The following is a 53,969-nucleotide window of genomic DNA, read 5'->3' on the forward strand; positions in this document are numbered from 1 at the left end:
CGCCCGGATCATCGAGGCGCTGATGTGCGATTTCAAGGTGAACCGGGCCGAACTGCTGCGCGACTACGACACCACGGCAGAGCGGGTCGATCAGCTGTTCCGCACCGCGGCGGCGGCCTTCCCCGACATGGTCACGGTCGATGCCACGGGCTTCAACATCCCGCCGCTGTCACGGCCGCTGGCGCGGATGATCGCCCGCAGCTTCGATGCCTACGACCAGAGCAAGGCGCAGCACAGCACCGCAATCTGAAGCTTGGGCGGGTCCGTGGGGAAAAACCCGTCTTCGAGCCGCAAGGGGGCCCTACAGGGCCCCCTTCGCTTTTCCGGCCCCCGCCGGACCGGTGACGGCGTCGGGGCCCCAGCTTTCGACGAACTCGACCATCCGCGGCAGGCAGTGACTGCGCAGGTCATACCTGGCCACGATGCTCTGCCGGGCGGCGGCGCGCAGCGGCAGGAACCGGTCAGGCTCGGCCAGCGCCGTCACCAGCGCCCGTGTCCAGCCCGGCACGTCGAAGAAATCGACCAGCAGGCCGTTCACCCCGTCGGTGATCAGTTCCTGCACCGGCGCGGTGCGCGACCCCACCACCAGCGCCCCGGCCGCCATCGCCTCCAGCATCGACCACGACAGCACGAAGGGGTACGTCAGGTAGGCATGGACCCGGCTGATCTGCATCAGGCTCACGAAGGTCGGATACGGCACCTTGCCCAGGAAATGCACGCGCGACAGGTCGACGCGGTCGCGCACCTCGGCCAGGAAGATCTCTTTCCAGCTTGTGCCTTCCGGCGCGGCGCGGCCATAGCTGACCTCGTCACCGCCGACAATCACCACCTGCGCCTGCGGCCGCGCGGCCATCACGCCCGGCAGCGCCCGCATGAAGGTGTGGTAGCCGCGGTAGGGCTCCAGATTGCGGTTCACGAAGGTCAGCACCTCGTCACCCGCGCGGAGCACCTGCCCCGTGGGCAGCGTAACGGCTGCCTGCGGGTCGGGCACCATCACGGCGGTATCCACCCCGTCGTGAATCACCGTGATCCGGCCGCGCAGTGCCGACGGATAGGTGTCGGCCTGCCAGTGCGTCGGAGACAGCCCGGCATCGGCATGAAGCATCGCCTGCCCCAGATGCGCGGCCCGCCCCTGCGCAAGCATCACGCCGTCAAAGCCCGGCCGGTCGAATTCGGGGTCGAAGCCCACGTCGCGGCCGCGGCCCGAATAGTAGAATTCGGCATAGACCAGCAGCTTCGCCTCGGGCCAGACCTCTTTCAGGAACAGCGTCTCGCCCCAGCCGGAATGACCGAAGATCACATCGGGCACGAAGCCCTTCTGTTCGCGCAGTTGCAGGCAGGCGCGGGCGACTGTCACGCCCCGGTCGCTCATCTGGGTGAAGTTGCGCCCCAGCCGGGTCGCCGCCGGGTCTGGTGGCGCGGCGGCATGGCGGTAGCGCATGACGGGAATCGGGGACGGGCGGTTGTTGCCGGAATCGGTCAGGGCAAGGCACTGATGACCGCGGCGCTGCAACTCGGGGGCCAGGTGCAGGAATTGTCCCGGAAAATTCTGGTGGACGAACAGAACCTTCAAGCAAACTCCTTCCCGAAGGCCGCCGCCATCAGCGTTTGGGTATAGTCGGTCTGCGGCGCGTCGAACACCGCGTCACCCACCCCTGCCTCGACCACGTCGCCGTCCTTCATCACGATCACCTTGTGCGCCAGTGCCCGCACCACCCGCAGGTCGTGGCTGATGAACAGATAGGCCAGACCCCACTTGCGCTGCAAGGCGCGCAGCAGATCGACGATCTGCACCTGCACCGTCATGTCGAGCGCGCTGGTCGGCTCGTCCAGCACCACCAGTTTCGGGTGCAGGATCATAGCGCGGGCGATGGCGATGCGCTGGCGCTGCCCGCCGGAAAACTCGTGCGGGTAGCGCCCCATCGTCGCAGGGTCCAGCCCGACCTCGGTCATGATGTCGGAAACCATGCCGCGCCGGTCGCGACCCGGGTCCACGCCATGCACGCCCAGCCCTTCGGCGATGATCTGTTCCACCGTCATGCGCGGGCTCAGGCTGCCGAAGGGGTCCTGGAACACGATCTGCATGTCGCGGCGCAGCCCGCGCATCTGCTGGGCGCGAAAGCCCTGCACGTCCCGCCCCAGAAACACCACCCTCCCGGTGGAGGGGATCAGTTGCAGGATCGCCAGCGCCAGCGTCGTCTTGCCCGAGCCGCTTTCGCCCACGATGCCCAGCGTCTCGCCCGCCCGCACCGCCACGCTTGCGTCATTCACCGCCTTCACATGCCCCACCGTGCGGCGCAGGAAGCCGCGCTGGATCGGGAACCAGACGCGCAGATGCTCGGTCCGCAGGATCTCGGGCGCATCGACCGGAACCGGCTCGGGGCGCCCGCCGGGCAGCGCGGCCAGCAGCTTCTGCGTATAGGGGTGCTGCGGGTTGGCGAATATCTCGGACGCAGGCCCCTGCTCGACGATCTTGCCGCCCTGCATCACGCAGACCCGGTCGGCGATGCGGCGAACCACGCCAAGGTCATGGGTGATGAACAGCAGGCTCAGCCCCTCGCGGGTCTTCAGTTCGGCCAGCAGGTCCAGAATCTGCGCCTGGATCGTCACGTCCAGCGCGGTGGTCGGCTCGTCCGCGATCAGCAGTTCCGGCCCGTTGGCCAGCGCCATCGCGATCATCACCCGCTGGCGCTGCCCGCCAGAAAGCTGGTGCGGATAGGCGTCCAGCCGGCTTTCCGCCTCGCGGATGCCGACCTTCTGCAACAGCTCGATGATCTTGGCCCGCGCCGCCGCCCCCGACAGGCCCTGATGCAGCGCAAGGGTCTCGCCCAGTTGGGTCTCGATGGTGTGCAGCGGGTTCAGGCTGGTCATCGGTTCCTGAAAGATGAAGCTGATGTCGTTGCCGCGCACCCGGCGCAACGCCGCGTCATCGGCCCCCAGCATCTCGGCCCCGTGGTAGCGCACCGACCCCGACACTTCGGCACTGTCGGGCAGCAGCACCACCGTCGAAAGCGCCGTGACCGACTTGCCCGACCCGCTTTCGCCCACCAACGCCACGGTTTCGCCCTTGCCCACCGTGAAGTTCACGTTCTTCACCGCGTCGATGATCCGGCCATCCTGCCGGAAGCGGACGTTCAGCCCCGTAACCTCCAGCACATTCATCGAAAGGTCTTTCTGGGGTCAAAGGCATCGCGCACGCCTTCGAACACGAAGACCAGCAGGCTCAGCATGATGGCAAAGGTGAAAAAGGCGGTAAACCCCAGCCAGGGCGCCTGAAGGTTCTGCTTGGCCTGCTGGGTCAGTTCGCCCAGCGACGGCGAGTTGGACGGCAGCCCGAAGCCGAGGAAGTCGAGCGCCGCCAGCGACCCGATGGTGCCGGTGACGATGAAGGGCAGCATGGTCAGCGTGGCGACCATCGCGTTCGGCAGCACGTGGCGCACCATGATCACCTGGTCGGGCACGCCCAGCGCACGGGCGGCGCGGACATATTCGAAGTTGCGCGCCCGCAGGAATTCGGCCCGCACCACGCCGACCAGCGCCGTCCAGCCGAACAGCACCATCAGCCCGACCAGCAGCCAGAAGTTCATCTGCCAGATCGCCGCCACGATGATGATGATGTAAAGGCTGGGGGTGGAGCCCCAAAGCTCGATCACCCGCTGGAAGATGAGGTCCACCAGCCCGCCGAAGTAGCCCTGCACCGCCCCGGCCGCGATGCCGATCACCGAGGTGAGGAACGTCACGATCAGCGCGAATGCCACCGACAGCCGGAAGCCGTAGATCACCCGCGCCAACACGTCGCGGGCGGTGTCGTCGGTGCCCAGCCAGTGGTTGGCATCAGGCGGCGAGGGCGCGGCGCGGCCGATGTTGTTGATGGTGTTGTAGCTGTAGGGTACCGGCGGCCACAGTATCCAGCCCGGCTGCGCCGGTTTCGCCCCGGCAAAGCTGCCATCCTTTACAGCGGCAATCACGCCCGCCGGGTCATCCCAGCATTCCGGCATCCCGCCGGAGGCGATCAGGCAGCGCACCTCGATGTCGCGATAGTTGGCCTCGGTCTGGAAGTCGCCGCCAAAGGCGGTTTCGGGGTAGAAGCGCAGGAACGGGGTGTAATACCCGTCGCGATACTGCACCAGCAGCGGCTTGTCGTTGGCCAGCACCTCGGCCATCAGCGACAGGCCGAACAGGATGGAAAAGATCACCAGCGACCAAAGCGCCCGCCGGTTTGCCTTGAAATTGCGCCAGCGGCGCTGGTTCAGCGGTGAAAGTGCCATCCCCTACCCCCGCTTGCCGAAGTCGATGCGCGGGTCGATCCAGACATACATCAGGTCCGACAGGATGCCGATCACCAGCCCCATCAGGCCAAAGACGTAAAGCGTGCCGAACACCACCGGATAGTCGCGCCCCACCGCCGCCTCGAACCCCAGCCGACCCAGCCCGTCGAGCGAGAATATCGTCTCGATGATCAGCCCGCCGCCGAAGAAGATCGAGATGAAGGCCGCCGGGAACCCCGCGATCACGATCAGCATGGCATTGCGGAACACATGGCCGTAGAGCACCTTGCGCTCGGAAAGCCCCTTGGCACGGGCGGTCATGACATACTGTTTCTTGATCTCGTCAAGAAAGCTGTTCTTGGTCAGCAGCGTCAGCGTGGCAAAGGATGCGATGGTCGAGGCCAGCACCGGCAGGGTGATGTGCCACAGGTAATCCAGCACCTTGCCGCCCATGCTCAGCGTCTCGAAATTGTCCGAGGTCAGGCCGCGCAGCGGGAATATCTTCCAGTAAGACCCGCCCGCGAACAGCACCAGCAGCAGGATGGCGAACAGGAACCCCGGAATCGCATAGCCGACGATGATCGCGCCCGAGGTCCATGTGTCGAACGGCGTGCCGTCGCGCACCGCCTTGCGGATGCCAAGCGGAATCGACACGAGATAAGCGATCAGCGTCGACCACAGCCCGAGCGAGATCGACACCGGCATCTTCTCGATCACGAGGTCGATCACCGAGATCGACCGGAAATAGCTTTCCCCGAAATCGAAGCGGGCATAGTTGCCCAGCATGATCAGGAACCGCTCGACCATCGGAATCGCCTCTTTCCGGCAATCGGGGTCTTTCAGGGTCGGCTCGCCCACGTGGCCCTCGGCGCAGACGATGCGGGCAAAGCCGAACTGGCGCTCCAGGTCTGCGATGAACTCGGGCGGCAGGCCCCGTGACCCGATGTAGCGTTCGTCGCCCCCCTGATCCGCCATCCCGGCATCGCCGCCGCCGCCGATCGACTGGAACACGTCGCCGCCGCCTTCCAGCCGGGCAAGTACCTGCTCGACCGGGCCGCCGGGCACGAACTGCGTCAGGCCGAAGTTGATGATCATGATCCCGATCAGCGTCGGGATGATCAGGAACAACCGCCGAAGGATATAGGCGCCCATGAAGCTTTGCTGCTCTTTCTTATCTCAGTGCGCCCGCGGCCTTCAGCGCCGCGGCTTTTTCCGCGTTGTACCACCAGAAATCAAGCTCGCCCAGCGCATAGGGCGGCAGCGTCTCGGGGTGTTCGAACTGGTTGTAATAGGCCACGGTGTGCTTGTTCTTGTACCATTGCGGCACCCAGAAGCGTTCGGCGCGCAGAACCCGGTCCAGCGCCATGGTGGCAACGGTCAGCTCGTCCCTGGTGGTCGCGGCCAACACCGATTTTGTCACCCGGTCCACCGCCGGGCTTTTCAGCCCCATCTGGTTGAAGCTCGATACGTCGGCGGTCTTCGAGCCGTAATACTGTTCCAGTTCCGAGCCCGAGAAGTATCCCGAATTCGCGTTGCCGGTGACAATGTCGAAGTCATAGGCCGGCGGGCGGGTGCGGCTTTCCATCTGCGCATTGTCGACCCGCGTCATGAAGGCGTCGACGCCCAGCGCGCGCAGGTTTTCGATGAAGGGGCTGATGATGCGGTCGAAACTCGTGCTGTCGTTGATGAATTCGACGCGCAGCGGTTCGCCCTTTGCATTGGCGCGCATTCCGGTCGGCCCCACGGCCCAGCCGGCCTCGTCCAGCAGCGCCGAGGCGCGGCGCAGGTTGGCGCGGTCAAGCTGGCGCTCGCCCGAGGTCGGCGGCATCACCGCCGCTTCGGTCAGGATGCTCTCGGGCAAAAGCCCCTCGTCAACCAGCGGTTTCAGGATCGCCATCTCCGCGTCGGAAGGCACCCCCTCTGCCGCCATCCAGGTGTTTTCCCAGATCGAGGTGATCCGGGCATAGATACCGTAGAACAGCGTGGCGTTCGACCATTCGAAGTTGAACATCAGCCCGATCGCCTCGCGCACCCGCGGGTCCTGGAACTTCTCGCGCCGCAGGTTGAACAGGAAGGCCTGGCCGTTGGCCTTGGCGCCCGACGGCAGCTCGGCCCGCACCACATGCCCCGCCGCCACCGCCGGGAAGTCATAACCGGTGGCCCATGACACCGACGACGCCTCGTTGCGGAAGGTGTAGCTGCCGCCCTTGAAGCCTTCGAAGGCGGCGTTGTAATCGGCATAGTATTCGATGCGGATGGTGTCGAAGTTGGCGGTGCCGCGGTTGATCGGCAGGTCGCGGCCCCAGTAGTCGGGGTTGCGGCGGTAGACCAGCGTCTGGCCCGGCTCGATGCGGTCCAGCGTGTAGGCGCCGGTGCCGAGGAACGGCTCCAGGCTGCTCAGTTCCAGATCGCGGTTGTTCGCCTCGTAATGCGCTTTCGACAGAACCGGCAGGCCGCCCACGTCCTGCGGCAGGTCGCGGGTCGGGATGCCGGGCTTGAAGGTGAACTTCACCCGGTGCGGCCCCTCGATCTCGACCTTCTCGACCTTCTCGGCAAAGATGGTGCGGAAGTCGGTCAGGCCCTTTTCCAGGAACACCTGATAGGAAAAAACCACGTCGTCCGCCGTCATCGGCGTGCCATCCGAAAACCGGGCCTCGGGGCGCAGGTTGAACACCACCCACGAGCGGTCCTCGGGATATTCCAGCGTGGTGCACAGCAGGCAGTAGGCCGCGCCGATCTCGTCGGCCGTGCCGGTCAGGATGGCCTCGTACATGATCGACGACAGCCCGCCTGCCCGGCCCTTGACCGAATAGGGGTTCATCGAGTCGAACCCGCCGAACGCCCATTCCGAGATTTCGCCGCCCTTGGGCGCATCGGGGTTCACATAGTCCAGATGGGTGAAATCGGCCGGGTATTTCAGATCGCCGAAGGTCGAGATGCCATGCGCCGTGATCACCGTTTCCGCCTGCGCCCCGCAGGCCAGCAGCGCAAACCCCAGCCCCAGCGCCGCGCGTCCGGTCCTTGCAACCCGCAGGTCCGTCGCCCCGGTCTGCTTGCGGTTCTGGGTCATGCTGGCGCTCCTCGGTGGCTGCGGCCGCATCGGGCCTGTGCTGATCATGATCAGATCACGCTAAAGCGCAACGGGTTCCCGGCTCAAGTTGCGATTGCGTGATCCGCGGGCGCCGCACCTGCGCCATCACGGCAAAGGGCCACCCGGTCGGGGTGGCCCTGCATCAGGCGCGGCATCGGGCCGGTTCGCCGCCGGTCAGTTCAGGGTGCCAAGCCAGGCAATCACGTTGGCACGGTCGGCAGGCTTGGGCAGACCGGCAAAGGTCATCTTGGTGCCGGCGGCATAGGCCCTGGGGCTGACAAGGAAGGCATCCAGGTTTTCCGGCGTCCAGGCGTCGCCCGCCATGGCGGTCAGCACAGCCGAATAGGCAAAGCCGTCGATCGAGGCTTTCGCCCGGTTCACCACGCCGTTCAGGTGCGGGCCGATGCCGTCGGCCCCGTCGATCTTGTGGCAAGCCCGGCACTTGGCATACACCTTCTCGCCCGCCGCAATATCGGCCGAGGCCAGCAGCGTCGCCAGATCCGGGACGTCTTCGGCCGCGACCTCGGTCGTCTCGCCGGCACCGGTGTCGATGATGTAGGCCTGCGCGTCATCGCCATGGCCGCTGGTGGAATACAGCGCGCCCCCGGCCATCTTGACCAGCAGAAAGACCAGAAGTGACCCGCACAGCGCGCCAAAAACCTTGGTGAACGTCATCGTGTCGAACATTTTTGTGTCCTGCCCTGCGGTGATGCTGCGGCTGTGTAGCCGCTTCCCCCCGCATGTTTCAAGGTGTAGTAGCGCAAACACATGTCCAGATTACCGCCTTTCGCAATCGGAGCACGACAATATGACCGGCAGCATCGCCTTCCAGGGGGAACCGGGCGCCTATTCGCATGAGGCTTGCCGCCAGGCACGGCCCGGAATGGTGGCCATTCCCTGCCGCACGTTCGAGGATGCGATAGAGATGACCCGGGCGGGCGACTCGGATCTGGCGATGCTTCCGGTGGAAAACTCGACCTATGGCCGGGTGGCCGACATCCACTCGCTGCTGCCCGGTTCGGGCCTGCGCATCGTCGACGAGGCGTTCGTGCGGGTCCACATCAACCTGCTGGCGGTGCCGGGCACGCCGCTGGGCCAGATCCGCTCCGCGATGAGCCATACCGTGCTGCTGGGCCAGTGCCGCGACTTCCTCAAGGCGCATGACCTGCGCGCTGTGACCGGCGCCGACACCGCAGGCTCTGCCCGGATCGTGGCCGAAAAGGCCGACCCCGCGCTGGGCGCGCTGGCCTCGGAACTGGCAGGCGAGATCTACGGGCTCGACATCGTGGCGCGCAAGATCGAGGATCAGTCCAACAACACCACCCGCTTTCTGGTGATGGCGCGCGAGGCCGACATGACCCGGCGTGGCGACCGGATGATGACGACCTTCACCTTCCGCGTGCGCAACATTCCGGCGGCGCTTTACAAGGCGATGGGCGGCTTTGCCACCAACGGCGTCAACATGACCAAACTGGAAAGCTACATGGTCGGCGGCAGCTTCACCGCCACCGAGTTCTACGCCGACATCGAGGGCCACCCCGACGATGCCAACGTCGCCCGCGCGCTGGAGGAGTTGCGCTATTTCACCAGCGCGCACGAGATCCTCGGCGTCTACCCGGCCGACCCCAACCGCGGCTAGCGTTTGGGCGGGGCACGGAAACGGTCGCCGATCTCGGACCCGAACTGCGCCACCCGCGCCTCGAACTTGCGGGTCACCTTGGCCTTGGCCAGCCGCAGCGATTGCAGCAGAAGCTTGGCGGACATGCTGTGCGCCACCGTCTCGGATGTCACGGTCACCCGGGTGCGCCGCGCCGCAAGCTCCAGCAGGTCCAGCGTCAGGACGCCTTCGATTGCGCCGGATTTTGACACGAATTCAATATGATGCGGCGGCTCCAACCGCGCCACGCGGATCGCCACGTCGCGCAGCTTGCCGCGATAGGTGAACTTGACCTGCCAGGCCATGTCGACCTCGGGCGAGGCCAGGTTGTCGGTGCGCGTCACCTCGGCACCGCGCCGCATCGCGGCCCGTTCCCACCCCTCGAAATCGGTCAGGGCGGCATAGACGAAGGCCAGCGGCGCTTCGATGTCTTCCTTGGTGCTGAGTTTCATGGCGGCTCCTGCCCCGTTGACGGGCCTTTCGCGGCCCTGTTGCTTGGTCGGGCGAAGTGTTGCCTCAATCCAGCCGGTCCGCAAGCCAGTTGGCCATCAGGAAATGGGCAATCGCGCCTTTCCGCGCCGGTTTGACGCGGGGGTGTGCACCGGCGAACACCTGCACCAGCTCTTCCCGCGTCAGCCACAGCGCGTCTTCCAGTTCCACCGGGTCCAGCGTGATCGCCTCGGTTTCCGCCTGCCCCAGACAGCCCAGCATCAGCGAGGCCGGGAAGGGCCAGGGCTGGCTGGCCAGATAGCGCACCGCCCCCACCCTCACCCCGGTTTCCTCGAACACCTCGCGGCGCACGGCGGCCTCGACGCTCTCTCCCGGTTCGACAAAGCCGGCCAGGCAGGAGTACATGCCCTCGGGCCAGCCCGGAGACCGGCCCAGCAGCAGCCGGTTGCCCCGCGTCACCAGCATGATCACGACCGGGTCGGTGCGCGGGAAATGCTGCGCGCCGCAAGCCGGGCAGGCGCGCTGCCAGCCCGCCTTCGCCACCGCCGAGGCCGCCCCGCACGCGGCACAGAACCCGTGCGCCGCGTGCCATTGCGCCAGCGCGCGAGCCGTCGCCGCCAGTTCCGCCTCACGCGGGGTCAGGGCAAGCATCATGCCGCGCAGTTCGGCAAAGGCATGGTCGGCGGGCAGGGCCGGGTGGCGCTGCTCGGTCGGGTCAAAGAACCCCTGCGGCTCGGTGCCCTCGCCCAGTCCCGGCTCCCAGTGCGAGATGTCGACCGCAAAGCAGGCCGTCCCGCCGTCCAGCCCCAGGAACAGCGGCGCGGCCCCGCCCGCCAGCGCCGGGTTGCCGGGTGCCAGCCAGGCCAGCCCGGTCACCGCCCCGGCCGTGCTGATCGACAGCGGCTTGCCGCGCCACAGCGCCAGCACCCGCCCCGATTGCCACAGCGCCGCCATCCGCGCCGCGTCATCCCGCGCTTCGGCCGCCCGTTCCAGCCCCGAGCCGCCAAAGGTCACCGTTTCCGCCTGCCGCATCGCCCCAGCCCCCGCCTCCGCCGTACGTCACCGGCGCGCACCCTGCCACGGACCCGGCGCGGTGGCAAACCGCCAGGCCCCGTGCCGCAAAATGCTGCAAAGTGACACCGAATTGCAACCCGAAGGTGATTTGACACCCCGTCATATCCCCTTAGACTGGAAAGGGTTTCCGGTCTCGGCTAGCGTCCCGGATTGGGCTCTGACACAGCCGCGCCGCCGACAGCAGGAACAACCTTGATCGCCCAGCACGCCTTTTCCCTGCAAAGTTCCGCGCGTGTCGCCCATCTTCGGATCATGGAGACGACGGACCTGCACATGCATGTCCTGCCCTACGACTATTACACCAACCGGCCGTGCGACACGCAGGGCCTGTCGCGGACCGCGTCGCTGATCGCGCAGGTCCGGGCCGAGGCCGCGAATACCCTGCTGGTCGACAACGGCGACTTCCTGCAAGGCTCGCCGATGGGCGACTACTACGCGCTGGACCGCGGCCTCGGGCCGGGCGAGGTGCATCCGATCTTCGCCGCGATGAACCACCTTGGCTATGACGCGGCGACGCTGGGCAACCACGAATTCAACTACGGGCTGGATTTCCTGATGACCACGCTGCAGGGGGCGTCCTTCCCTGTGGTGTCGGCCAACATCGCGCTGGAGCGCGGGGCAAGCCCGCGCCGCGACCGCACCCTGCTGCCGCCCTACGTGATCCTCGACCGCAGGCTGACCGATGGCGCCGGGCAAAGCCATCCGATCCGCATCGGGCTGATCGGCTTCGCCCCGCCCCAGATCCTGCAATGGGACCGCGCCCATCTGGAAGGACGGATCGCCACGCGCGACATCGTCGAGACCGCCGCCGCCTGGGTGCCGCAGATGAAAGAAGCGGGGGCCGACATCGTCATCGCCCTGTCGCATTCCGGCATCGGCCCGGCCACGGCCATTCACGGGATGGAAAACGCTTCGATCCCGCTGGCGCGGCAGGCCGGCATCGACGCGCTGGTGACCGGGCACACCCACATGGTGTTCCCCTCGCCCAGTTTCGCGGGCCTGCCCGGCGTCGACCCGCAGCGCGGCACCATCATGGGCAAGCCAGCGGTGATGGGCGGCTTCTGGGGCTCGCACCTCGGCGTGATCGACCTGCTGCTCGAACGCGACGCGGGCGCGTGGCGGGTGGTGACCTTCGCCTCCGAGGCCCGCCCGATCTGGTCGCGCGGTGCCGACGGCCAGCCGCGTGCATCCGTGGCGGGCGCAGCCGCGGTGGAGACGGTGCTCCACTCGGCCCATGCCGAAACCCTGGCCTGGGCACGCCGCCCGATCGGGCGCAGCGCGGTGCCGCTGCACAGCTTCTTTGCCCTGCTGGCCCCCTGCGACGCCCTGCGCGTGCTGGCCGAAGCACAGCTTTCCGACGCCGCCCGCACCCTGCGCGGCACGCCCGAGGCCGACCTGCCCCTGCTGGCCGCCACCGCGCCCTTCAAGGCCGGCGGGCGCGGCGGGCCGTCGAACTACACCGACATCCCGGCAGGCCCGCTGGCGCTGCGCCACGCCGCAGACCTGTACATCTACCCCAACAGCACCGCGCTGCTGAAGCTGACCGGGGCCGGGATTGCCGAATGGCTGGAACGTGCGGCAGGCATCTTCAACCGGATCGTGCCCGGCCAGCAGGACCAGCCGCTGATCAACCCCGATTTCCCCAGCTACAATTTCGACCTGATCCACGGGCTCGAATTCACCATCGACCCCAGCCAGCCCGCCCGCTATGCGCCCGGCGGCGGGCTGGCCGATGCCTCGGCGCGGCGAATCACCGGCCTGCGCCACAAGGGCGTGCCGGTGGACCCGAAGGCCGAATTCATCGTCGCCACCAACAGCTTTCGCACCTCGGGCGCCGCCGGGTTCTTCGACCCTGCAGGCGGCGGCCTGCTGCAGACCGGCGAGACCGGCCTGCGCGACGTGCTGCAACGCCACCTGGCCGAGACCGGCACCGTCGCCCCTGCCCGGCCGCCGCACTGGCGCATCGCCCCGATGCCCGGCACCAGCGTGACGTTCGACACCGCCCCCCGCGCCCGCGACCTCGCGCCAGACCTCGCCCGGCTGGGCCTGACCCGGCTTGGAGATGCGCCCGACGGATTTGCCCGCTTCCGCATGGCGCTGTGACATCGCATCACCTGCGGGCCGCCACCCCCGCCAGCCGCTTGCAAATGCCACCGCTTGATCCTATATCCAGACGCGAGAGGTTGGCGCGGGCAGGCGCCTCGCCAACCCGGTCAGGTCCGGAAGGAAGCAGCCGCAACGAGCCCCGCTTGGGTCGTGTTCAGCCTCTCACCCTTGTCACTCGGGGATGCCGATGTTTGCCACCGCCCCCCGTTTGCCTGACCGGTTTCCCCTTGCCAAGGCCACCCGATGAGCCCGCCTGACCCGCTGGCCGCGCTTGGATGGTCCGATTTCTTCGCCGCGCAAGTCGCAGACGAGGAACGCGGCGCCTTCACCCCGATGCGCCTCTCCACCGTCCACCGCGCCCGGCTGACCGCCCTGTCGCCCGGCCGGGCGGAGGCGATCCGGCTGACCCTGCCCACCCACTCCGCCACCACCGATTTCGCGGTGGGCGACTGGGTGCTGGTCGATCCCGAAACGCGCCTGCTGCACCGCCGCCTCGAACGGCACACCCTGCTCGACCGCCGCACCGCCGCCAGCCCCGCGCCGCAGCTGATCGCGGCGAATGTCGACACGCTGTTCATCGTCACCTCCTGCAACGCCGATTTCAACCCGGCGCGACTGGAACGCTACCTCGCGCTGGCCAACGAGGCAGGCACCGAGCCGGTGCTGCTGCTGACCAAGGCCGACACGGTGGCCGACGCCGCCGATTATCTGGCGCAGGCCCGGGCGCTGCAACGCGGGCTGGTGGCGCTGACGCTGAACGCCAAGGCGCCGGATGCCGGGGCCCTGCTCGCACCATGGTGCGGCCCGGGACGGACGGTGGCGCTGATCGGGTCTTCCGGGGTGGGCAAATCGACGCTGCTCAACACGCTGGCAGGCCCTGAGCAGGACGCGCCGCAGGAAACCGGCGACATCCGCGAACGCGATGCCAAGGGCCGCCACACCACCACGTCGCGCTCGCTGCACGCCATTGCGGGGGGCGGCTGGGTGATCGACACGCCGGGGATGCGCTCGCTTCAGGTCAGCGACGTGGCGGGCGGCCTCGACACCCTGTTCGCCGAGATCACCGAACTGGCACCGCTCTGCCGCTTCCGCGATTGCACCCACGCGCACGAACCGGGCTGCGCCGTGCAGGCTGCCATCGCATCAGGCACGCTCGACCCAGCGCGGCTCGACCGCTGGCGCAAGCTGCACGGCGAGAACACCGACAACACGCCGGTGACCACCCGCCGCGGCCTGCGTGACGCCGCCGCCGCCCTGCCGAAGAAAAAGCGCCCGAAGGTCTGACCCCAAAATCCTTCAAAGGATTTTGCAAAAGTTTTCCTAAAACTTTTGCGCTCCCGGCCCCCCGGTTGCCCCGCCCCGTGCCGCCGTCTAGACTGGCCCGAACAAAGGGAACCCCATGTCCGAAACGCCCGCCTACCAGGTCCTCGCGCGCAAGTATCGCCCCGCCACCTTCGCCGACCTGATCGGACAAGAGGCGATGGTGCGCACGCTGAAGAACGCCTTCGCCGCCGACCGCATCGCCCATGCCTTCGTGATGACCGGGGTGCGCGGGGTGGGCAAGACCACCACCGCCCGCATCATCGCCAAGGGACTGAACTGCGTCGGCCCCGACGGCCAGGGCGGCCCGACGACCGAGCCTTGCGGGCAATGCGAGCCCTGCCGCGCCATCGCCGAAGGCCGCCACGTCGACGTGATGGAGATGGACGCCGCCTCGCGCACCGGCGTCGGCGACATCCGCGAGATCATCGACTCGGTCCACTACCGCACTGCTTCGGCGCGCTACAAGATCTACATCATCGACGAAGTCCACATGCTCTCGACCAGCGCCTTCAACGCGCTGCTGAAAACGCTGGAAGAACCGCCCGCCCATGTGAAGTTCATCTTCGCCACCACCGAGATCCGCAAGGTGCCGGTCACCGTGCTGTCGCGCTGCCAGCGCTTCGACCTGAAGCGGATCGAGCCCGAGGTGATGATGGCACACCTCGCGCGCATCGCCGCGCTGGAAGGGGCAAGCCTCGCCCCCGACGCCATGGCGCTGATCACCCGCGCCGCCGAAGGCTCGGTGCGCGACGCGATGAGTCTGATGGATCAGGCGATTGCCCATGGCGCCGGGGAGACCAGCGCCGCGCAGGTGCGCGCCATGCTGGGGCTGGCCGACCGCGGCCGGGTGCTCGACCTGTTCGACCTGATCATGCAGGGCAACGCCGCCGCCGCCCTGACCGAGCTTTCCGGCCAATATGCCGATGGCGCCGACCCGATGGCCGTGCTGCGCGATCTGGCCGAGATCACCCACTGGATCTCGGTGATCAAGATCACGCCCGAGGCCGCCGAAGACCCGACCACCCCGCCCGACGAACGGGCGCGCGGGCTCGACATGGCGCAGCGCCTGCCGATGCGTGCCCTGACCCGGATGTGGCAGATGCTGCTGAAGGCACTGGAAGAGGTGGCGCTGGCCCCGAACGCCATGATGGCGGCCGAGATGGCGGTGATCCGCCTGACGCATGTTGCCGAGTTGCCCGACCCGGAGAGCCTGATCCGCAAATTGCAGTCGCTGCCGCAGCCGACAGCGGCCGCACCCCCCGCAGGGGGCGGCACGACGGCCCCGTCCACCCGGATGCAGGCCACGCCGCGCGGCCCCGGTTCTGCGACGATGTCGGGCGCGGCCACGGCCGTGGCGCTGGCCGAGGGCGGTCTTGCCACCTATGCCCGCTTCGAGCAGGTGGTCGAACTGATCCGCGAAAAGCGCGACATGAAGCTTTACTGCGAGGTCGAGGCCTGCCTGCGCCTTGCCCGCTATTCCCCCGGCCGGATCGAGTTCCAACCCACCCCCGACGCCCCGCCCGATCTCGCCTCGCGCCTCGCGCAGCGGCTGCAGGTCTGGACCGGGGCGCGCTGGGGGGTTTCGCTGGTCAACACCGGCGGGGCGGCGACGCTGGCCGAAGACCGCGACCGCGAACGCCGCGAGGCCGAGGCCGACGCGCTGGAAAACCCGCTGGTGCAGGCGGTGCTGGCCGCCTTTCCCGGCGCGCAGATCACCGCGATCCGCAGCCCCGAGGCGCTGGCCGCCAGTGCCGCGATCGAGGCGCTGCCCGAGGTCGAGGATGAATGGGACCCCTTCGAGGACAACTGAAAGGACAAGACGATGCTGAAAGGTTTGGGCGGGCTGGGCGACATGGCCAAGATGATGAAGGCCGCGCAGGAACTGCAGACCAAGATGGCCGAGATGCAGGAGGAACTCGACCGGATCGTGGTGATCGGTGAATCCGGCGCAGGGCTGGTGCGGGCGCGGGCGACGGCGAAGGGCGTGCTGACCGGGCTGGAGATCGACCCGTCGATCTTCGTCGCCTCGGAAAAGGAGGTCGTGGAAGACCTGATCCTCGCCGCGATCAAGGACGCGCAGGCGAAGGCGGCGGCGCGCAGCCAGCAGGAGATGGGGCGGCTGACCGAAGGGATGGGCCTGCCCGCGGGCATGAAGCTGCCGTTCTGATGACCGACGCCCCGCGCGAGATCGAGGCGCTGATCGACCTGATGGCGCGGCTGCCCGGTCTTGGGCCCCGGTCGGCGCGGCGGGCGGTGCTGGCCTTGCTGAAGAAGCGGGGGGCGTTGATGGCGCCGCTGGCGCAGGCTTTGGCGGGGGTGGCGGCCTCGGCGCGCGATTGCGGGGTCTGCGGCAATATCGGGACGGCGGATATCTGCGCGATCTGCGGCGATCCGCGGCGGCAGACGGGGGAGATCTGCGTGGTCGAGGACGTGGCCGACCTGTGGGCGATGGAACGGGGGGGCGCGTTCAAGGGGCGCTATCATGTGCTGGGGGGCACCCTTTCGGCGCTCGACTCGGTCGGGCCGGAGGAGCTGCGCATCCCCCGGCTGGTCGGCCGGGTCGCGGCGGAGGGGGTGACGGAGGTCATTCTGGCGCTGAACGCGACCGTGGACGGGCAGACGACGGCCCATTACATCGCCGACGTTCTGGGCGGCTCGGGCGTCTCGGTCACCTCGCTGGCCCAGGGAGTGCCGATCGGGGGGGAACTGGATTATCTGGACGACGGGACGATCGGGGCGGCACTGCGGGCCCGGAAGCGGTTCTGAGGCGGGGTTTTCACGCGTGAAAATTTGGGTAAGTAGTTGGTTTTGTTGGGGTTTGGGGATTTTGTTAGGGGGTTGTTAGGGAGTTGTTAGGGAGTTGTTAGGGAGTTGTTAGGGAGTTGTTAGGGAGTTGTTAGGGAGTTTTACTACTTGCTGAAAAACTTGGTCAAGTCAAGATCAACACGGCTCTGTTGCACAAATCCCGTGAGGGATTCATCTTGTGAATCCAGCGTGGTAGCTGGACGGCATGAGCAGACCCATACCCCCCGCCTACAAGACCAGGAACTGGCCCGCCTATAACGAAGCGCTGAAGCGCCGCGGCTCGCTGACGATCTGGTTTGATACCGCCATGATCTGGGAGGCTGCGCCGACAGGTAAGCGCGGCCGACAGCCTGACTATAGCGATGCCGCGATCCAGACCTGCCTGACCATCAAGGTGTTGTTTGGCATGGCGCTCAGACAGACGACTGGCTTCGTCGAAAGCCTGCTGGGGCTCATCGATTTGGATTGGGCTGTGCCCAATTTCAGCACGCTGAGCCGTCGCCAGAAGACCCTGAAGGTCAACATCCCCCACCGCGGCTCGCAAGGCCCGCTGCATCTTCTGATCGATAGCACCGGGATCAAGGTTGAAGGCGAAGGTGAATGGAATGCGCGCAAGCACGGCGGCACCAAACGTCGGGTCTGGCGCAAGATTCACATCGGGATAGACGAGAAAACACTGGAAATCCGCGCAGCCGAGTTCACCACCAGCGATGTCGGTGACGCGCCGATGCTGCCCGAACTGCTCGACCAGATCCCGCCCGATCAGGAGATCGCCAGCGTCACCGCTGATGGCGCCTTCGACACACGCAAGTGTCACGACGCCATCGCCGCCCGCGGTGCGGCCGCCATCATTCCGCCCCGCAAGAACGCCAAGCCATGGAAGCCCGACACCCCCGGGGCAATCGCCCGCAACGAAGCCCTACGCGCGTCGAAACGCTTCGGCCGAACCATCTGGCGACGATGGAGCGGTTATCACCGCCGAAGCCGCGTCGAGACGAAGATGCACTGCGTCAAATTGCTGGGTCAGCGCCTCATGGCGCGGGACTTTGACCGTCAGGTCGCCGAGTTTCAGGTCCGTGTAGCCGTGCTGAACGGCTTCACGGCGCTCGGTATACCCGTCACTGAAGCCGTGGGATGAGTCTGTCCAGGGAAAGGGGAGATCTGTCTGTCACCCGATTTGTGCAACAGAGCCGGTATCGGCGCTAAGTCTTCTGTTAGTTTCGCCCCCCCAACAAAAAAGGCCCCGGTCCCCCGGAGCCTCCCCATAACCCGCCTGCGGCAGATCAGCGCTTGTCTTCTTCTTCCTCGTCGTCGTCGCCGTGGGGCAGGTTGAAGAAGCTGTCGGCGTCGGAAAAGTCGGCGGGTTTTTCTTCTTCGTCGCGGCGGGTGAAGCGTTCCATCGCGCCGAGGCCGGAGGGCATCTTGGGCTCGGGCGCCATGCCGAGGGATTGCTCGGTCGAGACCAGCTTGCGGCGTTCGTCATCCGACATAACGGTGCCGTCGGCGGCCTTCTTGCGGGCGGCGGTCTGCACGGCGGCGTCAAGTTCCGACTGGCGGCAGAGGCCGAGGGCGACCGGGTCGATGGGGGTGATGGAGCCGATGTTCCAGTGCGTGCGCTCGCGGATCGACTGGATGGTGGGCTTGGTGGTGCCGACCAGCTTGCCGACCTGACCATCGGTCAGCTCGGGGTGGAATTTCACCAGCCAGAGGATCGCGGCGGGCCGGTCCTGCCGCTTGGAGAGCGGGGTGTAGCGCGGGCCGCGGCGCTTTTCCTCACCCACCGCCGAGGCGTTGAACTTGAGGCGGAGCTTGTAGAGCGGGTCTTTCTGACCACGCTCGATCTCGATGGGATCAAGCTGGTTGTTGGCGACGGGGTCGAAGCCCTTGACGCCGGTGGCCACGTCGCCGTCGGCAATGCCCTGCACCTCGAGTTCATGCATCCCGCAGAATTCGGCCACCTGACGGAAGCTGAGCGTCGTGTTGTCCACCAGCCAGACGGCGGTCGCCTTGGCCATGAGCGGCTTGGTCATCGGATGACTCCTTTACAAATCTTTCCCGGGCCGGGAAAACGGCTGCGGCCGGGGCCGCGTCTTCTCGTTTTCGGGAAGTTGGCCGGTATATAGTCCCGTTCGGGCAGCGAGGGAAGAGAAAATGCGCCTGGGGGTCGTTGCATTGCTGGGGCTGCTGATGGCCGGGCCGGTGCGGGCCGAGGGCGAGGCGGCGGGGGATTTCGACTATTACGTGCTGGCGCTGTCATGGTCGGCAACGTGGTGCGCGCTGGAAGGGGATGCGCGGGGCGATGCGCAATGCGCGCGGGGGCGGGGGCTGACCTTCACGCTGCACGGGCTGTGGCCGCAGCACGAGGCGGGCTGGCCGAGCTATTGCCGGACGGGGGTGCGCGACCCGTCGCGGGCGGAAACGGCGGCGATGGCGGATGTGATGGGCGGGGCGGGGCTGGCCTGGCACCAGTGGAAGAAGCACGGGCGCTGTTCGGGGCTGACGGCGCAGGGGTATTTCGCGGTGATGCGGCGGGCGCTGGCGGGGGTGCGGATTCCGGCGGTGTTCGCGGGGGTGGACCGCGACCTGCGGCTGCCCGCGGCGGTGGTGGAGGAGGCGTTCGTCGAGGCCAATCCCGGGCTGTCGGGCGACATGGTGACGGTGACCTGCACGCGGGGTCGGGTGCAGGAGGTGCGGATCTGCCTTGACCGCGACCTGGCGCCGCGGCGCTGCGGGGCGGATGTGCGGCGCGATTGCGCGCTGGCGGACGCGCTGCTGGGGGCGGTGCGGTAGCGGGGCTCAGGGCGGCGGCGCGGGGGCGGCCGGGCGGATGCGGAGCGTCGGGCTGTTGCCGATGGCCCCGCCGACCCGCGGGGTGACCTGGATCCGCAGGTCGGGCGGCTGGCCGGGGGGCGGCACGCGCGAGGCCGCGAAGCCGCCGCCGATCACCGAGCCGTCGGAGGCCAGCAGTTCCAGGATGCAACGGTGTTCGGGGGCGGCGTCGGCGGCGTGGACCAGTTCGTAGCGGGTCTGGTAGCCGAAGGTCAGGGCGTTGTCGGCGTCGGTGGCATTGCGGCAGCCGGCCTCGAAGCCGGAGGCGAAGCCTTGCGTGAACTTGGCCATACCTTCCCGGCGCATCAGGGTCACGACGCAGTCGCGGGTGAAGGGGGTGGTCTGGTCGAGGGTGCAGGCAGGCGCGTCCTGCGCGGGAACCGGGGTTGCGAGGCAGAGGGCGAGGCAAAGGGCGGTGCGGGCCATGGGGATGCTCCGTCAGGGTGGGTCGGGGTAGGCGTCGGGGGTGGAGATGCCGCCGGTGGTGGCTGCAGGGCGGTCGGTGGCGGGCGGGGAGGCGGGCAAGTCGGGGCGGCGGCATTCTTCCCACACCGTCTTGTCGGCGTTCAGGCAGAAGGTCTGCGCCACGGCGGTGGGCACGACCTCGATGGTGGACACCGGGATGGCGAGGTATTGCGTGACCGCCATGATCGCGACGCCGCCGACCAGGAACACCACGCCGGGAGAATAGGCGCTGAAGGAAAACTGCGTGTCCTTCAGGCGTTGGGCGCTGGGGGTTTCGGCCAGGTCGCCGGGGGCCCGCAGCGCCCGGCCGCCGGTGATGGTGGTCAGCGAGGTGACCTGCCGCAGGATGAACAGCCCGCCCATGGTGCAAAGCGCAAGCCCCACGACAAAGGAAAAGCCGGTGATGAAGGTGCGCAGCACCAGCGACAGCGCCACCCGGCGTTCGCGGTAATCCTGCGTGTCGACGAAATAGCTGCGGTCGCGGCCGCGTTCCGACATGTCGGGGAAATCGAGCAGACCAGAGTCGAACAGCGCCACGCCGAAGCCCACCAGCACCAGCAGCGCCGTGCCGCCGACGATGATCAGGATTCGGATGTCGCTGTCCTTGACCGGGACCAGAACCGGCTGGTGCGTGGCGGGCGGACTTTCGCCCTTCGGGGGGTCATCATCCTGCGGCATCGGGAAATCCCGTGGTGTGGCAATGGGCTTCGTGAAAATGACGCGGGGGAGAACATGGGTTCCACCGCAAGTTGCAGCTTACGCCGAAAGCCGATTCCGCGATAGATGAATTTGTGGGAGGGGGAGGGCATGGACGTGCACTTCGACGCCCTCTCAGTCCGTCGCACATGGGCTCTGTTGCACAAATCCCGTGAGGGATTCATCTTGTGAATCCAGCGTGGTAGCTGGACGGCATGAGCAGACCCATACCCCCCGCCTACAAGACCAGGAACTGGCCCGCCTATAACGAAGCGCTGAAGCGCCGCGGCTCGCTGACGATCTGGTTTGATACCGCCATGATCTGGGAGGCTGCGCCGACAGGTAAGCGCGGCCGACAGCCTGACTATAGCGATGCCGCGATCCAGACCTGCCTGACCATCAAGGTGTTGTTTGGCATGGCGCTCAGACAGACGACTGGCTTCGTCGAAAGCCTGCTGGGGCTCATCGATTTGGATTGGGCTGTGCCCAATTTCAGCACGCTGAGCCGTCGCCAGAAGACCCTGAAGGTCAACATCCCCCACCGCGGCTCGCAAGGCCCGCTGCATCTTCTGATCGATAGCACCGGGATCAAGGTTGAAGGCGAAGGTGAATGGAATGCGCGCAAGCACGGCGGCACCAAACGTCGGGTCTGGCGCAAGATTCACATCGGGATAGACGAGAAAACACTGGAAATCCGCGCAGCCGAGTTCACCACCAGCGATGTCGGTGACGCGCCGATGCTGCCCGAACTGCTCGACCAGATCCCGCCCGATCAGGAGATCGCCAGCGTCACCGCTGATGGCGCCTTCGACACACGCAAGTGTCACGACGCCATCGCCGCCCGCGGTGCGGCCGCCATCATTCCGCCCCGCAAGAACGCCAAGCCATGGAAGCCCGACACCCCCGGGGCAATCGCCCGCAACGAAGCCCTACGCGCGTCGAAACGCTTCGGCCGAACCATCTGGCGACGATGGAGCGGTTATCACCGCCGAAGCCGCGTCGAGACGAAGATGCACTGCGTCAAATTGCTGGGTCAGCGCCTCATGGCGCGGGACTTTGACCGTCAGGTCGCCGAGTTTCAGGTCCGTGTAGCCGTGCTGAACGGCTTCACGGCGCTCGGTATACCCGTCACTGAAGCCGTGGGATGAGTCTGTCCAGGGAAAGGGGAGATCTGTCTGTCACCCGATTTGTGCAACAGAGCTACGCCAGTCCAAAGTCTGTAGCGAACATACGCTCGTCCCGCGAAGCCGAGAAACCCCGCCGACCGGGGCAGCCCCTCACCCTCTCATTCCCCCTGATCCACCTTCAGCACGATCTTGCCGATGTGGGCGCTTTCGATCCGCCAGTGTGCGGTCGCGGCCTGATCCAGCGGGTATTCGCTGTCCATCACCGGGGCGAAGGCGCCGCGGGCGATCATCGGCCAGACGTGGGTTTCGACCTCGCGGGCGATGCGGGCCTTGGCCAGATCGGATTGCGGCCTCAGGGTGGAGCCGGTGAGGGTCAGGCGGCGGGTCATAAGTTCGGCGAAGTTCAGCTCGACCCTGGCGCCGGTGAGGAAGGCGATCTGCACCAGCCGCCCGTCATCGGCCAGCGCCTTGACGTTGCGCGGCAGGTAGCTGCCGCCGACCATGTCGAGGATCAGGTCTGCCCCGCCTTCCGCCCGCACGGCGGCGACGAAATCGGCGTCGCGGTAGTTCACCGCGACCTCGGCCCCCAGATCGCGGCAGGTGTCGCATTTCTTGTCGGAGCCGGCGGTGGCGAAGACCCGCGCGCCCAGCGCCCGGGCGATCTGGATCGCGGTGGTGCCGATGCCCGAGGTGCCGCCATGCACCAGAAACCGCTCGCCCGCGCGCAGGCCGCCGCGCATCACCACGTTGGACCAGACGGTGAAGCAGGTTTCAGGCAGGCAGGCGGCCTCGCGCAGCGACATGCCCGCGGGCACCGGCAGGGCGTGGTCGGCCCGGGTCAGGGCATATTCGGCATAGCCGCCGCCCGGTAGCAGGGCGCAGACCGCATCGCCCAGCGCCCAGCGGGTGACGCCGGGGCCGATGGCGGCGACATGGCCCGAAGCCTCCAGCCCCGGCAGCGGCGAGGCGGCGGGCGGCGGCGCGTAGGCACCCGCCCGTTGCAGCGCGTCGGGGCGGTTGACCCCGGCATAGGCGATGCGGATCACGATCTGGCCATGCCCCGGCACCGGCACCGGCACCGAGCAGGGTTTCAGAACGTCCGGCCCGCCGGGCTCATGGATTTCCATCGCCAGCATGGCGTGGGGCAGCGTCGCAGGGATCATCATGGGCGTGGTCTTTCAGTTGCCAAGGCTGCCGGGCAGGTCGGTGGGCGGCACCGGGGCCTTCACCCGGTCGAACACCTTCAGCGGGCCGTCCATCATGGCCTTGCCCAGGGGGTTCTTGCGCAGGCTGGACTTGAGTTTCTCGACCTGCATGACGTTGTCGATGCGGCGGTCGAGGAATTCGGCGGTTGCCTGTTGCCCCGGACTGTCGTCGCCCAGCCAGTAAAGCACCGTCGCGGCATAGACGCCCGAGAGCGTGGCGCGCTTGGAATACCAGTTGAGGTCGGTCGAGGTGTCGCCCAGCGCGCGCCAGATCGCATCGGCTGTGTCCCAGACCGCCCGCGCCCCGTCGGCGGCGTATTGCGGCAGGGCAAACAGCGCGCTGCCCCGGCGCACCAGTTCCTTGTCCTCGACCGCGTCGAGCCGGGCGCGGATGGCAAAGGCGACCCGGTCGCGGTAGCGCATCGCGCCAAGATCGGTCGCCGCCAGCCGGTCGAGCATCGCCGCGTCGCCCGCCTCGTGATAGGCCAGCGCCAGGTCGACGCCGCCGCGCGGAAACAGCGCACGCCCCAGCGCCGGGTCCAGCCCCGAATCACCCAGCGCGGCGCGCAAGGTGGCCTCGGACCAGCCGTCGAACGGCACATGCACCAGTGCGGCCTGCAAAATGGCCGCTTTCGCGCCCTCGAGTCCCATTTCGTTCGTCATCCGTCCTCCTTCGGGCCGCATATGGTGGACAAGGCCCCACCCCTTTGTTATAGGCCGCGGGCCTGCACAATCGTGCAACTCTAACTCAGGAAGGTGGTGACAACCACATGCAGGTCAGCGTCCGCGACAACAACGTCGAGCAAGCCCTCCGGGCCCTCAAGAAAAAGCTCCAGCGCGAAGGCGTGTTCCGCGAAATGAAGCTCAAGCAGCATTTCGAGAAACCCTCCGTCAAGCGCGCCCGCGAGCAAGCCGAAGCCGTGCGCCGTGCGCGCAAGCTCGCGCGCAAGAAGGCACAGCGTGAAGGCGGTCTCTAAGACGTTTTTCCGCATGCTGTGACGGCGGGCCTTCCGGGGCCAGGCCGTCATCCGAAGGGCCCCCGCGCGCGAGTGTCGGGGGTTTTTCCATGCCCATGGTGGCGCGACAGGCCGCCGCCGTTGTTTTCGGCACGGATTCATGGCAAGCCGCGCGGGCAACAACCGCAAGGCGCCCCGATGTCACAAAGCATGCTGTCCACCTTCATCAAGCCGATGCACCGCGAGGGGTATCGGTTCGTGGCGATCTTTGCCGCGGTTTCGTTGATCCTGTTCTTCCTGTGGGAACCGCTGGGCTGGATCGGGGCGGGCCTGACGGCGTGGTGCTACTACTTCTTCCGCGACCCCGACCGGATGACGCCGGTGCGCGAGGGGCTGGTCATCAGCCCCGCCGATGGCGTGGTATCGCTGATCGAACCCGCCGTGCCGCCCGAGGAACTGGGGCTGGGGCCCGAGCCGCGGCTGCGGGTGTCGGTGTTCATGAACGTGTTCAACTGCCATGTGAACCGCGCGCCGGTGGCGGGCACCTTCACCAAGATCGCCTACCGGCCCGGCAAGTTCCTCAACGCCTCGCTCGACAAGGCGAGCGTTGACAATGAACGCAACGCGCTGGTGATCCGCATGGCCGATGGCCGCGACCTGGCGGTGGTGCAGATCGCGGGCCTCGTGGCGCGGCGCATCGTGTGCGAAGTCAAGGAAGGCGCCGCCACCCGCACCGGGCAACGGTTCGGCATGATCCGCTTCGGGTCGCGGCTGGATGTCTACCTGCCCGACGGGGTGGCGCCGCTGGTCAGCCTGGGGCAGACCACCGTTGCGGGCGAAACCGTGCTGGCCGATCTGGCGGGCACCGAACCGCGCCGCCTGGCAGAGGTGCGCTGAGCGATGATCGAACGGCCCAAGGACACCCTGCCGCTGCTGCTGTTCCTGCCCAACGTCATCACGATCCTGGGCCTGTGTGCCGGTCTGACGGCGATCCGCTTCATCATGGTGGGGCGGTTCGACTTTGCGGTGATGCTGATCATCTTCGCGGCGGTGATCGACGGGCTCGACGGGCTGCTGGCCCGACGCCTGAATGCGCAAAGCACCATCGGGGCGGAGCTGGACACGCTGGCCGATTTCCTGAGCTTCGGCGTGGCCCCGGCGCTGCTGGTGTTCCAGTTCGCTCTGGCGGGCACCTACAGCACCAACTGGATCTTCGTGCTGGTCTACACCATCTGCGCCTGCCTGCGCCTTGCGCGCTTCAACGTCCACCGCGACGCGCCCCAGCCGGTCGGCAAGCCGCATTTCATCGGCGTGCCGGCCCCCGGCGGCGCGCTGCTGGCGCTGCTGCCGGTGTTCCTGACCCTGCAGGGCACGCTGGATGCCACGAACTTTCCGATGGCCTACGGCGTCTATCTCGGGCTGGTCGGGGTGCTGATGACCAGCCGGGTGCCCACCCTTTCGTCCAAGGCGGTGCGGGTGCCGCGCGACAAGTCGAAACTTGTGCTGATCGGGGCTGCGATCTTCATGGGGCTTCTGGTCACGCGCTTCTGGCTGCTGATGGTGCTGGTCGGCATTGCCTACATGTGCGTGATCCTGTGGAACGTGTTCAACTACCTGCGCGGCCGCCCGATCTGACCGCCCTTCTTCTGTTCTGAAGTATCCCCGCCGGAGGCTCTGCCCCTTCCGCCCGCACCGCCGCCCGGCGCTACACCGAAAGCGCCGTGGTCTGCACCACGGTGCGCAGGGCAAAGCTGGAATGCATCTGCGCCACGCCCGGCAGGCGCGACAGGTAGCGGCGGTGGATGCGGGCGAAGTCTTCGGTGTCCTGCGCCACGATCTTCAACAGATAGTCGGCCGTGCCCGCCATCAGGTGGCATTCCAGAATGTCGGGCACCCGCGCCACCTCGCGCTCAAAGGCTTCCAGCACCTCGTCGGCCTGTCCCTGGAGGGTGATCTCGACAAAGACGGTGGTCGGCTTTCCCAGCCGGCGGGCATCCAGCAACGCCACATAGGCGCGGATGAAGCGGTCGGCCTCCAGCCGCTGCACGCGGCGGTGGCAGGCCGAGGGCGACAGGTTCACCCGTTCGGAAAGCTCGGCATTGGTGATCCGCCCCTCTTGCTGCAGAACGGTCAGGATTCGGCGGTCTGTCGCGTCAAGGTCCATGTGTGTGGTGATTTCTTCGATGAAAGGGGCCGGTTTCCGCAGTTCCTACCATGAATGGCTTTCGCGTCACCCCGGAAATCGAAACTTCGCCACCGGACCTGCGGCATCCTGCCTCATACTGCGGCGGGAGGCCGCATCAGGGAGTGTCAGATGAAGATCGGTTGCCCGACAGAGATCAAGCCGCAGGAATTCCGCGTCGGCCTGACGCCAGACGCCGCACGCGAGGCGGTGGCGCACGGGCATCAGGTGCTGATCGAGACCGGGGCGGGCGTCGGCTCGGGCTTTGCCGATGCCGATTACCTTGCGGCGGGAGCGCAGATCGCCGCCAGCGCCGAGGAGGTCTTTGCCGAGGCCGCGCTGATCGTCAAGGTCAAGGAACCCCAGCCGGAGGAACGCCGGCGGCTGCGGGCGGGACAGGTGCTGTTCACCTATCTGCACCTTGCCCCCGACCCCGACCAGACCGCCGACCTGCTGGAAAGCGGCGTCACCGCCATCGCCTACGAGACGGTGACGGATGATCGCGGTGGCCTGCCCCTGCTGGCGCCGATGTCCGAGGTTGCGGGGCGGCTGGCACCGCAGGTCGGGGCGTGGACCTTGCAGAAGGCCAACGGCGGGCGCGGCGTGCTGCTGGGCGGCGTGCCCGGTGTGGCGCCCGCACGGGTGCTGGTGCTGGGCGGCGGCGTGGTCGGCACCCATGCCGCCCGGGTCGCCGCCGGGATGGGGGCCGACGTGACGGTGCTTGACCGCTCGATCCAGCGGCTGCGCTATCTGGATGACCTGTTCGGCGGCAGTTTCCGGACCGGCTATGCCACGGCGGGCAGCATGATCGATCTGGCGCGGCAGGCCGACCTGATCATCGGCGCGGTGCTGGTGCCCGGTGCGGCGGCCCCCCGGCTGATCACCCGGGCGCAGCTTGCCGGGCTGAAGCCGGGGGCGGCGCTGGTCGATGTGGCGATCGACCAGGGCGGCTGTTTCGAGACCAGCCGCGCCACCACCCATCAGGACCCGATCTACACGGTCGACGGCATCCTGCACTATTGCGTCGCCAACATGCCCGGCGCGGTGGCGCGGACCTCGACCCTCGCCCTTGGCAACGCGACGCTGCCCTTCCTGCTGGCGCTGGCCGACAAGGGCTGGAAACTGGCCTGCGCCGAGGACCGCCACCTGCTGGCCGGTCTGAACACCCATGCCGGGCATCTGACCTATGCCGCAGTGGGGGCAGCCCTCGGCCTGCCGGTGATCGCGGCCGCAGATGCGCTGAACATCCGACGCACCGATGACGGGGGGCGACGGAACCCGGCCGCGCGGACGTAGAAGGCCCAGAACAACAACGAGGGCATCATGTTCGCGCGACTTTCCCCCTACTGGCTCTGGCTGCTTCTGGCGCTTCCCGCGTTGGGAATGACCGTCGAGCTGGCCACCTCGACCAATCCGAAAATCTATCACATTCTCGTCCACCCGACCGGCGAGTTCGCCGCGCGGTTCATGATCATCGCCATGATGGCGACGCCGCTGATGATGCTGTTTCGCGGCTGGCGCGGGCCGCAATGGCTGCGGCGCAACCGGCGCTATTTCGGCGTCGCGGCCTTTGCCTATGCTGCGGTGCATACCGTGTTCTACATCATCGACAAGGCCGCGCTGGATACGGTCCTGGCGCAGGCGACCCGGTTCGACATGGCGACGGGGTGGCTGTCCTTCGTGATCTTCCTGCCGCTGGCCGCCACCTCGATGGACTGGGCGGTGCGCAAGCTGGGCCCCGCATGGAAACCGCTGCAACGCTGGACCTATGCGGCGGCGGTGTTGACGCTGCTGCATTGGGCCAGCCTGCACGACTGGGGCCACCCCGCCGCGGCGCTGGTCCACTTTGCACCCCTGGCGGCCCTGAGCCTTTACCGGCTGTGGTGGACCTACCTGCGCCCCCGCCCGATGCGGATGGCCTGAGCAGCTCGGCCCCCGGGTGACCCGGGGGCCTCGCGCGGCACGTCAGGCCCGCGCCCGCAGCAGGTCGCGGATGTCGGCCAGAAGCTGTTCCTGCGTCGGCCCGGCCGGGACCACCGGCTTCGCGGCCTCTTTGGCGATCGCCGCATCCTTGATCCGGTTGACCATCTTCACCAGCAGGAACACCACGAAGGCGATGATCATGAAATTGATCACCGCCATGATGAAGGCACCATAGGCAAACACTGCCGCCCCGGCATCCCGCGCGGAGGTCAGGCCGGTGCCGGGGGCAACCTCGCCCTTCAGCACGACATACATGTTGGAAAAGTCGATGCCGCCGATGATCAGCCCGATGATCGGGTTGATCAGATCGCCGACCAGACTCGAGACGATGGCGGTGAAGGCGGCCCCGACGATGATGCCCACCGCCATGTCCATCACGTTGCCCTTGGCAATGAAATTCTTGAATTCGTTCAGCATTATAACCGACTCCCTTGATATGTGCGCGGCTTGCCGCCGCATTCCGTTCGCAACCGCACAGCGGCAGTCCGAATATGGCACAGCAAAAGCCGTTGTCTGGCGGGGAAAAGCTGTTTCACTGCGGATCTGCCCGAAGGAGGCTCCGCGCCATGAAGACCCTTGCCGATTTCCCCATCACCCGGCGCTGGCCGCCGCGCGATCCCGCCGCGATCCAGCTTTATTCGCTGAACACGCCCAACGGGGTGAAGGTGTCGATCGCGCTGGAGGAGATGGGGCTGGCTTACGACGCCCATCCGGTCAGCTTTGCCGCCAGCGACCAGATGTCGCCGGAGTTCCTGTCGCTGAACCCCAACAACAAGATCCCGGCGATCATCGACCCGCAGGGGCCGCGGGGCGCGCCGCTGGCGCTGTTCGAAAGCGGGGCGATCCTGGTCTATCTGGCGGAAAAAAGCGGGATGCTGCTGCCCGCCGCAAACCGCTACGAGGTGCTGCAATGGCTGATGTTGCAGATGGGCGGCATCGGGCCGATGTTCGGGCAACTGGGCTACTTCCACCATTTCGCGGGGAAGGAGATCGAAGACCCCCGCCCCAAGGAACGCTACCGCGCCGAGGCCGCCCGCCTGCTGCGGGTGCTCGATGGCGCGCTGGCGGGACGCGACTGGATCGCGGGCGACTATTCGATTGCCGACATCGCCATCTGCCCCTGGCTGCGCGGGCTGCGCGACTTCTACAAGGCGGCCGATCTTGCGGGCTGGGGCGATCTGGCACGGGTGCCCGCCTACCTCGACCGTTTCCTCGCCCGCCCGGCGGTGCAGCGCGGGCTGGAAATTCCGGCCGCGCCCTGACTCTTTCGTTTTCTTCTGTTGTCAAATATCCCCGCCGGAGGCTCCTGCGGCGAGGCCGGGTGCCTCCGGCGGGGATATTTGACAACAGAAGAAGCTGTCAGGGCCGGGGCGCGGCGGCCCTGCGGAGGCGGTCGTTGATGGCACAGCCGAGGCCCCGGTCGGGGACAGGGGCGAAGGCGATGCGGCCGGCGGGTCCGGCCAGCGCATCGGCGGTGCGCAGGGTGCGAAACAGGGCGGCGGCGGCTTCGACCAGATCGCCGGTGGGCGAGAGGCTGAGGGGGGCGCCGGGGCAGGACGGGCCGAAACCGACCCAGACCTCGCCCGCCTCGGGTCGGGCGGCGTTCAGGCGGAGGGCGGCGGCGGGGGCGTAGTGCGAGGCAAACTGGCCGGGGGCGCTGGGGCGATTGACATCTCCGCCGGGGATCAGGGGCGCGCGCAGGGCAGCCTCCAGTGCCTCGGCCGGGATGCCGCCGGGGCGCAGCAGGGTGGCGGGGCCGTCGAGGCCGAGGATGGTCGATTCCACCCCCACGGCGCAGGGGCCGCCATCGAGGATCGCGGCGATGCGGCCCGCGAGGCCGTCGCGGACGTGGCCCGCCTCGGTCGGGCTGACGCGGCCCGAGGGGTTGGCCGATGGTGCCGCCAGCGGGCCATCGAAGGCCGCCAGCAGCGCACGGGCGACCGGGTGGGCGGGCAGACGCAGTGCCACGCTGTCAAGCCCGGCGGTGACCAGCGGGGACAGGCCCGCATCGGCGCAGAGCGGCAGCACCAGCGTCAGCGGGCCGGGCCAGAAGGCGGCGGCCAGCGCCTCGGCCCGGTCGTCGAACCGGGCAAGGCGGCGGGCGGCGGCGATGTCGGGCAGATGCACGATCAGCGGGTTGAAGCGGGGGCGGCCCTTGGCCTCGAAGATCCGCGCCACCGCCGTGCCGGACCGCGCGTCGCCCGCAAGGCCGTAGACGGTTTCGGTCGGCATCGCCACCAGGTCGCCCGCGCGCAGCAGGGCGGCGGCGCGGGCGATGCCCTCTGGCGTGGGGGCAAGGGTTTCGGTGGTGATCGGCATTCCGCCCCGTGACGCAGCGTTGAGCTTGAGGTTGGTCGCCCTTGCGCTAGGCTTGGGCCGAAGGCATTCACATAGCCGCGCGCCCCGCGATTGCCAAGCGTGCCCGAGGAGACGCCATGCCCTATCATGCCCCCGTCGCGGATTTCCGGTTTCTGTTCGATCATGTCGTGGGGCTTGACCGGGTGGCGGCGACCGGACGGTTTGCCGAGGCCACGCCCGAGATGGTCGAGGCGATTCTGGGCGAGGCCGGGAAGCTGTGCGAAAACGTGCTGGCCCCGTTGCAGCGGGTGGGCGACCAGCATCCGGCGCGGCTGGAAAACGGCGTGGTGCGGACCCCGCCGGGGTTTGCCGAGGGTTACCGCGCGATTGTCGAGGGCGGCTGGGTGGCGGTGGCCGCCGACCCTGCGCAGGGCGGCATGGGCCTGCCGATGGCCGTGACCACGGCGGTGAACGAGATGATGGCCTCGGCCTGCCTTGCCTTGCAGTTGAACCCGCTGATGACGCAGGGGCAGATCGAGGCGCTGGAGCATCATGCCTCGGATGGGCTGAAGGCGATCTACATCCCGAAGCTGGTGTCGGGCGAATGGTGCGGCACGATGAACCTGACCGAGCCGCAGGCGGGCAGCGATGTCGGCGCGCTCCGCACCCGGGCTGACCCCAACGGCGACGGCAGCCATGCCATCACCGGGCAGAAGGTCTACATCACCTGGGCCGACAACGATTTCACCGCCAATGTCTGCCACCTGGTGCTGGCGCGCCTGCCCGATGCGCCTGAGGGCACGCGGGGGATCAGCCTGTTCATGGTGCCGAAGTTCATTCCCGATGCGCAGGGCAACCCGGGCCTGCGCAACTCGCTGAGCGTGGTCAGTCTGGAGCACAAGCTGGGCCTGCACGGCAGCCCGACCGCGGTGATGCAGTATGACGGTGCGACGGGCTGGCTGGTGGGGGCGCCGCACAAGGGCATGGCAGCGATGTTCACCATGATGAACAATGCGCGCCTCGGGGTGGGGGTGCAGGGCATCGGCGTGGCCGAGGCGGCGACGCAGCTTGCGCTGGCCCATGCGCTGGAGCGGCGGCAGGGGGCGACCCCGGTCGAGGGCGGCGGGACGATCATCGACCATGCCGACGTGCGCCGGATGCTGGCGGTGATGAAGGCCGAGACCTTCAGCGCGCGCGCCATCGCACTGGCCTGCGCCGTGGCGATCGACATGGGCCGCGCCACCGGGGCGGCCGACTGGCTCGCGCGCGCCGCGCTGCTGACGCCGATTGCCAAGGCTTACGGCACCGACATGGGGATCGAGGTCGCGGGCCTCGGGGTGCAGGTCCACGGCGGCATGGGGTTCATCGAGCAGACCGGGGCGGCGCAGTTCCTGCGCGATGTGCGGGTGACGGCGATCTACGAGGGCACCAACGGCATTCAGGCGATGGATCTGGTGGGGCGCAAGATGATGGATGGGGGCGAGGCCGCGGCGCGCCTGCTGGAAGAGGTGCAGGAAGGCGCCGAGGCCGCCCGCGCCACCCTGCCCGATCTGGCGGGCGATGTCTGGGCGGCGGCGGAAACGCTGCGCGAGGCGACCGAATGGCTGGTGGAACAGCCGATGAACGACCGCTTTGCCGGCGCCGTGCCCTATCTGCGCGCCTTTGCCCGGGTGCTGGGCGGGCATTTCCACCTGACTGCGGCGCTGGCCGATCCTGGGCGGGTGGCGCTGGCGCGGGTGGCGATCCGGCGGCTGCTGCCGGAACATGCGGCGCTGCTGGCGCAGGTGCGCGAGGGGGCGGCGGGGCTTTACGACGTGTCGCCCGGGGATCTGGCGGCGTGACCGCCGCGATCCGCACCCCGTTCGAGGCCGCCCCCGCCGAAGGGCAGGCGGTTCGGGTGGCGGAGGGCGTGCTGTGGCTGCGCCTGCCGCTGCCGATGGCGCTGGACCATGTGAATGTCTATGCGCTGGACGATGGCGATGGCTGGACGGTGCTCGACACCGGGTTCGACAGCCGCCGCAGCCGCGCGATCTGGGAGGCGCTGATGGCCGGGCCGCTGGGCGGGCGGCCGGTGACGCGCGTGGTCGTCACCCATCATCACCCCGACCACATCGGCCTTGCGGGCTGGTTTCAGGCACGCGGGGCGGAGCTGGTCACCACCCGGACCGCCTGGCTTTACGCGCGGATGCTGGTGCTGGATGAACAGCCGCTGCCTCTGCCGCAGCAGATCACCTATTGGCAGCGGGCGGGGATGGACCCGGCATTGCTGGCGAAGCGCGCTGCCGAACGCCCCTTCAACTTTGCCGATTGCGTGACCCCCCTGCCCCCGGGGTTCACCCGGATACAGGAGGGTGACACGATCCCCATGGCCGGGCGGCGTTGGCGGGTGCGGACCGGCGACGGCCATGCCCCGGAACACGCGACGTTCTGGAGCATGGATGACGACCTGATCCTGGGTGGCGACCAGCTGCTGCCCTCGATCTCTGCCAATATCGGGGTTTACCCGACCGAGCCCGAGGCCGACCCGCTGGGCGAATGGCTGGAAAGCTGCCGCCGCTTCCAGCCCCATGCCCGTGCCGGCCATCTGGTGCTGCCCGGCCACAAGCTGCCCTTCACCGGCCTGCCGACCCGGCTGCCGCAGATGATCGACAACCACATCGCCGCCCTTGACCGGCTGCGCGACCTGCTGGCCGAACCCCAGACGGCGGCGGAGTGCTTTCCGGCCCTGTTCCGCCGCGCCATCGGAGAGGGCGAATACGGGCTGGCGCTGGTCGAGGCGGTGGCGCACCTGAACCATCTGCTGGCCCGGGGCGAGGTTGCGCGCACCCTGACGCCGGATGGCGCGTGGCTGTGGCGGCGGGCCTGAACCGACGCAAAGGCATGTCCGCGCGGGCGTGACACTGTGAAATGAATCAGGTATTGCAAAAAAAGCGTTCGGAACAGGGGCGCCGCCAGAACAGGAGACCGCGACATGGCCGATCATCACCCCGCCGAACACAAGCATGGCAGCATGGATATCCGGGACAAGGAAAAGACCTTTGCCGGGTTTCTGCGGATGTCGGCCTGGGTTGCCGGAATCTCGATCGGCCTCTTGATCTTCTTGGCGCTGGTCAACGCCTGACCCCTGCCCCTTCACCAGTTTCACGTTGTAACAGGAGCGTTCATGCGCCGCCTTGTCGTCTGTCTTGTGGCCTTGCTGGCGCTTGCCGCCTGTGGTGCGGAACCGAAATGGGCCTCTGACGAGGCGGTGCGGGCGGCGGCCTACGTTCATGACGGGCCGCCCTCGATCACGCTGTTTACCGTCATCAGCAACCGCGACAACAACGGTGCCCATTCGGGGCTGCTGATCAATGGCTCGCAGCGGGTGATGTTCGACCCGGCGGGCACCTGGCAGCACCCCAGGCTGCCCGAACGCAACGACGTGCATTACGGCATCACCCCGAGGATGGTCGATTTCTACATCGACTACCACGCCCGCGAAACTTTCCGCGTGCTGCAGCAGACGGTGCAGGTCTCGCCCGGCGTCGCCGAACTGGTGATGCAGCGTGCCATGGCCTACGGTGCCGTGCCCAAGGCGCAATGCACCAGAAGCGTGTCCTCCATCCTGCGCGACGTGCCGGGGTTCGAGGATCTGCCCTCGACCTGGTATCCGGTGATCTTCGCGGACGCGTTCGGCAAGCTGCCCGGCGTGACCAGCCGGATGATCACCGACGACGACGCCGACAACAACCACGGCGTGCTGCTGGTGCAGGCGGGCGACCCGCGCCTGCCGGTCAAGGCGCCCTGAAGCTCAGCCCAGCACGAGGGGGGCTGCGAACAGCACCAGCCCCCCGCCGATGATCGCCAGCAGCGTGTTGCGGAAGGCAAGGCCCACCACCACGGTCGCCAGTGCTGCGGCAAGGCGCGCGGGGTCGGTATCGCCCCCCGTCGCGGCGGGCCACAGCACCGACGGGGCCACCAGCGCGGGCAGCACCGCCACGGGCGTGTAGCGCAACAGCCGCAGCGCCCAGACCGGAATCGGACGGTTGCCGATCAGCCCGAGGAACGAATAGCGCAGCAGGAAGGTGCCCGCGCCAAGGCCGAGGATCACCACCCACAGCTTCACCGGATCGTCGGTCATCGCGCGGCCCTCCTGCGCTCGGTCCAGAGCTCGACCTGCGCCCCGGTCAGCATCGCCCCCGCCGCCGCCACGAACAGCCCGCTGGAATAGGGCATCCAGGCGAAGGCCAGCGCCAGCGCCACCGACACCCCGGCCGCCGCCAGATGCGCCGCGGTGCGCAGCATCGGCGCCGTCATTGCCAGAAAGGCGATCGGCACCGCGAAATCCAGCCCATATTCCGGCGGGATCACCGCCCCGAACCGCGCCCCGGCCCAGGTGGCGGCATACCACAGCGGGCAGATCGGCGTGACGGTGCCGAAGAAGAAGGCGACCTTTTCCGGAAGGCTCTGGTCGGGGCGCTGTTCGAACTCGACCGAGGCGGCGGCGAAGGTCTGGTCGATCAGGCAATAGGCCATCACCGCCCGCAACCAGCCCGGCGCCGCCCCCAGATGCGGGGTCAGCGCGGCGGAATACATCGCCATCCGCAGGTTGATCGCCAGCGAGGTTGCCAGCACGATCAGCACCGGCGCGTTTTCCTGCAAGAGTTGCAGCGCGGCAAACTGCGCCGCCCCGGCGATCACCACGACCGAAAAGCTCATCACCTCCAGAAGGTTCAGCCCGGCCTTGGTGGCGGCCACGCCGAACAGCAGCCCGAAGGGCACGATGACGATGACAAAGGGGGCCGAAGATCGGACCCCGCGCAGAAAGGCGGATCGGCGGGCAGGCATGGCGGGCGTCTCTCGGGGGCGGCCCTTTACGCAGGGCTTTGCAGGGTATAGCCAAATCGGCAGGGCGATGCAATCGGTGAGCGGTGTGCTGATCTACGGGGTGATCCTGGCGGGCGGGCAAGGGCGGCGGATGGGCGGGGCCGACAAGGCGCTGCTGCGGCTGGCCGGCGTGCCGCTGGTGCAGCACGCCGCCGACCGGCTGGCGCCGCAGGTGGCGGCGCTGGCGGTCAGCGCCAATGGCAACCCGGCCCGGCTGGGCTGGCTGGGCCTGCCGGTGCTGGCCGATGCCGTGGCGCAGGGGCCGCTGGCGGGCGTGCTGGCGGCGCTGGACTGGGCGGCGGCGGCGGGCGCCGATGCGGTGGTCAGCGCGGCGGTGGACACCCCGTTCTTTCCCGGCGACCTGGTGCCGCGCCTGCTGCTGGCGGCCGAGAGCAGCGCGTCGGGCGCCGCCCATGCGGTCTGCGGTGGGCGGGCGCATCCGACCTTTGCGCTGTGGCCGGTGGCGCTGCGGGACGACCTGCGCGGCTGGCTGGCGGCGGGCGAGGCGCGGCTGATGGGCTTTGCCGCCCGCCACGGCAGCGCCGCCGCCCCCTTCCCGCCGGGCGAGCCTGACCCCTTCGCCAACCTCAATACCGCCGACGACCTTGATCGGGCCGAGGCCCTGCTGGCGGCACGGCGATGAGGTCGGGGTTCGATACGGTCGTGGTGGTCGACTGGTCGGCGGCAAGCACCCTGTCTCCAGCGCGCCCCTCGGCCGATGCGATCTGGATCGGCATTGCCCGAGAGGGGGGCTGCGAGACCGGCTACCTGCGCAGCCGCGCGGCGGCCGAGGCGGCGCTGACCGCGCTTTGCGATGCCGAAGCGGCGGCAGGGCGGCGGGTGCTGGCGGGGTTCGACTTTCCGCTGGGCTACCCGGCGGGGTTTGCGGCGCGGCTGACCGGCACGGCGCGGGCGCAGGCGCTGTGGCACTGGCTGGCCGCGCGCGTCACCGACGGGCCGAAGAACCGCAACAACCGCTTCGCGGTGGCAGAGGCGGTGAACCGCGCCTTCCCCGCCGCCCCCGGCCCGTTCTGGGGCCGCCCCGAGGGCCTTGCCCTGCCCGACCTGCCCGCACGCAAGACCGCAGATTACCCCGCCCTCGGCCTTGCGGAACGCCGCCGGGTCGAAACCGTGGTGCCGCGCGCCCAGCCGGTGTGGAAGCTCTATACCACTGGCGCGGTCGGGTCGCAGGCGCTCACCGGCCTGCCGCTGATCGCCCGGCTCGCCGCCCGCCCCGGCGCGGCGGTCTGGCCGTTCGAGCCGCTGGCGGGCGCGGCGCTGGTGCTGGCCGAGGTTTATCCCTCGCTGCTCGATGCCGCCGTGCGCCCGGCGGTGGCGGCGGGCGAGATCAAGGATCGCGCGCAGGTGCGGCTGCTGGCGATGGCGCTGCGGGCGCTGTCGCGCCAAGGCCGCCTCGATGCGCTGCTGGCCGATGTGCCGGACTGGCCGGGGCGGGCCGAGGAGGGCTGGATCCTCGGTGCCGGGCGTTCGGCCGACCTGGGGGAGGCGTTGGCATGGGCGTGACCCTGCACCGCGGCCTGCCCCCCGACCGGCGCGCCGAAGCGGCGGCGATCTACTGGCAGGCGTTCGGCGGCAAGCTGGGGCGCGTCCTCGGGCCCGACGCGCGGGCGCTGACCTTCCTGACGCGGGTGATCCGCCCCGACCACGCCATCGCGGCGCTGGACAGGGGCGGGCACCTGCTGGGCCTGATCGGCTTCAAGACCGCCGCCGGGGCCTTTGCCGGTGGCGAGTTGAGCGACCTGCGCGCGGTCTATGGCCAGACCGGGGCGCTCTGGCGGGCCGGGGTGATGCGCCTGCTGGAACGCGAGATCGACAATGACCGCTTCCTGATCGACGGCATCTGCGTCACCCGCGCCGCGCGCGGCCGCGGCATCGGCACCGCCCTGCTGAACGCCGCCTGCCAGGAGGCCGCCCGCCGCGGCTATGCCGCCGTCCGGCTGGACGTGATCGACACCAACTGGCGGGCGCGCGCGCTTTACGAACGGCAGGGCTTCGCCGCGCTGCGCAGCGAACCGCTGGGCCCGCTGCGCCATGTCTTCGGCTTCACCGCGTCCACCACGATGGTGCGCGACCTGACCTGACCCTTTCTTCTGTTTTCAAATATCCCCGCCGGAGGCTCTGGCGGATGGGCCGGGTGCCTCCGGCGGGGATATTTGAAAACAGAAGAAAGGGTCAGTCGAAGGTGCCGGTCACGCGGCCGAACAGCATGAAGGCGCGGGCGGTGCGGGTTTCGGCCAGTTCGCCCAGCTCGGCGTCGGTGGCGTTCTTTTCGAACTCGGCGAAGGTCTTGTCGAAGGTGCGCAGGAAGTGGTGGGCGGCGTCGCGGAACACCGGGTCCTCGCGCATCCGGCCCGCGGTGAGCGCGAGGCTGGAACGGTCGCGAATCCCGCCAAGCGCGGCGATGGCGCGGCCGCGTTCGCCTGCGGCAAAGCGTCGCCAGACCTCGGGGCGGGCGCGGTCGGGCTTGAGGTCATCCATGTAGATGCCCTCCTGGCTGAGCAGGGTCAGCACGTCCTGCGCGGCGCGGATCAGCTTGGCGGTGGTGCGGTCTTCCAGCGCCAGACGCAAGGCGCGGAAGCCGTCCTTGTCTTCGGCGGTTTCGGGGAATTGCAGGGCGAGGGTGAAATCTGCCACCGAAAGCGGCGGGCGCAGGTCTTCGGCGGGGGTGCCGAGCGCCAGGGTCGGCTGTTCGTCCTGCGGGCGGGGGCGGGGGGCGGCGAGGGCCGCCTTGCGGTCGGCCGAGGGCACTGCAAGGCCGGTGTCGCGCCGCGAGGTGAAGGTGGCCAGCACCGTCTCGGTCTGGCGCTGTGCCGCCGCGATCTCGTCGAGCTTCTTTTCCACAACCGGTTTCAGCGCCGTGCTGACCGCCGCCGACTGCTGGCTTTGCACATAGGCGATGCGCATCGCATCGACGGCCGCCTGCAGCCGCGCCGCCTCTTCGCGCAGGCTGCGCACCGAGCGCAGCGTGGTCACCGCGACCCAGATCAGCGCCAGCGGCAGGAACACCACGAGCAGCGTCATCACCAGCCCCAGCACGCCCTCGCCGTCGCCGGTCGGGCTGCGCAGCACATAGGTCACCACCGCCGCGACCCACACGAGGCTGAGCGCCACGGCCATGACTTCGGTCGCGCCCGGGCCGCTGCCGCCCTCGCCGCGACCGTCATTGCGGGCGAAAAAGCGTGGTTGGGTGGGTTTTTCCTGCTGATCCGCCATCGCGCTGTCCTGATCCCCGGAATTGGCCGTCATCTGCCGGCCATCAAGAATAGCGGATGCGCAGGACCTCGTAGCTGCGCTGCCCCCCCGGGGTCTTGACATCGACGCTGTCGCCCTCGTCCTTGCCGATCAGCGCGCGCGCCAGCGGCGAGCGGATGTTCAGCAGCCCGTGTTCGATGTCGGCCTCGGCCTCGCCGACGATCTGGTAGGTGCGCTCTTCGCTGCTGTCCTCGTCGATCAGGGTCACGGTGGCGCCGAACTTGATGGCGCCCGACAGTTTCGAGGTGTCGATCACCTCGGCCAGCGACAGCATCGCCTCAAGCTCCTTGATGCGGCCTTCGATGAAGCTCTGTTTCTCGCGGGCGGCGTGATACTCGGCGTTTTCCGAGAGATCGCCGTGCTCGCGGGCCTCGGCAATCGCCCGGATCACCGCCCCGCGTTCGATGGTCTTGAGCGTTCTCAGTTCGTCATCCAGCGCGGCATGGCCCGCGCGTGTCATGGGAATCTTTTCCATCGGCCTCTACACGCAAAAAGACAAAGCCACGGCCCCTGGGGGGGCCATGACCTTGCACCCGTTGATTTCCTGCACCTGACCCGACTGCCGGATCAATTGCAAGAGGAATGGCGCCCGGCCGGACGCTGCCTTTGCGGGCGCAGCAAGATTATTGCCCGTGCGCCGCGACGCGGCACCGTGATGTTGCGTCACGATTGACCTTGCCCTTCCCTTGGGGCAAACCCCTTGCGCAGATGCATCAAGCCGGGCACGCGCGCCCAAGCCGCCATTATGGGGAGGGATCACCATGCCCGGACCGACGACCGACAGGATCGAACGCGAGTCGATGGACTATGACGTGGTGATCGTGGGGGCGGGGCCGGCCGGGCTTTCGGCCGCGATCCGGCTGAAGGAACTCGACAGCGACCTGTCGGTGGTGGTGCTGGAGAAGGGGTCCGAGGTCGGCGCGCACATCCTGTCGGGCGCGGTGCTGGACCCGGTGGGGCTGAACAAGCTGTTTCCCGACTGGCGCGAGCGCGGCGCCCCGGTCACGACGCAGGTGACCGAGGACAACTTCTTCTACCTCAGCGCGGGCGGGCATGTCCGCATCCCGAACGGGCCGATGCCGCCGCTGATGAACAACCACGGCAACTACATCGTGTCGATGGCGAACGTCTGCCGCTGGCTGGCCGAACAGGCCGAGGCGCTGGGGGTCGAGATCTTCCCGGGCATGGCGGCGTCGGAGCTGGTGTTCGGCGCGGCGGGCGAGGTGCGCGGCGTGGTGGCGGGCGAATTCGGCCGCCTGTCGGACGGCACGCCGGGGCCAAGTTACGAGCCGGGGATGGAACTCCTGGGCAAATACGTCTTCCTGTCGGAAGGCGTGCGCGGGTCGCTCTCCAAGCAGGTGATCGCGAAATACGCGCTCTCGGACGGCAAGTGCCCGCAGAAATACGGCCTCGGCATGAAGGAGATCTGGGAGATCGACCCCGCCAAGCACAAGCTGGGCAGCGTCACCCACACGATGGGCTGGCCCCTGGGCAGCAAGGCGGGCGGCGGGTCGTTCCTCTACCACATCGAGAACAACCAGATCTTCATCGGCTTCGTGGTGCACCTGAACTACGAGAACCCGTATCTCTACCCCTACATGGAATTCCAGCACTTCAAGCACCATCCGATGGTGGCCGAACTGCTGAAGGGCGGCAAGCGGGTGGCCTACGGGGCGCGCGCCATTTCCGAAGGCGGCTGGCAGTCGGTGCCGAAGGTGGTGTTTCCCGGCGGGGCGCTGCTGGGCTGTTCGGCGGGTCTGGTCAACGTGCCGCGCATCAAGGGCAACCACAACGCCATGCTGTCGGGCATCGCCGCCGCCGAGGCTGCGGCCAAGGCGATCAAGGCGGGCCATGCCCATGACGAGCTGACCGGCTACGAGGACGACCTGCGCAGCGGGCCGATTGCGCAAGACCTGAAAAAGGTGCGCAACGTCAAGCCGATCTGGTCGAAATACGGGCTGGTGGCCTCGATGCTGGGCGGCGGGTTCGACATGTGGACCAACCATCTGTTCGGCATCAGCCTGTTCGGCACCATGAAGCACAGCCGCACCGATGCGCAGGCGACCGGCCTTGCGCAGGATCACAAGCCGATCGACTACCCCAGACCCGATGGCGTGATCAGCTTCGACCGGCTGACCAACGTGGCGTTTTCCTTCACCAACCACGAGGAAAGCCAGCCGTCGCACCTGACGCTGAAAGACCCTTCGGTGCCGATCGGGATCAACCTGCCGAAATACGCCGAACCGGCGACCCGCTACTGCCCGGCGGGGGTCTACGAGGTGGTGGCCGAGGCCGGGAAGGAACCGCGCTTCGTGATCAACTTCCAGAACTGCGTGCATTGCAAGACCTGCGACATCAAGGACCCGACGCAGAACATCGTGTGGAAGACGCCGCAGGGCGGCGACGGGCCGAACTATCCCAACATGTGACGCGGTGCTGACAATTGCGCGAGGCCGGACCGGAAGGCGGCGGCGGCTGCCGCCGCGCATTGCCTTGCCGCCTGCGGGGCACTAGCTTGACCGCACAGCGACCGGAGATCCGCCCCATGCCCCACCCGATGATGCGACCGATCCTTGCGCTGGTCGTGGCCGCCTTCGCAGCGCACCCGGCGCTGGCGCAGGTTGATCCGCCAGAGGATTCGGGCGCCTATCTGGCGGCCCGGGTGGCTGCGACCGAAAGCGACTATGCCAGTGCGGCAGACTGGTATGCCCGCACCCTGATCCGCGATGCGGCCAACCCGGCGCTGCTGGAAGGCGCGATCATCTCGAACATCGGAACCGGCGATTTCGCGACGGCAACGGCGATGGCGCTGCGGCTGCAGCAGCTTGGGGTGAAAAGCCAGGAGGCCAACATCGTGCTGCTGGCCGATCAGGCCAAGCGCGGCGATTTCGCAGCACTGCTGGCCGATGCCAAGGCCGGGCGCAAGATCGGCGCGCTGGTGGACGGGCTGGCGGCGGCCTGGGCCGAGCTTGGCAACGGCCGGATGTCCGAGGCGCTGGCGGGCTTCGACACCCTTGCCAAGGCGCCGGGGCTGGAGGCGTTCGGGCTTTACCACAAGGCGCTGGCGCTGGCCTCGGTCGGCGACTTCGAGGGGGCGGACGCGATCCTGTCGGGTCGCGAGGCGGGCACGCTGCGCATGATGCGGCGCGGCATCATTGCCCATGCCCAGATCCTCAGCCAGCTGGAGCGCAACCCCGAGGCGCTGGCGCTGCTGGATACCGCCTTCGGCACCGAGCCCGATCCGGGCATCGACGTGCTGCGCGCCGGGCTGGCGGGCACCGGGCCGGTGCCCTATGACGTGGCGCTTTCCGCGACCGATGGCCTGGGCGAGGTGTTCTTCACCCTTGCCACCGCGCTGAACGGCGAGGCCGAGGACGGCTATACCCTGATCTACGCCCGCGTCGCCGCCTGGCTGCGCCCAAATCATACCGAGGCGCTGCTGCTGGCGGGCGGGCTGCTGGCCCAGCAGGGGCAGCACGATCTGGCTGTTGCCACCTATGCGCAGATTCCGCCCGACAACCCGGCCTATCATGTGGCCGAGATCGGCCGGTCTGAATCGCTTTACGCGGCGGGCAAGCCCGAGGAGGCCATCGCGGTGCTGCAGGCCCTGACGGTCAGCCATGGCGACCTGATGTCGGTGCATCTGGCGCTGGCCGATGCGCTGCGCCGCGAGGAACGCTATGCCGAGGCGGCGCTTTCCTATGACGCCGCGATTGCCCGGGTCGAGAAGCCCGACGAGCGGCACTGGCCGCTGTTCTACAGCCGCGGCGTCTGTTTCGAGCGGGAAAAGCAGTGGGCCAAGGCCGAGCCCGACTTCCGCCGCGCGCTGGAGCTTTCGCCGGATCAGCCGCAGGTGCTGAATTACCTCGGCTATTCCTATCTGGAAATGAACACCAATCTGGACGAGGCGCTGGGGATGATCGAACGCGCGGTGGCGGCGCGCCCCGACAGCGGCTACATCATCGACAGCCTCGCCTGGGGGCTCTACCGGCTTGGCCGCTATGAAGAAGCGGTGGAACCGATGGAGCGCGCCTCGCTGCTGGAGCCGGTCGATCCGGTGGTGACCGACCATCTGGGCGATGTCTATTGGGCCGTGGGGCGCAAGCTGGAGGCGCAGTTCCAGTGGCGCCGCGCCCTGTCGTTCGAGCCCGAGGAGAAAGAGGCGATCCGCATCCGCCGCAAGCTGGAGGTCGGTCTGGATGCCGTGCTGGCCGAGGAATCTGCCGGGGGGGGCAATGGCGGCTGAGGTCTTTGCGCCGGCCAAGATCAACCTGACGCTGCACGTCACCGGGCAGCGGGCCGACGGCTATCATCTGCTCGACAGTCTGGTGGTGTTTGCCGAGGTGGGCGACACGGTAACCGTGGCCCCCGCCGATACCCTGCGGCTGACGATCACCGGCCCGCAGGCCGCCGCCCTGCCTGTCACTGACGACAATCTGGTGCTGCGCGCGGCGCGGGCGCTGGACCCGGCGCGGGGGGCCGCGATCACGCTGGAAAAGGTGCTGCCCGTGGCCTCTGGCATCGGTGGCGGCTCGGCCGATGCGGCGGCGACGCTGCGGGCGCTTTCCGCCCTGTGGGGCGTGCCGCTGCCGGGGCCGCAGGCGGTGTTGCGGCTGGGGGCGGATGTGCCGGTCTGCCTTGCCGGGGTGCCGGTGCGGATGACCGGGGTGGGCGAGGGGCTGGTGCCGCTGGCGCACCCGCTGCCGCAGGGCTGGCTGGTGCTGGCCAATGCCGGGGTGCATGTGTCCACCCCCGCGGTATTCCGCGCGATGGCGCGGCGCGACAACCCCGCCATGCCGCGCGACCTGCCGCGCCTGCGCAGCCTGCCGGAGCTTGCCGCCTTCCTGCAAATGCAGCGCAACGATCTGGAGGCGGCGGCGGTCGGGCTTGCCCCGGTGATCGCGCGCTGCAAGGCCGCGCTGTCGGCGCTGCCCGGCTGCCTGATGGCGCGGATGTCGGGGTCGGGGGCGACCTGCTTTGGCCTGTTCGCCGACCCGCTGACCGCCACCGCCGCCGCCCGCACCCTGCAGGCGGCCGAGCCGGGCTGGTGGGTCGCGGCGGGCGCTGTGCGGCCCTTCGGCGCTGGCCTGACCGTGGCGAATCAGGCAAGCTGACAGGGCAATCCCTGACCGGACCGACGCCATGCGCCTGCTGTTTGCCTTCGCATTCTGCCTGTGCCCGACCCTTGCCGCAGCCAATCCCGAAACGGACCCGGCGCGCTATGTCCGCACCGACAGCCTGTCGGTGGACAGCTCCGCAGCCGAGTCTCTGGCGCGTCATCTGCTTGGCCCGAACATTGCCGAGGCCGAGGCCGGCGTGGGTCGTCCGATCACCGTGCAGGCGGATCTTGTGACCTTTCAGGATGGACGCCGGATGCTGGCAGCCTCGCTTTGCGACGCCATCTGGTTCGGGAGAACAGGCTGCTCCAGCGACATCTTCATCGCAGACCCCGGGTCGGAGCGTTTTGTCGCCGCACTGGCGGGTCTGATTGGTGGCGGGCCGTTCTGGCTGGATCTGCAACTCGGTGCCGGGGGCTGGCCCGACATCGTCGTTGCCCCGGCCTCGATCAATGACGGCTATGTCACCTTTCGCTGGAACGGGCAGCAATTCGTCGGGTTGGGATACTGACCCGGGTCAGGAAATCCGCGCCACGACATAGCCCGCCAGATCGTCGAGAATCCCGCGCAGCGGATGCGCGGGCAGCAGCGTCAGGGCCTTGCGGGCGCGCGCGGCCCAGGCCAGCGCGTCCTGCCGGGCGGCGGCCATCGCGCCGTGACGGTTCATGATCGCCTGCGCCTCGCCCAGATCGCCGTCCTGTTGCCGCCCCTTCTCGATCACCCGCACCCAGAAGGCACGTTCCTCGGGCGTGGCCAGCGCCACCGCCTTGATCACCGGCAGCGTCAGCTTGCGTTCGCGGAAATCGTCGCCGGTGTTCTTGCCGATCGCCACCGCCGAGCCGCCGTAGTCGAGCAGGTCATCGACGATCTGGAACGCCACGCCCAGCGCATCGCCATAGTCGCGCAACGCCGCGATCTGGGCCGCCGGCGCATCGGCGATCACGCCGCCCACCTCGGTTGCCGCCGAGAACAGCGCCGCCGTCTTGCCGCGCACCACCTGCAAGTAGATGCCTTCGGTGGTCGCCAGATCCTGCGCCGCGGTCAGTTGCAGCACCTCGCCCTCGGCAATGGTGGCCGAGGCGTTGGCGAGGATGTCCATCACCTCCAGCCGCCCGGTTTCGACCATCAGCTGAAAGCTGCGCGCAAAGAGGTAGTCCCCGACCAGCACCGAAGACTTGTTGTCCCACAGCAGGTTGGCGGTCGGCTTGCCGCGGCGGCGCTGGCTTTCATCGACCACGTCGTCGTGCAGCAGCGTCGCGGTGTGGATGAATTCGACCGTCGCCGCCAGATGGATGTGGAACGGCCCGCCGTAACCGCACAGCCGCGCTGCCGCCAGCGTCAGCATCGGGCGCAGTCGCTTGCCCCCGGCCTCGACAAGATGGGCGGTGACCTGCGGGATGCGGGGCGCGTGTTCGCTGGCCATCCGATCACGGATCAGCACGTTAACGGCTGCCATGTCATCGGCCAGAACCTCTGCCAGCCGGTCATGCGGCTTTTGCGAAACCTCGTCCAAACCCATGCCCACTCCGCAACCACCCTCGACAGGCCGCGGCCCGCCGTCTATCCAATGTTCATGAAGGAACTTCTGCGCAGCGCCGACCCGACGGTCATAGCCTTTGCCTCGGCCCTTCTTCAGGGCGAGGATATAGCCGTGTTTGCCCTGGACGTCCACATGAGCATCCTCGAAGGTTCCCTCGGCATATTGCCGCGCCGCCTGATGGTGCAGGATGCCGACCTTTACCGTGCCCGGATCGTGCTGGCCGACAACGACATTCCCACGGGGCTTTAGGTGTTCGCGCCGGACGATCTGACCGACGACGCCTTTCTGGGCGGCAGGTTGCGTCTGTGGCAGCCGCGCCGGGGCTACCGCGCCGCAGCCGACCCGGTGCTGCTGGCAGCGGCCGTGACGGCGCGGCCCGGCCAGTCCGTTCTCGATCTCGGATGCGGCGCGGGCACGGCGGTGCTGTGCCTTGGCGCGCGGGTGCCGGGGCTGGTGCTGGCCGGGATCGAGCTGCAACCGGCCTATGCCGACCTTGCCCGCCGCAACGCCGCCCGCAACGCCATGGCGCTGGAGGTGGGGACGGGCGACATTGCCGCCCTGCCCGCCGCGCTGCGACGCGGCTTCGACCATGTGATCGCCAACCCGCCGTTCTACGCGCCGGGCGGCTCGCCGTCGCCCGATGCCGGCCGCGATACCGCGCTGCGCCAGCAGGTGTCGCTGGCGCTGTGGGTCGAGGTCGCGGCGCGCCGCCTGAACCCGGGCGGCTGGATGACCCTGATCGTCGCCACCGCGGCCCTGCCGCAGGTGCTGGCCGCGCTGCCCGACAGCGTGGGGTCGGCTGCAGTCCTGCCGGTCGCGGCGCGTCAGGGGCGGCCTGCAACCCGGGTGATTCTGCAGGCGCGCAAGGGCGGCCGCGCGCCGTTCCGCTTGCTGGCGCCCTTCATTCTTCACGCCGGCGCCACCCATGACGGCGACCGCGACAGCCACACGCCAGAGGCGAGTGCCGTTCTGCGCGGCAGTGGCGACCTTTCCGCGCAGTTCGGCTGAATTTTCGGCATTACGCCGCTGCCGGGGCAGATGACCGGGTGACACGACTCGGGTTCTGTGATGCAATCGTCATATTCGGTAACGATCACAGGAGGACGGATATGACCATCGCTTCGCACCTGCAGGAACTGCGTCGCAAGCACGAAACGCTTTCGGACGTTGTCGAGAAAGCGCAACGCAGCCCCGGCGGTGATGACCTGAAGATTGCCGAAATGAAAAAGCAGAAACTCAAGATCAAGGAAGAAATCAGCCGCCTGTCGCAGGGCTAGCTTTTCGCGGCGCTGGCGCGTGCCGCCAGTGCCGCCCCCCCGGCGATCAGCGCCGCCGCAAGGCCGATGGTAGCCGTGGCTTCGGTGACACCGGCCACAACCAAAGCGAGAGTAGACAGCAGCGGCGCGGCATAGGATGCCACCCCCAGAAGCTGGATGTCACCGCGCTTGACCCCGATATCCCAGGTGAAGAACGCAATCCCCACCGGGCCGATGCCCAGTGCCAGCACCGAAAGCCACCCCGGCAGGCCCACCGGCCAGACCGTGACCTCCAGTGCCAGATGCGCCGCCAGCGACAGCGCCGCCGTCGCCAGACAGAACACCACCACCGATTCGGTCGGCACCGCGCCCAGTCGGCGTGACAGCACCGAATAGACCGCCCATGTCACCGCGCAAAGGAAGGCCAGCCCCAGCCCCGGCAGCGCCTGCGCCTCGAACGCCGCACCACCGCGCAGCACGATCAGCGCAGCCCCGGCAAAGGCCAGCAACGCCCCCAGCACATGCAGCCGCCCCAGCCGCTCGCCCGGCAAGAGACCCGAAAGCAGCACGATGAACAGCGGCCAGCGATAGGCTATCAGCCCCGCCTCGGCCGCAGGCGCCATGCGCAAGGCGCTGAAATACAGAAAGTGATAGCCAAAAAGCCCCGCCGTGCCAAAGGCATAGACCTTCCACGGCACCCGGCGCAAGCTCCCGAACCCGGCGCCGCGCGCCACCCAGACCAAGCCGATTCCGCCACCGATGCCAAAGCACAGCGCGTTCAGCAGGAACGGCGGCACCGGCGCCGACCCCACGGTGAACAGCGCCAGCAACGACCACAGCAGGACCGCCGAAAACCCGATGAGTGTCGCCTTGCCGCGCGTCATGGCCGCCCTTCGATCCCGATGCGCGCCCGACGGCGCGCAGGAAAAAAGGCCCGCACAGGGCGGGCCTTTCACCGCAACGTGCGGAAATCAGACGAAGAACTGCCCGCCGTTGGCCGAAATCGTGGCACCGGTGATGAACCCGGCGTCGTCGGCGGCAAGGAACACCACGCAGCGCGCAATCTCCTCGGGCTCGCCCAGACGGCCGACCGGAATCTGCGGGATGATGCGCTCGTTCAGCACCTTCTCGTCGATGGCGCGCACCATTTCGGTGCCGATGTAGCCCGGGCAGATCGCGTTCACGGTGATGCCCGCGCGGGCCCCTTCCTGCGCCAGCGCCTTGGTGAAGCCCAGATCGCCCGACTTGGCGGCGGAATAGTTGACCTGCCCCGCCTGCCCCTTCTGCCCGTTGATCGACGAGATGTTGATCACCCGGCCGAACTTGCGGTCGCGCATCCCGGTCCAGACCGGATGGGTCATGTTGAACAGGCCGGAAAGGTTGGTATCCATCACCTCTTTCCACATGCCCGGCGTCATCTTGTGGAACATCGCGTCGCGTGTGATGCCCGCGTTGTTCACCAGCACGTCGATCGGGCCAATCTCGGCCTCGACCTGCTTGATCCCGGCGGCGCAGGCGTCATAGTCGGCGACCGACCATTTGTAGGTCGGAATCCCGGTTTCGGCGGTGAACTTCGCCGCGGCTTCCTCGTTGCCGGCATAGTTCGCCGCCACCGTGTAACCCGCCGCCTTCAGCGCGACCGAGATCGCCGCGCCGATCCCGCGCGAGCCCCCCGTGACCAATGCAACTTTCGCCATGTTTCCTCCTCCTAGAGAATTGCTTTGAAACGCTGTTACCCAAAACGCAATCAGGGCGCAACAATGTTGCGCCCTGAATTTTCACTTGCGGCGAAATCAGCCGCGCTCAAGGCACATGGCAATGCCCATGCCGCCGCCGATGCACAGCGTGGCAAGGCCCTTCTGCGCGTCGCGGCGCTGCATTTCGAACAGCAGCGTGTTCAGAATCCGCGCCCCGCTGGCCCCGATCGGGTGGCCGATGGCAATCGCGCCGCCGTTGACGTTGACGATTTCCGGATCCCAGCCCATGTCCTGATTGACGGCGCAGGCCTGCGCGGCAAACGCCTCGTTCGCCTCGACCAGATCCAGATCGGCGGCCTTCCAGCCGGCCTTTTCCAGCGCCTTTCGGCTGGCCGGAATCGGGCCCGAGCCCATCAGCGCCGGATCGACACCGACCGTGGCATAGGAGGCGATTCGCGCCATCGGCGTCAGGCCGCGGCGTGCCGCTTCCTCGACCGTCATCAGCAGCATCCCCGCCGCGCCGTCGTTCAGCCCGCTGGCGTTGCCCGCCGTGACCGTGCCGTCCTTGGAAAAGGCCGGGCGCAGCTTGGTCATCGCGTCGAGCGTGGCGCCGTGGCGGATGTATTCGTCGGCCGAAACCGTGACCTCGCCCTTGCGGGTCTTGATCACGAAGGGCACGATTTCATCGGCAAACTTGCCGGCCTTCTGCGCCGCCTCGGCCTTGTTCTGGCTGGCCACGGCGAAGGCGTCCTGCATCTCGCGCGTGATCTGCCAGCGCGCCGCGACGTTTTCGGCCGTGGTGCCCATGTGATAGCCGTTGAACGCATCCCACAGCCCGTCGCGGATCATGCTGTCGATGAAGTTCAGGTCGCCCATCTTCTGGCCCGCGCGCAGGTGTGCCACATGCGGCGACAGCGACATGCTTTCCTGCCCGCCTGCGACCACGATCTTCGCGTCGCCCAGCATCACATGCTGCGCGCCCATCGCCACCGCCCGCACGCCCGAGCCGCAGACCTGGTTGATGGTCAGCGCGGTCGAGCCGATCGCCAGCCCGGCGCGGATCGCCGCCTGCCGTGCCGGGTTCTGGCCCTGCCCCGCGGTCAGCACCTGACCCAGAATGGTCTCCTCGACCTCGGCCTTGTCGATCCCGGCGCGGGCAACGACGGCCTCGATCACGGCGGCGCCAAGCTCGTGCGCCGGGGTTGCCGCGAAGGCACCGTTGAAGCTGCCGACGGCAGTGCGCGCCGCCGATACGATTACCACATTGGTCATACTTGATCCTCTTCCCTTGGCTGGTCCGGCGGCGCGAGTCTGGGCGCCGCTTTGCAGCATGGCCTAAGCATCCTTGGCCCAAAGAGCAAGGTTTTTGGCGCGCAAGCGTGACGTGGCGTCACGGATCGTGCCCCTGCCTCATGCCGACTTGCGCCCCTCCTCTGCCCATGCGGGGCGGACGGTCGGGGCGCCGAACAGATAGCCCTGCAGGCAGTCGATCCCGATGCCGCGCAGGAACGCTGCCTCCTCCACCGTTTCGACCGCCTCGGCCACGGTGAACATGTCGAAATGCTTCCCGATGGTGGCCAGCGCCTGGGTCAGCACCTGATTGTCGGGGTCGCGGTGGATGTTGCGGATGAACTGGCCGTCGATCTTGACGATGTCGAAGAAGAAATCCTTGAAATAGCGGAACGCCGTGAACCCGGCGCCGAAATCGTCCAGCGCGAAGGCGATGCCCTCGCGTTGCAGGTCATCCATGAAGGCGGTCACCAGTTCCGGCACCAGCATGGCCGAGCTTTCGGTGATTTCCAGGATCAGCCGTTCGCCAATGGTCGGGTGCGCCGCCAGCCCGCGTTTCAGCGTCTTGATCCAGCGGGGATAGCCGATCGACCGCGCCGACATGTTGATGGCGATCCGCACCCCCGGGTTGCGCGCCAGCGCCGCCAGCCCCATTTCCAGCGCGGCACAGTCGATCAGCCGCCCGGTTTCCCGTGTCTCTACCGCAGACATGAAGTCGCGTGCCGGAATCGCCCGGCCGGCCGGGTCCATCACCCGGATCAACCCTTCGTAGAAGGCGATCTTTTCCGGCCGCGCCGCCTGCACCACCGGCTGATAGGCCAGCCGGAGCCGGCGTGACTGCAAGGCGGCTTCAACCAGATCCACCGCTTCCCGGTCGATGGCCGAGATGGCAAAGTTCAGCGGGCTCGCCTCCGTCGGCGGAATATCGGACCAGTGTCGTTCGTCTTTCCCCACCATGACCACCCCCGTCAAAATCATCGACATCTTGCCGCCACACAGGTAAACAAAGCATGAACAATCTCAATTCACCGCAGTTTCACGGAGCGGCCCGGCCATGACGCCCCTGCAAGACACCCGTTGCCCGTGGTGCGGCAGCGACCCGCTTTACACCGCCTATCACGATACCGAATGGGGCGTGCCGGAGAACGACAGCCGCGCCCTGTGGGAAAAGCTGATTCTCGACGGGTTTCAGGCCGGGCTGTCCTGGATCACCATCCTGCGCAAGCGCGACGCCTTCCGCGATGCCTTCGCGGGCTTCGACCCCGAGATCATCGCCGCCTGGGGCGAACCCGAAGTCCTCCGCCTGCTGGCCAACTCCGGCATCGTGCGCCACCGCGGCAAGTGCGAGGCCACCATCGCCGGTGCCCGCGCCTGGCTGGCACTGGAAGGCGGCAGCGGATTTGCCGCGTTCTGCTGGCGCCACGTCGACGGCCGCCCGCTGCAACCCCGGCGCGCCACGATGGCAGAGGTGCCCGCCGAAACCGGCCTGTCGCGCCGCCTTGCGAAAGACCTCAAGTCCGCAGGTTTCAAGTTCTGCGGCCCCACCATCACCTACGCCTTCATGCAGGCGACCGGCATGGTCAACGACCACCTGACAAGCTGCCCGCGCCACGCAGCTCTGGCAGGATAGGCGTCAGCCGTCGATCAGCGCGCCCAGCACGGCCCTTGCCGCCGCGCTGTCCCATTCGGCATCGCCCACCAGCCGCCCGACCTCGCGCCCCTGCGGATCGAGGATCACCGTCACCGGCAGCCCCAGCACCCCCATGCCGCGCGCCAGCGTGGTCTTGGGGTCGCGCAGCTTCTCGACATGGGTCACCCCGGCCTCGGCCATGAACTTCTCGATGGCTGGCACCGCATTGCGTCCCGTTGCCACCGTCACCACCACCAGCCTGTCGCCCATGTCCGCCGCCAGCCGGTCAAGCCCCGGCATTTCCTTGCGGCAGGGAGGGCACCAGGTCGCCCAGAAGTTCAGCACCACCCATTTGCCGTGAAACTCGGCCAGATCGCGCGGCTTGTCGTCCAGCCCGACCAGCCCGCCCTCGGGCAGCGCCCGCGCCTCGGCGTGGAACGACAGTTTCCTCATGTCGCCGTCGCGCAGCGCATCCGCCACGGCGATATCCGCCGCCACGGGATTTGCACCGAACACCAAGGCCGTATACAGAACAGCAAAGCCGTGACGCAGCATATTCCCTCCAAAGGCCAACCCATGACCGCATCCCCCCGGACCCAGACCGCCGACCCACAACAGGCCAATGCGATGTGGGGCGGGCGCTTCGCCGAAGGGCCGGACGCGATCATGCAGGCGATCAACGCCTCGATCGGGTTCGACCAGCGGCTTTACGCCCAGGACATCCGGGGGTCGCGCGCCCATGCCGCGATGCTCGCGGCCACGGGTATCCTGACCAATACGGACGCCGAGGCCATCGGGGAAGGCCTCCTCACGGTGTTGTCAGAGATCGAGGCGGGAAACTTCACCTTCCGCCCCGATCTGGAAGACATCCACATGAACGTGGAATCCCGGCTGAAAGAGATCATCGGCGAACCGGCCGGCCGGCTGCACACGGCGCGGTCGCGCAACGACCAGGTGGCGGTCGATTTCCGGCTCTGGGTGCGCGACCAGTGCGACGCGGCGGTGACGGGAATCGAGGCACTGATGCGCGCCTTTCTGGCCCAGGCCGAGGCCGGCGCCGACTGGGTGATGCCCGGCTTCACCCACCTGCAAACCGCGCAGCCCGTCACCTGGGGCCACCACATGCTGGCCTATGTCGAAATGCTGGCCCGCGACCGGTCGCGCTTTGCCGATGCGCGGGCGCGGATGAACGAATGCCCGCTCGGGGCGGCGGCGCTGGCGGGCACCTCGTTTCCCATCGACCGGCACATGACGGCGGCGGCCCTCGGCTTCGACCGGCCCACCGCCAACAGCCTCGATTCCGTCTCCGACCGCGATTTCGCGCTGGAGTTCCTGTCCGCCTCCGCCATATGCGCCATGCACCTCTCGCGCTTTGCCGAGGAACTGGTGATCTGGTCCTCCGCCCAGTTCCGCTTCGTGCGCCTGTCGGACCGCTGGACCACCGGCTCCAGCATCATGCCGCAGAAGAAGAACCCCGACGCGGCGGAACTGCTGCGCGCCAAGCTCGGGCGCATCCTCGGTGCCACCGTGGCCCTGTTCACCGTGATGAAGGGCCTGCCGCTGACCTATTCCAAGGACATGCAGGAAGACAAGGAACAGGTGTTCGACGCCGCCGACACGCTGATGCTGGGCCTCGCCGCGATGACCGGCATGGTGGGCGACATGACGGCGCTGCGGGGCACGCTCGCCAACGCCGCCGCCTCGGGCTTCTCCACAGCAACCGATCTGGCCGACTGGCTGGTGCGCGCCCTCGGCCTGCCGTTCCGCGAGGCGCACCACGTCACCGGCACCCTCGTGGCGCTGGCCGAGGCGCAGGGCTGCGACCTGCCCGACCTGACGCTGGGCCAGATGCAATCCGTGCATCCCGGCATAAGCGCCGAGGTGTTCGGCGTGCTCGGGGTGGAAAATTCGGTGCGCAGCCGCATGTCCTATGGCGGCACCGCCCCCGACCAGGTCCGCGCCCAGATCGCCCGCTGGCAAGCGGCGCTGTCCTGATCCGCCTTCCCCGCCACCTGCCGGACCCGACCGCCCTTCCCCCTTGCCCCCGCCCCCTTGCAACCCCGGTGACCCTCCGATGCCCCACGTCCTCCCCAGCGCCCTGCTCGCCGCCACCCTCGCCCTCGCCGCCTGCGGGGCCGACGGCCCGCCCACCGCGCCTGCCGCGGAATCGGGCAACAGCCTGACCGGCCAGGCCCGCGTCGGCGTCGTGGGGTCGCTCTGATGTCGCCGCTGCGCATGGTTTACCTCGGGCTGGCGGTCTGGGGCGCGATCCACCCGATGTATCACTTCGTGTCCTACATGATGGCCACCGGCACCGGCCTCGGCGGGCTGATCGACGCCTGGTATGTCAACGCCTCCACCACCGGGCTTGTCTGGGATCTGACGATTGCCGCCATCACCCTGACGGTCTGGATCATCGCCGAAACCGCCACCCGCCGGAACTGGCTGGCCCTGATCGCCATCCCCGCCACCTTCTGCATCGGCGTTTCCTGCGGCCTGCCGCTCTACCTGTTCCTGCGAACCCGCCCCGTCACCTGACCCCGTTTCTCATTGGCCCAAATACCCCGGGGGTCCGGGGGCTGGCCCCCGGCCTTTCCCCCGCCCCGCCGCCAGCCACGAAAGCCCGCCTGATGGACCACTTTCTCTACCGCAACGGCATCCTGCACGCCGAAGACGTGGCCCTGCCCGAGATTGCGGCGGCGGTCGGCACGCCGTTCTACTGCTATTCCACCGCCACGCTGACCCGCCACTACCACCTGTTCCAGCAGGCGCTGACCCCGCTGCC

Annotated in this window: 61 protein-coding genes and 1 other RNA gene (2 of these 62 only partly in view); 36 read left to right on the forward strand and 26 right to left on the reverse strand. The window is 68.1% G+C overall.

All coding sequences use genetic code 11. The annotated features are described in order from the left end of the window. Nucleotides 1-250, forward strand: the final stretch of a protein-coding gene (gene hemN / locus RNZ50_19610; protein MDT8857199.1) for an oxygen-independent coproporphyrinogen III oxidase. 1,106 nt of this gene lie to the left of the window's left edge; the window shows 250 of its 1,356 coding nt (coding positions 1,107-1,356); its start codon lies off the left edge, out of view; it ends in the stop codon at nt 248-250. Nucleotides 251-301: 51 nt separating this feature from the next. On the opposite strand, the gene RNZ50_19615 is transcribed toward hemN, so the two are convergent. From RNZ50_19615 to RNZ50_19640, 6 genes are all read right to left on the reverse strand, one after another. Further along, a complete protein-coding gene (locus tag RNZ50_19615; GenBank protein ID MDT8857200.1) occupies nt 302-1,573 on the reverse strand; it encodes a glycosyltransferase in 1,272 nt (423 codons plus the stop codon). Further along, nucleotides 1,570-3,162 carry an ABC transporter ATP-binding protein gene (locus tag RNZ50_19620; GenBank protein MDT8857201.1) on the reverse strand — a complete coding sequence of 531 codons (1,593 nt, stop codon included), beginning with the start codon at nt 3,160-3,162 and terminating at the stop codon, nt 1,570-1,572. The genes RNZ50_19615 and RNZ50_19620 overlap by 4 nt, the downstream gene beginning before the upstream one ends. Continuing rightward, on the reverse strand, nt 3,159-4,268 hold the full coding sequence (locus RNZ50_19625) for an ABC transporter permease (GenBank protein ID MDT8857202.1): 1,110 nt from the start codon (nt 4,266-4,268) through the stop codon (nt 3,159-3,161). The genes RNZ50_19620 and RNZ50_19625 overlap by 4 nt, the downstream gene beginning before the upstream one ends. A gap of 3 nt (nt 4,269-4,271) precedes the next feature. Continuing rightward, nucleotides 4,272-5,420 carry a microcin C ABC transporter permease YejB gene (locus RNZ50_19630; GenBank protein MDT8857203.1) on the reverse strand — a complete coding sequence of 383 codons (1,149 nt, stop codon included), beginning with the start codon at nt 5,418-5,420 and terminating at the stop codon, nt 4,272-4,274. A 19-nt stretch (nt 5,421-5,439) separates the two neighbouring features. Next, nucleotides 5,440-7,338: an extracellular solute-binding protein gene (locus RNZ50_19635; GenBank protein ID MDT8857204.1), complete on the reverse strand. Its 1,899-nt coding sequence runs from the start codon at nt 7,336-7,338 to the stop codon at nt 5,440-5,442. Nucleotides 7,339-7,533: 195 nt separating this feature from the next. After that, nucleotides 7,534-8,046 (reverse strand): cytochrome c family protein, encoded by a 513-nt coding sequence (locus RNZ50_19640; GenBank protein ID MDT8857205.1) that lies wholly within the window; start codon nt 8,044-8,046, stop codon nt 7,534-7,536. A gap of 121 nt (nt 8,047-8,167) precedes the next feature. Between RNZ50_19640 and RNZ50_19645 the strand changes: the two genes are divergently transcribed. Beyond that, on the forward strand, nt 8,168-8,998 hold the full coding sequence (locus RNZ50_19645; GenBank protein ID MDT8857206.1) for a prephenate dehydratase: 831 nt from the start codon (nt 8,168-8,170) through the stop codon (nt 8,996-8,998). On the opposite strand, the gene RNZ50_19650 is transcribed toward RNZ50_19645, so the two are convergent. Together RNZ50_19650 and nudC are read right to left on the reverse strand one after the other, a co-directional pair. Next, entirely contained in the window at nt 8,995-9,468 is a 474-nt protein-coding gene (locus RNZ50_19650) for an SRPBCC family protein (GenBank protein ID MDT8857207.1), read from the reverse strand. The genes RNZ50_19645 and RNZ50_19650 overlap by 4 nt on opposite strands. A 64-nt stretch (nt 9,469-9,532) precedes the next feature. Continuing rightward, nucleotides 9,533-10,498 (reverse strand): NAD(+) diphosphatase, encoded by a 966-nt coding sequence (gene nudC, locus RNZ50_19655; protein ID MDT8857208.1) that lies wholly within the window; start codon nt 10,496-10,498, stop codon nt 9,533-9,535. Nucleotides 10,499-10,690: 192 nt separating this feature from the next. On the opposite strand from nudC, the gene RNZ50_19660 reads away from it, so the two are divergent. The 7 genes from RNZ50_19660 (at nt 10,691) to RNZ50_19690 (ending at nt 17,912) form a co-directional block, all read left to right on the forward strand. Continuing rightward, a complete protein-coding gene (locus tag RNZ50_19660; GenBank protein MDT8857209.1) occupies nt 10,691-12,643 on the forward strand; it encodes a bifunctional 2',3'-cyclic-nucleotide 2'-phosphodiesterase/3'-nucleotidase in 1,953 nt (650 codons plus the stop codon). 73 nt (nt 12,644-12,716) lie between these two features. Further along, nucleotides 12,717-12,814, forward strand: an RNA gene (gene ffs, locus RNZ50_19665) — signal recognition particle sRNA small type. Between the two features lie 75 nt (nt 12,815-12,889). Next, on the forward strand, nt 12,890-13,930 hold the full coding sequence (rsgA, locus tag RNZ50_19670) for a ribosome small subunit-dependent GTPase A (protein ID MDT8857210.1): 1,041 nt from the start codon (nt 12,890-12,892) through the stop codon (nt 13,928-13,930). Nucleotides 13,931-14,045: 115 nt separating this feature from the next. Next, a complete protein-coding gene (locus RNZ50_19675; GenBank protein MDT8857211.1) occupies nt 14,046-15,779 on the forward strand; it encodes a DNA polymerase III subunit gamma/tau in 1,734 nt (577 codons plus the stop codon). 12 nt (nt 15,780-15,791) lie between these two features. After that, a complete protein-coding gene (locus RNZ50_19680; protein ID MDT8857212.1) occupies nt 15,792-16,136 on the forward strand; it encodes a YbaB/EbfC family nucleoid-associated protein in 345 nt (114 codons plus the stop codon). Beyond that, nucleotides 16,136-16,735 carry a recombination mediator RecR gene (gene recR / locus RNZ50_19685; GenBank protein MDT8857213.1) on the forward strand — a complete coding sequence of 200 codons (600 nt, stop codon included), beginning with the start codon at nt 16,136-16,138 and terminating at the stop codon, nt 16,733-16,735. Before RNZ50_19680 ends, recR begins: the two co-directional genes overlap by 1 nt. 244 nt (nt 16,736-16,979) lie before the next feature. Then, nucleotides 16,980-17,912, forward strand: coding sequence for an IS5 family transposase (locus RNZ50_19690; protein MDT8857214.1), 933 nt, complete (start codon nt 16,980-16,982; stop codon nt 17,910-17,912). Nucleotides 17,913-18,057: 145 nt separating this feature from the next. Here the strand turns inward: RNZ50_19690 and RNZ50_19695 are convergent, their stop codons facing one another. After that, nucleotides 18,058-18,804: a DUF1013 domain-containing protein gene (locus RNZ50_19695; GenBank protein ID MDT8857215.1), complete on the reverse strand. Its 747-nt coding sequence runs from the start codon at nt 18,802-18,804 to the stop codon at nt 18,058-18,060. A gap of 121 nt (nt 18,805-18,925) precedes the next feature. Between RNZ50_19695 and RNZ50_19700 the strand changes: the two genes are divergently transcribed. Next, complete coding sequence (locus RNZ50_19700) at nt 18,926-19,564, forward strand: ribonuclease T2 (GenBank protein ID MDT8857216.1); 639 nt, start codon at nt 18,926-18,928, stop codon at nt 19,562-19,564. Between the two features lie 6 nt (nt 19,565-19,570). Here the strand turns inward: RNZ50_19700 and RNZ50_19705 are convergent, their stop codons facing one another. Next, on the reverse strand, nt 19,571-20,029 hold the full coding sequence (locus RNZ50_19705) for a hypothetical protein (GenBank protein MDT8857217.1): 459 nt from the start codon (nt 20,027-20,029) through the stop codon (nt 19,571-19,573). Between the two features lie 12 nt (nt 20,030-20,041). After that, nucleotides 20,042-20,746 carry a hypothetical protein gene (locus RNZ50_19710; GenBank protein ID MDT8857218.1) on the reverse strand — a complete coding sequence of 235 codons (705 nt, stop codon included), beginning with the start codon at nt 20,744-20,746 and terminating at the stop codon, nt 20,042-20,044. A gap of 233 nt (nt 20,747-20,979) precedes the next feature. On the opposite strand from RNZ50_19710, the gene RNZ50_19715 reads away from it, so the two are divergent. Next, entirely contained in the window at nt 20,980-21,912 is a 933-nt protein-coding gene (locus tag RNZ50_19715) for an IS5 family transposase (protein ID MDT8857219.1), read from the forward strand. Nucleotides 21,913-22,049: 137 nt separating this feature from the next. On the opposite strand, the gene RNZ50_19720 is transcribed toward RNZ50_19715, so the two are convergent. Beyond that, nucleotides 22,050-23,057 (reverse strand): NAD(P)H-quinone oxidoreductase, encoded by a 1,008-nt coding sequence (locus tag RNZ50_19720; protein ID MDT8857220.1) that lies wholly within the window; start codon nt 23,055-23,057, stop codon nt 22,050-22,052. Nucleotides 23,058-23,069: 12 nt separating this feature from the next. Then, complete coding sequence (locus RNZ50_19725) at nt 23,070-23,759, reverse strand: COQ9 family protein (GenBank protein ID MDT8857221.1); 690 nt, start codon at nt 23,757-23,759, stop codon at nt 23,070-23,072. A 107-nt stretch (nt 23,760-23,866) separates the two neighbouring features. Between RNZ50_19725 and rpsU the strand changes: the two genes are divergently transcribed. The 3 genes from rpsU (at nt 23,867) to pssA (ending at nt 25,687) form a co-directional block, all read left to right on the forward strand. Further along, nucleotides 23,867-24,073 carry a 30S ribosomal protein S21 gene (rpsU, locus tag RNZ50_19730; GenBank protein MDT8857222.1) on the forward strand — a complete coding sequence of 69 codons (207 nt, stop codon included), beginning with the start codon at nt 23,867-23,869 and terminating at the stop codon, nt 24,071-24,073. A gap of 177 nt (nt 24,074-24,250) precedes the next feature. Further along, complete coding sequence (locus RNZ50_19735) at nt 24,251-24,949, forward strand: phosphatidylserine decarboxylase (GenBank protein ID MDT8857223.1); 699 nt, start codon at nt 24,251-24,253, stop codon at nt 24,947-24,949. A gap of 3 nt (nt 24,950-24,952) precedes the next feature. Next, a complete protein-coding gene (gene pssA, locus RNZ50_19740; GenBank protein MDT8857224.1) occupies nt 24,953-25,687 on the forward strand; it encodes a CDP-diacylglycerol--serine O-phosphatidyltransferase in 735 nt (244 codons plus the stop codon). Nucleotides 25,688-25,757: 70 nt separating this feature from the next. Here the strand turns inward: pssA and RNZ50_19745 are convergent, their stop codons facing one another. Next, a complete protein-coding gene (locus RNZ50_19745; protein ID MDT8857225.1) occupies nt 25,758-26,216 on the reverse strand; it encodes an Lrp/AsnC family transcriptional regulator in 459 nt (152 codons plus the stop codon). A 150-nt stretch (nt 26,217-26,366) separates the two neighbouring features. On the opposite strand from RNZ50_19745, the gene ald reads away from it, so the two are divergent. Both ald and RNZ50_19755 read left to right on the forward strand, forming a co-directional pair. Beyond that, nucleotides 26,367-27,530, forward strand: a complete 1,164-nt coding sequence (ald, locus tag RNZ50_19750) for an alanine dehydrogenase (protein MDT8857226.1) — start codon at nt 26,367-26,369, stop codon at nt 27,528-27,530. 27 nt (nt 27,531-27,557) lie between these two features. Further along, entirely contained in the window at nt 27,558-28,157 is a 600-nt protein-coding gene (locus RNZ50_19755; protein ID MDT8857227.1) for a ferric reductase-like transmembrane domain-containing protein, read from the forward strand. Nucleotides 28,158-28,199: 42 nt separating this feature from the next. Here the strand turns inward: RNZ50_19755 and mscL are convergent, their stop codons facing one another. Next, nucleotides 28,200-28,634, reverse strand: a complete 435-nt coding sequence (mscL, locus tag RNZ50_19760; GenBank protein ID MDT8857228.1) for a large conductance mechanosensitive channel protein MscL — start codon at nt 28,632-28,634, stop codon at nt 28,200-28,202. Between the two features lie 149 nt (nt 28,635-28,783). Between mscL and RNZ50_19765 the strand changes: the two genes are divergently transcribed. Next, on the forward strand, nt 28,784-29,479 hold the full coding sequence (locus RNZ50_19765) for a glutathione S-transferase N-terminal domain-containing protein (GenBank protein ID MDT8857229.1): 696 nt from the start codon (nt 28,784-28,786) through the stop codon (nt 29,477-29,479). 97 nt (nt 29,480-29,576) lie between these two features. On the opposite strand, the gene RNZ50_19770 is transcribed toward RNZ50_19765, so the two are convergent. After that, nucleotides 29,577-30,536, reverse strand: coding sequence for an L-threonylcarbamoyladenylate synthase (locus tag RNZ50_19770; protein ID MDT8857230.1), 960 nt, complete (start codon nt 30,534-30,536; stop codon nt 29,577-29,579). Between the two features lie 116 nt (nt 30,537-30,652). On the opposite strand from RNZ50_19770, the gene RNZ50_19775 reads away from it, so the two are divergent. The 4 genes from RNZ50_19775 (at nt 30,653) to RNZ50_19790 (ending at nt 34,302) form a co-directional block, all read left to right on the forward strand. Beyond that, entirely contained in the window at nt 30,653-32,356 is a 1,704-nt protein-coding gene (locus RNZ50_19775) for an acyl-CoA dehydrogenase (GenBank protein ID MDT8857231.1), read from the forward strand. Continuing rightward, entirely contained in the window at nt 32,353-33,381 is a 1,029-nt protein-coding gene (locus RNZ50_19780) for an MBL fold metallo-hydrolase (GenBank protein ID MDT8857232.1), read from the forward strand. The genes RNZ50_19775 and RNZ50_19780 overlap by 4 nt, the downstream gene beginning before the upstream one ends. A gap of 105 nt (nt 33,382-33,486) precedes the next feature. Further along, on the forward strand, nt 33,487-33,636 hold the full coding sequence (locus RNZ50_19785; GenBank protein ID MDT8857233.1) for an aa3-type cytochrome c oxidase subunit IV: 150 nt from the start codon (nt 33,487-33,489) through the stop codon (nt 33,634-33,636). A gap of 42 nt (nt 33,637-33,678) precedes the next feature. Beyond that, nucleotides 33,679-34,302: a hypothetical protein gene (locus RNZ50_19790; protein ID MDT8857234.1), complete on the forward strand. Its 624-nt coding sequence runs from the start codon at nt 33,679-33,681 to the stop codon at nt 34,300-34,302. A 3-nt stretch (nt 34,303-34,305) separates the two neighbouring features. On the opposite strand, the gene RNZ50_19795 is transcribed toward RNZ50_19790, so the two are convergent. Then, nucleotides 34,306-34,635, reverse strand: a complete 330-nt coding sequence (locus RNZ50_19795; protein ID MDT8857235.1) for an AzlD domain-containing protein — start codon at nt 34,633-34,635, stop codon at nt 34,306-34,308. Then, on the reverse strand, nt 34,632-35,342 hold the full coding sequence (locus tag RNZ50_19800) for an AzlC family ABC transporter permease (GenBank protein MDT8857236.1): 711 nt from the start codon (nt 35,340-35,342) through the stop codon (nt 34,632-34,634). The genes RNZ50_19795 and RNZ50_19800 overlap by 4 nt, the downstream gene beginning before the upstream one ends. Nucleotides 35,343-35,427: 85 nt before the next feature. Here RNZ50_19800 and mobA point away from each other — a divergent pair, with 85 nt between their 5' ends. Genes mobA through RNZ50_19815 form a run of 3 tightly spaced genes read left to right on the forward strand, consistent with a single transcriptional unit; the run spans nt 35,428 to nt 37,483 of the window. After that, entirely contained in the window at nt 35,428-36,024 is a 597-nt protein-coding gene (mobA, locus tag RNZ50_19805; protein ID MDT8857237.1) for a molybdenum cofactor guanylyltransferase MobA, read from the forward strand. Further along, nucleotides 36,021-36,905, forward strand: a complete 885-nt coding sequence (locus RNZ50_19810) for a molybdopterin guanine dinucleotide synthesis (protein MDT8857238.1) — start codon at nt 36,021-36,023, stop codon at nt 36,903-36,905. The genes mobA and RNZ50_19810 overlap by 4 nt, the downstream gene beginning before the upstream one ends. Beyond that, nucleotides 36,896-37,483: a GNAT family N-acetyltransferase gene (locus RNZ50_19815; GenBank protein ID MDT8857239.1), complete on the forward strand. Its 588-nt coding sequence runs from the start codon at nt 36,896-36,898 to the stop codon at nt 37,481-37,483. The genes RNZ50_19810 and RNZ50_19815 overlap by 10 nt, the downstream gene beginning before the upstream one ends. A gap of 91 nt (nt 37,484-37,574) precedes the next feature. On the opposite strand, the gene RNZ50_19820 is transcribed toward RNZ50_19815, so the two are convergent. Then, entirely contained in the window at nt 37,575-38,615 is a 1,041-nt protein-coding gene (locus RNZ50_19820; GenBank protein MDT8857240.1) for a hypothetical protein, read from the reverse strand. Nucleotides 38,616-38,658: 43 nt separating this feature from the next. Further along, the gene (greA, locus tag RNZ50_19825) at nt 38,659-39,129 is read right to left on the reverse strand and encodes a transcription elongation factor GreA (protein ID MDT8857241.1); all 471 of its coding nucleotides are present in this window, start codon (nt 39,127-39,129) and stop codon (nt 38,659-38,661) included. A gap of 286 nt (nt 39,130-39,415) precedes the next feature. Here greA and RNZ50_19830 point away from each other — a divergent pair, with 286 nt between their 5' ends. The 4 genes from RNZ50_19830 to RNZ50_19845 all read left to right on the forward strand — a co-directional run bounded on the left by RNZ50_19830 (nt 39,416) and on the right by RNZ50_19845 (nt 44,282). Beyond that, nucleotides 39,416-41,083, forward strand: a complete 1,668-nt coding sequence (locus RNZ50_19830; GenBank protein MDT8857242.1) for an electron transfer flavoprotein-ubiquinone oxidoreductase — start codon at nt 39,416-39,418, stop codon at nt 41,081-41,083. Nucleotides 41,084-41,199: 116 nt separating this feature from the next. Further along, entirely contained in the window at nt 41,200-42,900 is a 1,701-nt protein-coding gene (locus tag RNZ50_19835) for a tetratricopeptide repeat protein (GenBank protein MDT8857243.1), read from the forward strand. Next, nucleotides 42,890-43,768 (forward strand): 4-(cytidine 5'-diphospho)-2-C-methyl-D-erythritol kinase, encoded by an 879-nt coding sequence (locus RNZ50_19840; GenBank protein MDT8857244.1) that lies wholly within the window; start codon nt 42,890-42,892, stop codon nt 43,766-43,768. The genes RNZ50_19835 and RNZ50_19840 overlap by 11 nt, the downstream gene beginning before the upstream one ends. Nucleotides 43,769-43,796: 28 nt before the next feature. Next, the gene (locus RNZ50_19845) at nt 43,797-44,282 is read left to right on the forward strand and encodes a hypothetical protein (protein MDT8857245.1); all 486 of its coding nucleotides are present in this window, start codon (nt 43,797-43,799) and stop codon (nt 44,280-44,282) included. Nucleotides 44,283-44,288: 6 nt separating this feature from the next. Here RNZ50_19845 and RNZ50_19850 read toward each other — a convergent pair whose 3' ends face one another. After that, the gene (locus RNZ50_19850) at nt 44,289-45,290 is read right to left on the reverse strand and encodes a polyprenyl synthetase family protein (protein MDT8857246.1); all 1,002 of its coding nucleotides are present in this window, start codon (nt 45,288-45,290) and stop codon (nt 44,289-44,291) included. A 54-nt stretch (nt 45,291-45,344) separates the two neighbouring features. On the opposite strand from RNZ50_19850, the gene RNZ50_19855 reads away from it, so the two are divergent. From RNZ50_19855 to RNZ50_19865, 3 genes are all read left to right on the forward strand, one after another. Beyond that, complete coding sequence (locus tag RNZ50_19855) at nt 45,345-45,560, forward strand: DUF2007 domain-containing protein (GenBank protein MDT8857247.1); 216 nt, start codon at nt 45,345-45,347, stop codon at nt 45,558-45,560. Then, the gene (locus RNZ50_19860) at nt 45,561-46,319 is read left to right on the forward strand and encodes a methyltransferase (protein ID MDT8857248.1); all 759 of its coding nucleotides are present in this window, start codon (nt 45,561-45,563) and stop codon (nt 46,317-46,319) included. Nucleotides 46,320-46,420: 101 nt separating this feature from the next. Then, complete coding sequence (locus tag RNZ50_19865) at nt 46,421-46,588, forward strand: DUF465 domain-containing protein (GenBank protein MDT8857249.1); 168 nt, start codon at nt 46,421-46,423, stop codon at nt 46,586-46,588. Here the strand turns inward: RNZ50_19865 and RNZ50_19870 are convergent. The 4 genes from RNZ50_19870 to RNZ50_19885 all read right to left on the reverse strand — a co-directional run bounded on the left by RNZ50_19870 (nt 46,585) and on the right by RNZ50_19885 (nt 50,511). After that, nucleotides 46,585-47,451, reverse strand: coding sequence for an EamA family transporter (locus RNZ50_19870; protein MDT8857250.1), 867 nt, complete (start codon nt 47,449-47,451; stop codon nt 46,585-46,587). The two genes, RNZ50_19865 and RNZ50_19870, sit on opposite strands and share 4 nt — an antisense overlap. 87 nt (nt 47,452-47,538) lie before the next feature. Further along, nucleotides 47,539-48,264 (reverse strand): acetoacetyl-CoA reductase, encoded by a 726-nt coding sequence (gene phbB, locus RNZ50_19875; protein MDT8857251.1) that lies wholly within the window; start codon nt 48,262-48,264, stop codon nt 47,539-47,541. 96 nt (nt 48,265-48,360) lie between these two features. Beyond that, entirely contained in the window at nt 48,361-49,536 is a 1,176-nt protein-coding gene (locus RNZ50_19880; GenBank protein ID MDT8857252.1) for an acetyl-CoA C-acetyltransferase, read from the reverse strand. A 138-nt stretch (nt 49,537-49,674) separates the two neighbouring features. After that, nucleotides 49,675-50,511: an EAL domain-containing protein gene (locus RNZ50_19885; GenBank protein ID MDT8857253.1), complete on the reverse strand. Its 837-nt coding sequence runs from the start codon at nt 50,509-50,511 to the stop codon at nt 49,675-49,677. Between the two features lie 97 nt (nt 50,512-50,608). Here RNZ50_19885 and RNZ50_19890 point away from each other — a divergent pair, with 97 nt between their 5' ends. After that, nucleotides 50,609-51,184 (forward strand): DNA-3-methyladenine glycosylase I, encoded by a 576-nt coding sequence (locus tag RNZ50_19890; GenBank protein MDT8857254.1) that lies wholly within the window; start codon nt 50,609-50,611, stop codon nt 51,182-51,184. 3 nt (nt 51,185-51,187) lie between these two features. On the opposite strand, the gene RNZ50_19895 is transcribed toward RNZ50_19890, so the two are convergent. Further along, a complete protein-coding gene (locus RNZ50_19895) occupies nt 51,188-51,739 on the reverse strand; it encodes a TlpA disulfide reductase family protein (protein ID MDT8857255.1) in 552 nt (183 codons plus the stop codon). Nucleotides 51,740-51,760: 21 nt separating this feature from the next. Between RNZ50_19895 and argH the strand changes: the two genes are divergently transcribed. The 4 genes from argH to lysA form a co-directional block, all read left to right on the forward strand. After that, nucleotides 51,761-53,179 carry an argininosuccinate lyase gene (gene argH, locus RNZ50_19900; GenBank protein ID MDT8857256.1) on the forward strand — a complete coding sequence of 473 codons (1,419 nt, stop codon included), beginning with the start codon at nt 51,761-51,763 and terminating at the stop codon, nt 53,177-53,179. A 79-nt stretch (nt 53,180-53,258) separates the two neighbouring features. Then, on the forward strand, nt 53,259-53,405 hold the full coding sequence (locus RNZ50_19905; protein MDT8857257.1) for a hypothetical protein: 147 nt from the start codon (nt 53,259-53,261) through the stop codon (nt 53,403-53,405). Beyond that, nucleotides 53,405-53,722 carry a DUF2834 domain-containing protein gene (locus tag RNZ50_19910; GenBank protein ID MDT8857258.1) on the forward strand — a complete coding sequence of 106 codons (318 nt, stop codon included), beginning with the start codon at nt 53,405-53,407 and terminating at the stop codon, nt 53,720-53,722. Before RNZ50_19905 ends, RNZ50_19910 begins: the two co-directional genes overlap by 1 nt. Nucleotides 53,723-53,814: 92 nt before the next feature. Next, a protein-coding gene (gene lysA / locus RNZ50_19915; protein ID MDT8857259.1) for a diaminopimelate decarboxylase crosses the window boundary here: on the forward strand, nt 53,815-53,969 show its beginning. 1,111 nt of this gene lie beyond the right edge of the window; only the first 155 of its 1,266 coding nucleotides appear in the window; the start codon lies at nt 53,815-53,817; its stop codon lies beyond the right edge, outside the window.

The sequence above is a fragment of the Paracoccaceae bacterium Fryx2 genome (genome assembly GCA_032334235.1).
In the GTDB taxonomy this organism is placed as follows: domain Bacteria; phylum Pseudomonadota; class Alphaproteobacteria; order Rhodobacterales; family Rhodobacteraceae; genus JAVSGI01.

Coding starts and splice junctions, on each gene's coding strand:
- RNZ50_19620 (MDT8857201.1), bottom strand. CDS start 3,162: ATGAATGTGCTGGAGGTTACGGGGCTGAACGTCCGCTTCCGGCAGGAT.
- RNZ50_19625 (MDT8857202.1), bottom strand. CDS start 4,268: ATGGCACTTTCACCGCTGAACCAGCGCCGCTGGCGCAATTTCAAGGCA.
- RNZ50_19630 (MDT8857203.1), bottom strand. CDS start 5,420: ATGGGCGCCTATATCCTTCGGCGGTTGTTCCTGATCATCCCGACGCTG.
- RNZ50_19635 (MDT8857204.1), bottom strand. CDS start 7,338: ATGACCCAGAACCGCAAGCAGACCGGGGCGACGGACCTGCGGGTTGCA.
- RNZ50_19640 (MDT8857205.1), bottom strand. CDS start 8,046: ATGTTCGACACGATGACGTTCACCAAGGTTTTTGGCGCGCTGTGCGGG.
- RNZ50_19645 (MDT8857206.1), top strand. CDS start 8,168: ATGACCGGCAGCATCGCCTTCCAGGGGGAACCGGGCGCCTATTCGCAT.
- RNZ50_19650 (MDT8857207.1), bottom strand. CDS start 9,468: ATGAAACTCAGCACCAAGGAAGACATCGAAGCGCCGCTGGCCTTCGTC.
- nudC (MDT8857208.1), bottom strand. CDS start 10,498: ATGCGGCAGGCGGAAACGGTGACCTTTGGCGGCTCGGGGCTGGAACGG.
- rsgA (MDT8857210.1), top strand. CDS start 12,890: ATGAGCCCGCCTGACCCGCTGGCCGCGCTTGGATGGTCCGATTTCTTC.
- RNZ50_19675 (MDT8857211.1), top strand. CDS start 14,046: ATGTCCGAAACGCCCGCCTACCAGGTCCTCGCGCGCAAGTATCGCCCC.
- RNZ50_19680 (MDT8857212.1), top strand. CDS start 15,792: ATGCTGAAAGGTTTGGGCGGGCTGGGCGACATGGCCAAGATGATGAAG.
- recR (MDT8857213.1), top strand. CDS start 16,136: ATGACCGACGCCCCGCGCGAGATCGAGGCGCTGATCGACCTGATGGCG.
- RNZ50_19690 (MDT8857214.1), top strand. CDS start 16,980: ATGAGCAGACCCATACCCCCCGCCTACAAGACCAGGAACTGGCCCGCC.
- RNZ50_19695 (MDT8857215.1), bottom strand. CDS start 18,804: ATGACCAAGCCGCTCATGGCCAAGGCGACCGCCGTCTGGCTGGTGGAC.
- RNZ50_19700 (MDT8857216.1), top strand. CDS start 18,926: ATGCGCCTGGGGGTCGTTGCATTGCTGGGGCTGCTGATGGCCGGGCCG.
- RNZ50_19705 (MDT8857217.1), bottom strand. CDS start 20,029: ATGGCCCGCACCGCCCTTTGCCTCGCCCTCTGCCTCGCAACCCCGGTT.
- RNZ50_19710 (MDT8857218.1), bottom strand. CDS start 20,746: ATGCCGCAGGATGATGACCCCCCGAAGGGCGAAAGTCCGCCCGCCACG.
- RNZ50_19715 (MDT8857219.1), top strand. CDS start 20,980: ATGAGCAGACCCATACCCCCCGCCTACAAGACCAGGAACTGGCCCGCC.
- RNZ50_19720 (MDT8857220.1), bottom strand. CDS start 23,057: ATGATGATCCCTGCGACGCTGCCCCACGCCATGCTGGCGATGGAAATC.
- RNZ50_19725 (MDT8857221.1), bottom strand. CDS start 23,759: ATGACGAACGAAATGGGACTCGAGGGCGCGAAAGCGGCCATTTTGCAG.
- rpsU (MDT8857222.1), top strand. CDS start 23,867: ATGCAGGTCAGCGTCCGCGACAACAACGTCGAGCAAGCCCTCCGGGCC.
- RNZ50_19735 (MDT8857223.1), top strand. CDS start 24,251: ATGTCACAAAGCATGCTGTCCACCTTCATCAAGCCGATGCACCGCGAG.
- pssA (MDT8857224.1), top strand. CDS start 24,953: ATGATCGAACGGCCCAAGGACACCCTGCCGCTGCTGCTGTTCCTGCCC.
- RNZ50_19745 (MDT8857225.1), bottom strand. CDS start 26,216: ATGGACCTTGACGCGACAGACCGCCGAATCCTGACCGTTCTGCAGCAA.
- ald (MDT8857226.1), top strand. CDS start 26,367: ATGAAGATCGGTTGCCCGACAGAGATCAAGCCGCAGGAATTCCGCGTC.
- RNZ50_19755 (MDT8857227.1), top strand. CDS start 27,558: ATGTTCGCGCGACTTTCCCCCTACTGGCTCTGGCTGCTTCTGGCGCTT.
- mscL (MDT8857228.1), bottom strand. CDS start 28,634: ATGCTGAACGAATTCAAGAATTTCATTGCCAAGGGCAACGTGATGGAC.
- RNZ50_19765 (MDT8857229.1), top strand. CDS start 28,784: ATGAAGACCCTTGCCGATTTCCCCATCACCCGGCGCTGGCCGCCGCGC.
- RNZ50_19770 (MDT8857230.1), bottom strand. CDS start 30,536: ATGCCGATCACCACCGAAACCCTTGCCCCCACGCCAGAGGGCATCGCC.
- RNZ50_19775 (MDT8857231.1), top strand. CDS start 30,653: ATGCCCTATCATGCCCCCGTCGCGGATTTCCGGTTTCTGTTCGATCAT.
- RNZ50_19785 (MDT8857233.1), top strand. CDS start 33,487: ATGGCCGATCATCACCCCGCCGAACACAAGCATGGCAGCATGGATATC.
- RNZ50_19790 (MDT8857234.1), top strand. CDS start 33,679: ATGCGCCGCCTTGTCGTCTGTCTTGTGGCCTTGCTGGCGCTTGCCGCC.
- RNZ50_19795 (MDT8857235.1), bottom strand. CDS start 34,635: ATGACCGACGATCCGGTGAAGCTGTGGGTGGTGATCCTCGGCCTTGGC.
- RNZ50_19800 (MDT8857236.1), bottom strand. CDS start 35,342: ATGCCTGCCCGCCGATCCGCCTTTCTGCGCGGGGTCCGATCTTCGGCC.
- RNZ50_19810 (MDT8857238.1), top strand. CDS start 36,021: ATGAGGTCGGGGTTCGATACGGTCGTGGTGGTCGACTGGTCGGCGGCA.
- RNZ50_19815 (MDT8857239.1), top strand. CDS start 36,896: ATGGGCGTGACCCTGCACCGCGGCCTGCCCCCCGACCGGCGCGCCGAA.
- RNZ50_19820 (MDT8857240.1), bottom strand. CDS start 38,615: ATGGCGGATCAGCAGGAAAAACCCACCCAACCACGCTTTTTCGCCCGC.
- greA (MDT8857241.1), bottom strand. CDS start 39,129: ATGGAAAAGATTCCCATGACACGCGCGGGCCATGCCGCGCTGGATGAC.
- RNZ50_19830 (MDT8857242.1), top strand. CDS start 39,416: ATGCCCGGACCGACGACCGACAGGATCGAACGCGAGTCGATGGACTAT.
- RNZ50_19835 (MDT8857243.1), top strand. CDS start 41,200: ATGCCCCACCCGATGATGCGACCGATCCTTGCGCTGGTCGTGGCCGCC.
- RNZ50_19840 (MDT8857244.1), top strand. CDS start 42,890: ATGGCGGCTGAGGTCTTTGCGCCGGCCAAGATCAACCTGACGCTGCAC.
- RNZ50_19845 (MDT8857245.1), top strand. CDS start 43,797: ATGCGCCTGCTGTTTGCCTTCGCATTCTGCCTGTGCCCGACCCTTGCC.
- RNZ50_19850 (MDT8857246.1), bottom strand. CDS start 45,290: ATGGGTTTGGACGAGGTTTCGCAAAAGCCGCATGACCGGCTGGCAGAG.
- RNZ50_19855 (MDT8857247.1), top strand. CDS start 45,345: ATGAAGGAACTTCTGCGCAGCGCCGACCCGACGGTCATAGCCTTTGCC.
- RNZ50_19865 (MDT8857249.1), top strand. CDS start 46,421: ATGACCATCGCTTCGCACCTGCAGGAACTGCGTCGCAAGCACGAAACG.
- RNZ50_19870 (MDT8857250.1), bottom strand. CDS start 47,451: ATGACGCGCGGCAAGGCGACACTCATCGGGTTTTCGGCGGTCCTGCTG.
- phbB (MDT8857251.1), bottom strand. CDS start 48,264: ATGGCGAAAGTTGCATTGGTCACGGGGGGCTCGCGCGGGATCGGCGCG.
- RNZ50_19880 (MDT8857252.1), bottom strand. CDS start 49,536: ATGACCAATGTGGTAATCGTATCGGCGGCGCGCACTGCCGTCGGCAGC.
- RNZ50_19885 (MDT8857253.1), bottom strand. CDS start 50,511: ATGGTGGGGAAAGACGAACGACACTGGTCCGATATTCCGCCGACGGAG.
- RNZ50_19890 (MDT8857254.1), top strand. CDS start 50,609: ATGACGCCCCTGCAAGACACCCGTTGCCCGTGGTGCGGCAGCGACCCG.
- RNZ50_19895 (MDT8857255.1), bottom strand. CDS start 51,739: ATGCTGCGTCACGGCTTTGCTGTTCTGTATACGGCCTTGGTGTTCGGT.
- argH (MDT8857256.1), top strand. CDS start 51,761: ATGACCGCATCCCCCCGGACCCAGACCGCCGACCCACAACAGGCCAAT.
- RNZ50_19905 (MDT8857257.1), top strand. CDS start 53,259: ATGCCCCACGTCCTCCCCAGCGCCCTGCTCGCCGCCACCCTCGCCCTC.
- RNZ50_19910 (MDT8857258.1), top strand. CDS start 53,405: ATGTCGCCGCTGCGCATGGTTTACCTCGGGCTGGCGGTCTGGGGCGCG.